50 protein-coding genes, 4 tRNA genes and 1 pseudogene (2 of these 55 only partly in view) are annotated in these 56,021 nt (G+C 73.5%); 29 read left to right on the plus strand and 26 right to left on the minus strand.

The window, feature by feature from the left end; translation table 11 throughout:
• On the plus strand, nt 1–603 hold the 3' portion of the coding sequence (locus ACZ6ZR_RS17095) for a DUF4328 domain-containing protein (RefSeq protein WP_465643040.1). 204 nt of this gene lie to the left of the window's left edge; only the last 603 of its 807 coding nucleotides appear in the window; the start codon falls outside the window, past its left edge; its stop codon occupies nt 601–603.
• Nucleotides 604–661: 58 nt separating this feature from the next.
• On the opposite strand, the gene ACZ6ZR_RS17100 is transcribed toward ACZ6ZR_RS17095, so the two are convergent.
• Nucleotides 662–1,312 carry an HNH endonuclease family protein gene (locus tag ACZ6ZR_RS17100; RefSeq protein WP_465643164.1) on the minus strand — a complete coding sequence of 217 codons (651 nt, stop codon included), beginning with the start codon at nt 1,310–1,312 and terminating at the stop codon, nt 662–664.
• Between the two features lie 193 nt (nt 1,313–1,505).
• Between ACZ6ZR_RS17100 and ACZ6ZR_RS17105 the strand changes: the two genes are divergently transcribed.
• Complete coding sequence (locus tag ACZ6ZR_RS17105) at nt 1,506–1,691, plus strand: antitoxin (RefSeq protein ID WP_465643042.1); 186 nt, start codon at nt 1,506–1,508, stop codon at nt 1,689–1,691.
• 60 nt (nt 1,692–1,751) lie between these two features.
• Here ACZ6ZR_RS17105 and ACZ6ZR_RS17110 read toward each other — a convergent pair whose 3' ends face one another.
• Nucleotides 1,752–2,618 carry a 3-hydroxybutyryl-CoA dehydrogenase gene (locus tag ACZ6ZR_RS17110; protein WP_465643044.1) on the minus strand — a complete coding sequence of 289 codons (867 nt, stop codon included), beginning with the start codon at nt 2,616–2,618 and terminating at the stop codon, nt 1,752–1,754.
• A 295-nt stretch (nt 2,619–2,913) separates the two neighbouring features.
• Between ACZ6ZR_RS17110 and ACZ6ZR_RS17115 the strand changes: the two genes are divergently transcribed.
• A complete protein-coding gene (locus ACZ6ZR_RS17115) occupies nt 2,914–3,732 on the plus strand; it encodes an SDR family NAD(P)-dependent oxidoreductase (RefSeq protein WP_465643046.1) in 819 nt (272 codons plus the stop codon).
• Nucleotides 3,733–3,765: 33 nt separating this feature from the next.
• On the opposite strand, the gene ACZ6ZR_RS17120 is transcribed toward ACZ6ZR_RS17115, so the two are convergent.
• Nucleotides 3,766–5,403: an arylamine N-acetyltransferase gene (locus tag ACZ6ZR_RS17120; RefSeq protein WP_465643048.1), complete on the minus strand. Its 1,638-nt coding sequence runs from the start codon at nt 5,401–5,403 to the stop codon at nt 3,766–3,768.
• A gap of 71 nt (nt 5,404–5,474) precedes the next feature.
• Nucleotides 5,475–5,987 carry a GNAT family N-acetyltransferase gene (locus tag ACZ6ZR_RS17125; RefSeq protein WP_465643050.1) on the minus strand — a complete coding sequence of 171 codons (513 nt, stop codon included), beginning with the start codon at nt 5,985–5,987 and terminating at the stop codon, nt 5,475–5,477.
• Between the two features lie 80 nt (nt 5,988–6,067).
• Between ACZ6ZR_RS17125 and ACZ6ZR_RS17130 the strand changes: the two genes are divergently transcribed.
• The gene (locus ACZ6ZR_RS17130; RefSeq protein ID WP_465643052.1) at nt 6,068–7,225 is read left to right on the plus strand and encodes a methyltransferase; all 1,158 of its coding nucleotides are present in this window, start codon (nt 6,068–6,070) and stop codon (nt 7,223–7,225) included.
• Nucleotides 7,226–7,237: 12 nt separating this feature from the next.
• On the opposite strand, the gene ACZ6ZR_RS17135 is transcribed toward ACZ6ZR_RS17130, so the two are convergent.
• Entirely contained in the window at nt 7,238–7,885 is a 648-nt protein-coding gene (locus ACZ6ZR_RS17135) for a dihydrofolate reductase family protein (RefSeq protein ID WP_465643054.1), read from the minus strand.
• Nucleotides 7,886–8,005: 120 nt separating this feature from the next.
• On the minus strand, nt 8,006–8,848 hold the full coding sequence (locus ACZ6ZR_RS17140) for an alpha/beta fold hydrolase (RefSeq protein ID WP_465643056.1): 843 nt from the start codon (nt 8,846–8,848) through the stop codon (nt 8,006–8,008).
• An 89-nt stretch (nt 8,849–8,937) separates the two neighbouring features.
• On the opposite strand from ACZ6ZR_RS17140, the gene ACZ6ZR_RS17145 reads away from it, so the two are divergent.
• Complete coding sequence (locus ACZ6ZR_RS17145; RefSeq protein ID WP_465643058.1) at nt 8,938–9,408, plus strand: MarR family winged helix-turn-helix transcriptional regulator; 471 nt, start codon at nt 8,938–8,940, stop codon at nt 9,406–9,408.
• 37 nt (nt 9,409–9,445) lie between these two features.
• Here ACZ6ZR_RS17145 and ACZ6ZR_RS17150 read toward each other — a convergent pair whose 3' ends face one another.
• The 6 genes from ACZ6ZR_RS17150 to ACZ6ZR_RS17175 all read right to left on the minus strand — a co-directional run bounded on the left by ACZ6ZR_RS17150 (nt 9,446) and on the right by ACZ6ZR_RS17175 (nt 16,087).
• The gene (locus ACZ6ZR_RS17150) at nt 9,446–9,748 is read right to left on the minus strand and encodes a hypothetical protein (RefSeq protein WP_465643060.1); all 303 of its coding nucleotides are present in this window, start codon (nt 9,746–9,748) and stop codon (nt 9,446–9,448) included.
• Nucleotides 9,749–9,764: 16 nt separating this feature from the next.
• Nucleotides 9,765–10,679, minus strand: coding sequence for an ATP-grasp domain-containing protein (locus tag ACZ6ZR_RS17155; RefSeq protein WP_465643062.1), 915 nt, complete (start codon nt 10,677–10,679; stop codon nt 9,765–9,767).
• Nucleotides 10,676–11,833 (minus strand): hypothetical protein, encoded by a 1,158-nt coding sequence (locus ACZ6ZR_RS17160; protein WP_465643064.1) that lies wholly within the window; start codon nt 11,831–11,833, stop codon nt 10,676–10,678. Before ACZ6ZR_RS17160 ends, ACZ6ZR_RS17155 begins: the two co-directional genes overlap by 4 nt.
• The gene (locus ACZ6ZR_RS17165; RefSeq protein WP_465643066.1) at nt 11,830–13,752 is read right to left on the minus strand and encodes a M6 family metalloprotease domain-containing protein; all 1,923 of its coding nucleotides are present in this window, start codon (nt 13,750–13,752) and stop codon (nt 11,830–11,832) included. The genes ACZ6ZR_RS17160 and ACZ6ZR_RS17165 overlap by 4 nt, the downstream gene beginning before the upstream one ends.
• A gap of 111 nt (nt 13,753–13,863) precedes the next feature.
• Nucleotides 13,864–14,559: a Clp protease N-terminal domain-containing protein gene (locus ACZ6ZR_RS17170; RefSeq protein ID WP_465643068.1), complete on the minus strand. Its 696-nt coding sequence runs from the start codon at nt 14,557–14,559 to the stop codon at nt 13,864–13,866.
• Nucleotides 14,560–14,608: 49 nt separating this feature from the next.
• The gene (locus ACZ6ZR_RS17175) at nt 14,609–16,087 is read right to left on the minus strand and encodes an alpha/beta hydrolase (RefSeq protein ID WP_465643070.1); all 1,479 of its coding nucleotides are present in this window, start codon (nt 16,085–16,087) and stop codon (nt 14,609–14,611) included.
• Nucleotides 16,088–16,312: 225 nt separating this feature from the next.
• Here ACZ6ZR_RS17175 and argG point away from each other — a divergent pair, with 225 nt between their 5' ends.
• The 16 genes from argG (at nt 16,313) to cobA (ending at nt 36,406) form a co-directional block, all read left to right on the plus strand.
• On the plus strand, nt 16,313–17,767 hold the full coding sequence (argG, locus tag ACZ6ZR_RS17180; RefSeq protein ID WP_465643072.1) for an argininosuccinate synthase: 1,455 nt from the start codon (nt 16,313–16,315) through the stop codon (nt 17,765–17,767).
• A gap of 193 nt (nt 17,768–17,960) precedes the next feature.
• The gene (argC, locus tag ACZ6ZR_RS17185) at nt 17,961–18,989 is read left to right on the plus strand and encodes an N-acetyl-gamma-glutamyl-phosphate reductase (protein WP_465643074.1); all 1,029 of its coding nucleotides are present in this window, start codon (nt 17,961–17,963) and stop codon (nt 18,987–18,989) included.
• Nucleotides 18,986–20,155 (plus strand): bifunctional glutamate N-acetyltransferase/amino-acid acetyltransferase ArgJ, encoded by a 1,170-nt coding sequence (gene argJ, locus ACZ6ZR_RS17190; RefSeq protein ID WP_465643076.1) that lies wholly within the window; start codon nt 18,986–18,988, stop codon nt 20,153–20,155. Before argC ends, argJ begins: the two co-directional genes overlap by 4 nt.
• A 13-nt stretch (nt 20,156–20,168) precedes the next feature.
• On the plus strand, nt 20,169–21,101 hold the full coding sequence (argB, locus tag ACZ6ZR_RS17195; RefSeq protein WP_465643078.1) for an acetylglutamate kinase: 933 nt from the start codon (nt 20,169–20,171) through the stop codon (nt 21,099–21,101).
• Nucleotides 21,098–22,288 (plus strand): acetylornithine transaminase, encoded by a 1,191-nt coding sequence (locus tag ACZ6ZR_RS17200; protein ID WP_465643080.1) that lies wholly within the window; start codon nt 21,098–21,100, stop codon nt 22,286–22,288. The genes argB and ACZ6ZR_RS17200 overlap by 4 nt, the downstream gene beginning before the upstream one ends.
• 24 nt (nt 22,289–22,312) lie before the next feature.
• The gene (locus tag ACZ6ZR_RS17205) at nt 22,313–22,861 is read left to right on the plus strand and encodes an arginine repressor (RefSeq protein ID WP_465643082.1); all 549 of its coding nucleotides are present in this window, start codon (nt 22,313–22,315) and stop codon (nt 22,859–22,861) included.
• A gap of 248 nt (nt 22,862–23,109) precedes the next feature.
• The gene (gene argH / locus ACZ6ZR_RS17210; RefSeq protein ID WP_465643084.1) at nt 23,110–24,534 is read left to right on the plus strand and encodes an argininosuccinate lyase; all 1,425 of its coding nucleotides are present in this window, start codon (nt 23,110–23,112) and stop codon (nt 24,532–24,534) included.
• Between the two features lie 43 nt (nt 24,535–24,577).
• A complete protein-coding gene (locus ACZ6ZR_RS17215) occupies nt 24,578–24,901 on the plus strand; it encodes a hypothetical protein (protein ID WP_465643086.1) in 324 nt (107 codons plus the stop codon).
• A gap of 257 nt (nt 24,902–25,158) precedes the next feature.
• Nucleotides 25,159–25,653, plus strand: coding sequence for a GNAT family N-acetyltransferase (locus tag ACZ6ZR_RS17220; RefSeq protein WP_465643088.1), 495 nt, complete (start codon nt 25,159–25,161; stop codon nt 25,651–25,653).
• 402 nt (nt 25,654–26,055) lie between these two features.
• The gene (locus ACZ6ZR_RS17225; RefSeq protein WP_465643090.1) at nt 26,056–27,081 is read left to right on the plus strand and encodes a methionine ABC transporter ATP-binding protein; all 1,026 of its coding nucleotides are present in this window, start codon (nt 26,056–26,058) and stop codon (nt 27,079–27,081) included.
• Nucleotides 27,078–27,815 (plus strand): methionine ABC transporter permease, encoded by a 738-nt coding sequence (locus tag ACZ6ZR_RS17230; RefSeq protein ID WP_465643092.1) that lies wholly within the window; start codon nt 27,078–27,080, stop codon nt 27,813–27,815. The genes ACZ6ZR_RS17225 and ACZ6ZR_RS17230 overlap by 4 nt, the downstream gene beginning before the upstream one ends.
• A gap of 46 nt (nt 27,816–27,861) precedes the next feature.
• A complete protein-coding gene (locus tag ACZ6ZR_RS17235; protein ID WP_465643094.1) occupies nt 27,862–28,689 on the plus strand; it encodes a MetQ/NlpA family ABC transporter substrate-binding protein in 828 nt (275 codons plus the stop codon).
• Between the two features lie 149 nt (nt 28,690–28,838).
• Nucleotides 28,839–29,426, plus strand: coding sequence for a GNAT family N-acetyltransferase (locus ACZ6ZR_RS17240; RefSeq protein WP_465643096.1), 588 nt, complete (start codon nt 28,839–28,841; stop codon nt 29,424–29,426).
• 156 nt (nt 29,427–29,582) lie between these two features.
• Nucleotides 29,583–30,842 (plus strand): precorrin-6y C5,15-methyltransferase (decarboxylating) subunit CbiE, encoded by a 1,260-nt coding sequence (gene cbiE / locus ACZ6ZR_RS17245; RefSeq protein WP_465643098.1) that lies wholly within the window; start codon nt 29,583–29,585, stop codon nt 30,840–30,842.
• A gap of 487 nt (nt 30,843–31,329) precedes the next feature.
• Nucleotides 31,330–35,061, plus strand: a complete 3,732-nt coding sequence (gene cobT / locus ACZ6ZR_RS17250; RefSeq protein WP_465643099.1) for a nicotinate-nucleotide--dimethylbenzimidazole phosphoribosyltransferase — start codon at nt 31,330–31,332, stop codon at nt 35,059–35,061.
• A gap of 103 nt (nt 35,062–35,164) precedes the next feature.
• On the plus strand, nt 35,165–36,406 hold the full coding sequence (gene cobA, locus ACZ6ZR_RS17255) for a uroporphyrinogen-III C-methyltransferase (protein ID WP_465643100.1): 1,242 nt from the start codon (nt 35,165–35,167) through the stop codon (nt 36,404–36,406).
• A gap of 385 nt (nt 36,407–36,791) precedes the next feature.
• Here cobA and ACZ6ZR_RS17260 read toward each other — a convergent pair whose 3' ends face one another.
• Both ACZ6ZR_RS17260 and ACZ6ZR_RS17265 read right to left on the minus strand, forming a co-directional pair.
• Nucleotides 36,792–37,178, minus strand: a complete 387-nt coding sequence (locus ACZ6ZR_RS17260; protein ID WP_465643101.1) for a hypothetical protein — start codon at nt 37,176–37,178, stop codon at nt 36,792–36,794.
• Between the two features lie 198 nt (nt 37,179–37,376).
• Nucleotides 37,377–37,946, minus strand: a complete 570-nt coding sequence (locus ACZ6ZR_RS17265) for a Uma2 family endonuclease (RefSeq protein WP_465643102.1) — start codon at nt 37,944–37,946, stop codon at nt 37,377–37,379.
• Nucleotides 37,947–38,082: 136 nt separating this feature from the next.
• Here ACZ6ZR_RS17265 and ACZ6ZR_RS17270 point away from each other — a divergent pair, with 136 nt between their 5' ends.
• A complete protein-coding gene (locus ACZ6ZR_RS17270) occupies nt 38,083–39,114 on the plus strand; it encodes a Rossmann-fold NAD(P)-binding domain-containing protein (protein WP_465643103.1) in 1,032 nt (343 codons plus the stop codon).
• A gap of 7 nt (nt 39,115–39,121) precedes the next feature.
• Here the strand turns inward: ACZ6ZR_RS17270 and ACZ6ZR_RS17275 are convergent, their stop codons facing one another.
• On the minus strand, nt 39,122–39,988 hold the full coding sequence (locus ACZ6ZR_RS17275; RefSeq protein ID WP_465643104.1) for an LPXTG cell wall anchor domain-containing protein: 867 nt from the start codon (nt 39,986–39,988) through the stop codon (nt 39,122–39,124).
• A 125-nt stretch (nt 39,989–40,113) separates the two neighbouring features.
• A complete protein-coding gene (locus ACZ6ZR_RS17280; RefSeq protein WP_465643106.1) occupies nt 40,114–40,485 on the minus strand; it encodes a hypothetical protein in 372 nt (123 codons plus the stop codon).
• A gap of 59 nt (nt 40,486–40,544) precedes the next feature.
• Between ACZ6ZR_RS17280 and ACZ6ZR_RS17285 the strand changes: the two genes are divergently transcribed.
• Nucleotides 40,545–41,351, plus strand: coding sequence for a TrmH family RNA methyltransferase (locus tag ACZ6ZR_RS17285; protein ID WP_465643108.1), 807 nt, complete (start codon nt 40,545–40,547; stop codon nt 41,349–41,351).
• Between the two features lie 21 nt (nt 41,352–41,372).
• Here ACZ6ZR_RS17285 and ACZ6ZR_RS17290 read toward each other — a convergent pair whose 3' ends face one another.
• The 5 genes from ACZ6ZR_RS17290 to ACZ6ZR_RS17310 all read right to left on the minus strand — a co-directional run bounded on the left by ACZ6ZR_RS17290 (nt 41,373) and on the right by ACZ6ZR_RS17310 (nt 43,725).
• Nucleotides 41,373–42,293, minus strand: a complete 921-nt coding sequence (locus ACZ6ZR_RS17290) for a hypothetical protein (RefSeq protein WP_465643110.1) — start codon at nt 42,291–42,293, stop codon at nt 41,373–41,375.
• Nucleotides 42,290–42,925: a hypothetical protein gene (locus ACZ6ZR_RS17295; RefSeq protein WP_465643112.1), complete on the minus strand. Its 636-nt coding sequence runs from the start codon at nt 42,923–42,925 to the stop codon at nt 42,290–42,292. The genes ACZ6ZR_RS17290 and ACZ6ZR_RS17295 overlap by 4 nt, the downstream gene beginning before the upstream one ends.
• A gap of 105 nt (nt 42,926–43,030) precedes the next feature.
• Nucleotides 43,031–43,104 (minus strand) — tRNA-Trp (locus tag ACZ6ZR_RS17300).
• Nucleotides 43,105–43,178 (minus strand) — tRNA-Ile (locus ACZ6ZR_RS17305).
• A gap of 49 nt (nt 43,179–43,227) precedes the next feature.
• Nucleotides 43,228–43,725, minus strand: a complete 498-nt coding sequence (locus tag ACZ6ZR_RS17310) for an HAD domain-containing protein (RefSeq protein WP_465643114.1) — start codon at nt 43,723–43,725, stop codon at nt 43,228–43,230.
• 285 nt (nt 43,726–44,010) lie between these two features.
• Here ACZ6ZR_RS17310 and ACZ6ZR_RS17315 point away from each other — a divergent pair, with 285 nt between their 5' ends.
• The 4 genes from ACZ6ZR_RS17315 (at nt 44,011) to ACZ6ZR_RS17330 (ending at nt 49,548) form a co-directional block, all read left to right on the plus strand.
• Entirely contained in the window at nt 44,011–44,943 is a 933-nt protein-coding gene (locus ACZ6ZR_RS17315; protein WP_465643116.1) for an ABC transporter permease, read from the plus strand.
• 71 nt (nt 44,944–45,014) lie between these two features.
• Nucleotides 45,015–46,766, plus strand: a complete 1,752-nt coding sequence (locus ACZ6ZR_RS17320) for an ABC transporter substrate-binding protein (RefSeq protein WP_465643118.1) — start codon at nt 45,015–45,017, stop codon at nt 46,764–46,766.
• 65 nt (nt 46,767–46,831) lie between these two features.
• Complete coding sequence (locus ACZ6ZR_RS17325) at nt 46,832–47,824, plus strand: ABC transporter permease (RefSeq protein ID WP_465643120.1); 993 nt, start codon at nt 46,832–46,834, stop codon at nt 47,822–47,824.
• 23 nt (nt 47,825–47,847) lie between these two features.
• Entirely contained in the window at nt 47,848–49,548 is a 1,701-nt protein-coding gene (locus ACZ6ZR_RS17330) for a dipeptide ABC transporter ATP-binding protein (RefSeq protein WP_465643122.1), read from the plus strand.
• A 121-nt stretch (nt 49,549–49,669) separates the two neighbouring features.
• Here the strand turns inward: ACZ6ZR_RS17330 and ACZ6ZR_RS17335 are convergent, their stop codons facing one another.
• Both ACZ6ZR_RS17335 and ACZ6ZR_RS17340 read right to left on the minus strand, forming a co-directional pair.
• On the minus strand, nt 49,670–50,098 hold the full coding sequence (locus ACZ6ZR_RS17335) for a hypothetical protein (protein WP_465643124.1): 429 nt from the start codon (nt 50,096–50,098) through the stop codon (nt 49,670–49,672).
• On the minus strand, nt 50,082–51,047 hold the full coding sequence (locus tag ACZ6ZR_RS17340) for a hypothetical protein (RefSeq protein ID WP_465643126.1): 966 nt from the start codon (nt 51,045–51,047) through the stop codon (nt 50,082–50,084). The genes ACZ6ZR_RS17335 and ACZ6ZR_RS17340 overlap by 17 nt, the downstream gene beginning before the upstream one ends.
• A 222-nt stretch (nt 51,048–51,269) precedes the next feature.
• On the opposite strand from ACZ6ZR_RS17340, the gene ACZ6ZR_RS17345 reads away from it, so the two are divergent.
• Entirely contained in the window at nt 51,270–52,886 is a 1,617-nt protein-coding gene (locus ACZ6ZR_RS17345) for an ABC-F family ATP-binding cassette domain-containing protein (protein ID WP_465643166.1), read from the plus strand.
• A gap of 755 nt (nt 52,887–53,641) precedes the next feature.
• Here the strand turns inward: ACZ6ZR_RS17345 and ACZ6ZR_RS17350 are convergent.
• Nucleotides 53,642–54,976: pseudogene (locus ACZ6ZR_RS17350) on the minus strand (serine/threonine-protein kinase); the annotation flags it as partial.
• A gap of 462 nt (nt 54,977–55,438) precedes the next feature.
• On the opposite strand from ACZ6ZR_RS17350, the gene ACZ6ZR_RS17355 reads away from it, so the two are divergent.
• Nucleotides 55,439–55,642: a hypothetical protein gene (locus tag ACZ6ZR_RS17355; RefSeq protein WP_345278959.1), complete on the plus strand. Its 204-nt coding sequence runs from the start codon at nt 55,439–55,441 to the stop codon at nt 55,640–55,642.
• Nucleotides 55,643–55,873: 231 nt separating this feature from the next.
• Here ACZ6ZR_RS17355 and ACZ6ZR_RS17360 read toward each other — a convergent pair.
• A tRNA-Val gene (locus ACZ6ZR_RS17360) sits at nt 55,874–55,948 on the minus strand.
• 30 nt (nt 55,949–55,978) lie between these two features.
• Nucleotides 55,979–56,021 (minus strand) — tRNA-Val (locus ACZ6ZR_RS17365); it runs 29 nt beyond the window's last position.

The raw sequence follows: 56,021 nt of genomic DNA on the forward strand, positions 1-56,021 counted from the left end.
TCCGCGGCCGGTGAGTACCGGTCGCTGGCGGACGACCCGTCGCTCGCCCGGGACGGTCTGACCCAGCGGGAGGACTTCACGGCGCTGACCGCGATGCTCCAGATCCTGGGGCTGATCGCCTCCGGCGTGGTCTTCATCTGCTGGTTCTGGCGGATCCGCAAGAACGCCGAGGCGCTCGCGCCGCACGCCCCGCAGCGCCGCGGCCGGGCCTGGGCGATCTGGGGCTGGGTCGTCCCGGTGGTCTCGCTCTGGTTCCCGTTCCACATGACCCAGGACGCCCTGCGGGCCAGCACCCCGTACGGCGCTCCGCGCAAGGGCGAGGGGCTGGTCGGCGCCTGGTGGGGCCTCTGGATCGGTGCGCTCCTGATGGGGCGGATCGACGGGAAGGTGTTCGCCTCGGCGCAGACCGACGAGGAGTTCGCCGTCAGCTACTTCGTCACGGCCGGCAGCGACCTGGTGGACCTGGCCGCGGCGGTGCTGGCGATCCTGGTGGTGCGCCGCCTGACGGCGACTCAGGACGCCACCGCGAGGCAGCTCCCGCCGCAGCAGGCTTACTGGCCGGCCCAGCCGTACGGCCAGCCGCCGGTGCAGCCGCAGGGCTGACGGAGGACCGGACCGGAGCCCCGGGGTGGTGGAGACGCCGCCCCGGGGCTCCGTCGTGTCAGCAGCCGTTGAGCACCGCGCTCAGCGCGGACTTCTCGGCGCTGTCCACCGAGAGGCCGTAGTAGTACTTCACCTGCACCCAGGCCCGGGTGTAGGTGCACTGGTAGGCGGCGCGCGGCAGCCAGGTGGACGGGTCCTGGTCGCCCTTGCTGCGGTTGCTGCTCGCGCTGACGGCGATCAGCTGGGGGCGGGTCAGGTCGTTGGCGAAGGCCTGGCGCTGGGCGGTGCTCCAGGCCCAGGCGCCGGAGCGCCAGGCCTCGGCCAGCGGCACCATGTGGTCGATGTCCAGGCTGCCGGAGGCGGTGAAGGTCACCGCGTCGTACTGGCTGTACCAGCTGCCGGAGACGGAGGCGCAGGCGGAGTCGGTCACCACGTTGGAGCCGTCCCGCTTGAGCACCGTCTCGCGGGTGTTGCAGGTGCCCGAGATGGTGATCCAGTGCGGGAAGAGCGCCCGGTCGTAGGTGGACTCGTGGGACGGGGCGGCGACGGTCAGCGCGGCCAGGTAGCCCCGTGCGGTGGCCGCCGGGACGGGGGTGGGCAGGGCGGCCTGGGCCGGTGCGGCGGAGGTCAGCAGGGCGGCGGCGGCCAGCAGTGCGGAGCCGGCGGCGGCGAGGGCCCGGCGGAATCGGGGCATGCGGAATCGGGACATGGCGAACTCCAGCACGGTGAGGGGGAGTTGACGGCCCGAAGGATTCGGGCGGCGGAGCTCCGCCATCATCGGGCAGGCCCTGTTTACGCGGGTAGACCCCGGAGGTGAATTTCTTTCGCCCGGTCTTCACAGCGGATGCGTGACCGGGGGCTGACGGTGACCATGAAGGAATCCGGCAGAAAGGACCCGGGCCATGTCGATGCTCGACAAGCTCAAGCAGATGCTCCACGGCCACGAGGACACCGTCCGCAGCGGTGTGGACAAGGCGGGCGACGCGATGGACGAGAAGACCGGTGGCAAGTACGCCGGCCAGGTCGACACCGCCCAGCAGAAGATCAACGAACAGCTCGGCACCCAGGAGCCGCCCAGCCAGCCGTGACCGCGAACGACGGAGGAGGCCGTAGCCCGTGACGGGCTACGGCCTCCTCGCGGTGGTGCGTCAGGCGGCGGTGTAGTCGTAGAAGCCCCGGCCGGACTTGCGGCCGAGCAGGCCCGCGTCGACCATCCGGGAGAGCAGCGGCGGAGCGGCGTACAGCGGCTCCTTGTACTCGTCGTACATCGACTCGGCGATCGAGACGATGGTGTCCAGGCCGATCAGGTCGCACAGGCGCAGCGGGCCCATCGGGTGGGCGCAGCCGGCCTCCATGCCCTTGTCGATGTCGGCGGCGGTGGCGACGCCGGACTCGAACATCCGGACCGCGGAGAGCAGGTAGGGCACCAGCAGGGCGTTGACCACGAAGCCGGCCCGGTCGCGGGCCCGGACCGGCTCCTTGCCGAGCACCTGGACGGCGAACTCCTCGACCCGGGAGGTGGTCTCGGCGGAGGTGGTCAGGGTCGGGATGACCTCGACCAGCTTCTGCACCGGGGCGGGGTTGAAGAAGTGCAGGCCGATGACCTGCTCCGGGCGGGAGGTGGCGGCGGCCAGCTTCACGATCGGGATCGAGGAGGTGTTGGAGGCCAGGATGGCGTCCCGGCGCACGACCACCTGGTCGAGGGTCTGGAAGATCTTGGTCTTGACCTCCGCCTGCTCGGCCACCGCCTCGACCACCAGGTCGCGGTCGGCGAAGTCGGCCAGGTCGGTGGTGAAGGAGATCCGCGCCAGGGTCTCGTCCCGCTGCTCCTCGGTCAGCTTGCCCCGCCGGACGGCGGTCTCCAGCGAGTTGGTCAGCCGGGTGCGGCCGAACTCCAGGGCCTCGCCGGTGGCCTCGGAGACCAGCACCTCCAGCCCGGCGCGGGCGAAGACCTCCGCGATGCCCGAACCCATCAGTCCGCAGCCGACTACCCCGACGCGCGCGATGTCACTCACTCAGTTGCCCTTCACGGTGGAGCTGGGGGTGGCCCAGCGTGCTCTGGCGGGTGGTGCGCCGGTGTCGTGGCCGTACGCGCCGCCCGGACGACCGTACTACCCGGCTACCAGCGAGTACATCTCGGTCCGTCATGTGATCCCGCCCTCGTCGGCCCGGGGCCGCCGCGCGGGCGGGGTTTGGGCCGATCGGATGACAATCGGCCCGGTGATCCGCTCCGGCCCCCCGGCGGGCCCGAAGAATCGGCCGCAGGACAGGGAGCACGCCAGGGTGCAGTCGAGGAGGGAGCACGTCACCATGCCGACCGGATCGCTCGTAGGGCAGGTCGCGCTGATCACCGGGGCCGGGCGGGGCATCGGGCGGGAGCTGGCCGTCGGGCTGGCCGCCGAGGGGATGGCGGTCGGGCTGCTCGGCCGCAACCACGGCACCCTGACCGAGACCCTGCGGGAGTGCGTCAGACACGGGGCGCGCGGGGTCGCGGTGACGGCGGACGTCACCCGGCACGGCTCGGTGCGGGAGGCCGTGCGCGCCGTGGAGCGCGACCTCGGGCCGGTGGACTTCCTGGTCAACAACGCCGGGCAGGTGGACCGGGAGGAGGTCCCGCTCTGGGAGACCGACCCGAACCAGTGGTGGCAGGTGGTGGAGACCAACCTGCGCGGCCCGTACAACCTGCTGCGCACCGTGCTGCCCGGCATGGTCGAGCGCCGGCGCGGCCGGGTGGTCAACCTCAACTCCGGTTTCGCGCTCCGCCCCGACGGCCACTACACCGCCTACGCCACCTCCAAGGGCGCGCTGCTCAGGCTCTCCGACAACATCGCCGACTCGCTGGCCGAGCGGCACGTGGTGGTGCTGGACATCAGCCCCGGGGCGGTCGCCACCGAGATGACGGCCGGGATGCCGATGTTCCGGGACATGAAGGCCTGGGGCTCGATCCCGTACATGGTGGCCGTCACGGTGGACGCCGCCCGGGGCCGGTTCGACGCCCTGCACGGGCGGTTCATCCACGCCGGACGGGACAACCTGGAGCTGCTCTGCGCCCGGGCCGAGCAGATCGGCGAGGCCGACGCCCGGACCCTGCGGCTGCGCCCGTACGGCGAGGACGACCCGATGGCCTGAGGGCCTGCGGCGCGCGGCTTCGGTGACGCGCCGTCAGGAGGCGGGCGCCGTCCAGCCGGTGGACTCCTTCCAGGCCAGGTGGTCGCCGTGCACCTTGGCCCAGAGGCGGTCCCGGTCCGCCGCGTCCAGACCCGCCGGGCCGTCCAGCACCAGGCCGAACAGGCCGGCCAGCAGGGCGAACCAGGCGTCCCGGTCGGCAACCTCGGTGACCGTCCGGCCGTCCGCTTCGGTGCGGACCAGCACGCAGCCGCGCAGCGCCACCAGCGCCTCGGCCTCCCGGCGCAGCACCGTGGACACCGGGACGAACGGCGAGTCGGGCGAGGTGGAGAGCCACTCGTGCTTGACCAGGAAGTCCGCCGTCACGGCCGCCTCCGGGCGGAAGTCCATGCCGGCGAAGGAACCGAGCGGGTCGTGCGCCAGCCGCCAGCCGCCGGGCTCGGCCGCCGAGGGCTCCAGGACCAGGGCCAGCGGGGTCTGACGGTACGTCCCCTCGCGCAGCGGCAGCGGCTCGTGCAGCGCGTCGCCGAGGCCGACGTCCACCATGAACTCCCGGCCCTCGCAGCGCACGGTCAGCACCAGGTGGTTGGCGTTCGCCCCGGCCGGGTCCTGCGGGCTGTTCTGCACGCCGCCCACGTGCCGGCGGACGTCGTAGCCGAGCGAGGCCAGCAGCGCGCCGAAGGCGCCGTTGAGGTGGAAGCAGTAGCCGCCCCGGCCGGCGGCTATCCGGCGGGCCGAGTCGGTGGGGTCGATGCTGTTCGGGCGGTTGATCTGGATGTCCAGGGTCTCGTACGGGACCCGCTCGACGTGGGCCCGGTGCAGGGCGAACAGCGCGGCCACGGTCGGGTGGCTCGGGCGCTCGACGCCGAGGTGCGCCAGGTAGTCGGCGACCAGCCGCTCGGGCAGGGTGGCGGGCTCGGGCCGGGGCGCCTCCTTCGCGGGCGGGTTCGGCCCGGCCAGCGCGGCGGCGTCGGCCACCCGCCGGTACCCCTCGCGCAGCGGGCCGCCGCTCAGCTCCAGCACCTCGGCCACCGCCGCCGTGAACTCCTTGCCGTCCCCGCCCGCGAGCAGCCCGCGGCAGCCGTCGAGCAGCCGCCCGCCCAGCTCGGGGTGGGCCGCGCGCAGCATCCGGGGCATCCACTTGCCCTTGCCCTGCCAGTGGCCGCCCGAGGAGAGCAGCAGCTCGGCGGCGCGCTCCAGGACCTGGGCGGCGACCACGGCCCGCTCGTCCGCCGGGCGCTCGTCCAGCAGGTCGTCGTACAGGTCGGTCAGCATGTACCGCCTGGTCTCCAGCGCCTCGGCCGAGGCCGGGGCGGGCCCGGCGGCCAGCAGCCGGGCGGCCTCGGCGCGCAGCTCGGAGGCGGTGCCGTCGGCGTCCAGCAGGGTCAGGCCGGTGGCGCACATCGAGATCAGCGAGGGCACCGCGTTGACCCGGTCCCAGTCGAAGAAGGCCCTGGTCGAGGACGGGGTCTGGACGAACAGCTCGACCGGCCAACCCTGGTGACGGGTCGTCTCCCGGTAGACCTCGTACCCCTCGGGGCGGACCACGACCAGGTCGAGGTCGGAGCCGGCCGTCGCCTCTCCCCGGGCGGTCGAGCCACCGAGGTAGGCGGCCACCGCCTCCGGGAACGCCGACCTGACCAACTGCTGCGCCACTGCGATGGGATCGTCCATGGCGCAGATGATCGCCCACGACCCCTGCTCCGCGCAGCCCATTTGTCCGGCCTGACGGAGCTTCGGGCGGCTCAGGTCAGCTCGTCGGCCAGCAGGTCCATCAGCAGGCCGTCGTGCCAGGTCCCGTCCGCCCCGCGCTCGTACCGGCGCATCACGCCGACCGGACGGAAGCCCACCTTGGTGTAGCAGCGGATCGCGGCCTCGTTGTCGGCCGCCGGGTCGATCACCAGCCGGTGGTGGCCGAGGGCGGTGACCAGGTGGCGGGCCAGGGTGCGGACGGCGTCCGTGCCGAGGCCGCGGCCGTGCACGGCCGGGTCCAGGAAGACGTCGATGCCCGCGTGCCGGTACTCCGGGTCGTTCTCGGCGTACCACTGCACCGCGCCGACCACCCGGCCCCCGGCCTCGACCGCGAACACCTCGGTCTCCGGATCGGCCAGGTCCTCCGCCACCTCGGCGACCAGGTCGGCCTCCCCGCGCCAGCGGGCCCGCACCTCGGGGGTGTCCCGGATCGCGGCCAGCCGGGGCACGTCGTCGGGGGTGGCGGGGCGCAGCGTCACGGCGTCGCCGTGCAGGATGGTGGCCATGGCTCCGACCATAGGGGCTGTCCTGCTGGTCGGCCGGGTGGTCGGGCGAGGCCGGTCGGCTCGGATAGCCTGAGGGCACGATGCAAAGCTTCACGACGCCTTTTGGTGAGTTCGAGCTCAACCGCTTCCCGGAGGACAACCGGGACCTCCTGCGGGCCTGGGACGCGGCCGACGACTACCTGCTGCGCCACCTGGCCGGGATCGACGGCGCACCGCCGGTCGACCTGACGGGCCGTCCGGTGGTGGTCGGCGACCGCTGGGGCGCGCTGGTCACCGCGCTGGCGGAGCACCGGCCGGTGCAGATCTCGGACTCCTACCTGAGCGGCCGGGCCACCCGGGACAACCTCGCCCGGGCCGGGGTGGCGGACGGGGCGGTGGAGCTGCTCACCACCCAGGACGCGCCGCCGGAGCGGATCGACGTGCTGCTGGTGCGGGTGCCCAAGAGCCTGGCGCTGCTGGAGGACCAGCTGCACCGGCTGGCCCCGGCCGTGCACGCCGGGACGGTGGTGGTGGGCACCGGCATGGTGCCCGACATCCACACCTCCACCCTCCGGCTGTTCGAGCGGATCCTCGGCCCGACCAGGACCTCGCTGGCCGTCCGCAAGGCCCGGCTGATCTTCTGCACCCCCGATCCCGCGCTGCCCCGCACCGCCAGCCCCTGGCCGCTGCGGTACGAGCTCCCCGACGACATCGGGGTGGTCTCCGGACGGACCGTCACCAACCACGCCGGCGTCTTCTGCGCGGACCGCCTCGACATCGGCACCCGCTTCCTGCTGTCCCACCTGCGGCCGACCACCGGCCCGCTGCGGATCGCCGACCTCGGCTGCGGCAACGGCGTGGTCGGCACCGCCGCCGCGCTGGCCAACCCCGAGGCCGAGATCCTCTTCGTGGACGAGTCGCACCAGGCGATGGCCTCCGCCGAGGCCACCTTCCGGGACGCCCTGGGCCCGGCCGCGAAGGCCGTGTTCACGGTGGGCGACGCCCTGGCCGACGTCGAGCCCGGGTCGGTGGACGTGGTCCTGAACAACCCGCCCTTCCACAGCCACCAGGCCACCACCGACGCCACCGCCTGGGCGATGTTCACCAGCGCCCGCCGCTCGCTGCGCCGCGGCGGCGAGCTCTGGGTGGTCGGCAACCGGCACCTGGGCTACCACGTCAAGCTGAAGAAGCTCTTCGGCAACTGCCAACTGGTCGCCAGCGACCGCAAGTTCGTCCTGCTGCGGGCCGTCAACCGGTAGCGGCCGGCCGGGTCACCTCCGCCAGAACAGGTGGTGGGTGACGCCGCTCGGGCTCGGGACCACGTCCAGGTGGAAGCGGTCGAGCAGCTCGTCGGGCGAGCTCCACAGGCGCAGGCCGGTGCCGAGCTCGACCGGCGAGACCACCACGTGCAGGGTGTCGACCAGGTCGGCGTCGAGGAACTGCCGGATGGTGGAGACGCCTCCGCCGAGCCGGACGTCCTGGCCGTCGGCCGCCTCCCGGGCCATTGCCAGGACGTCGGCCGGCTCGCCGGAGACGAAGTGGAACGTGGTGTCCGAGAGGGTGAAGGACGGGCGCTCGTGGTGGGTCAGGACGAACACCGGGGTGCGGAACGGCGGCTCCTCGCCCCACCAGCCGCGCCACTCCTCGTCCTGCCAGGGGCCGCGCAGGGGGCCGAACTTGTTCCGCCCCATGATCTCGGCGCCGATGTTGCGCGCGTAGTCCCGGGTGAAGACGTCGTCCAGGCCCCGGCTGCCGCCGGGGTCGGTGCGCATCGGCCAGCTGGCGGTGGCTCCGGCCCAGGCGAACAGCCGACCGGGATCGACGTGGCCGAACGGGCGCTCCAGGGTCTGGTCCTCACCGGCCCCGATCCCGTCGGCGGAGACGTTGAAGTTCTGGACCCTCAGCAGTTGCTCGGCCATGTGCCCTCCGGGGAAGTCGTGGTCCGCACCGGGTGGTGCGGACGGTACGAGTCTGCCCCCGGAGGCTACGGGCCGGGTCCGACGCCACACCCCCGTGGCGGCGCCGGACCTGACGGCCGCTCAGACGCCGTACACCTCGGCCAGGAAGTCCTCGACCACCCGGGTGAAGACCTCGGGGCGCTCCATCGCGGGGATGTGGGCGGTGTCCGGGATGTCGGCGACCCGGCCGTGCGGCGCGGCCTGGGCGAACGGGGTGGCCAGCGAGACCAGGGCGGGGGAGTCCAGCGCGCCGCTGGCGGCCAGCACCGGGACGGTCACCTCGCCGGCCCGGCCGAGGGTGGCGGGCACCTGGAGGTGGTGGTTGGGCTCGTCCGGGGTGTGCTTCATGATCGTGCGCAGGGCCATGTCCCGGCGGCGGCGCACCAGTTCGGGGTCGAGGTCGGCGACCTGGCGGTGCGGGCCGGCGATCGAGAGGGCGAGCGAGTCGAGCCAGCCCTCGATGTTCCCGGACATCAGTGCGGTGTTGTGGACGGTCTGGGCCTCGTCGTTCCACGGGTCGGTGACGGTGGGCTCGTGGGTGCCGCCGCCGCTGATCAGGATCCCGGCGACCAGCTCGGGGTGCTCGAGGGCGGTCTCCACCGCGATCGTGCCGCCCATCGAGAGGCCGACCAGCACGGCCGGGCCCAGGTCGAGGTGGCGCAGCAGGGCGGCCAGGTCGTCGCACTGGCGGAAGGGCCGGCCGGCGTTGGCCGAGGCGCCGTGGCCCCGTGCGTCCGGGGCGATCACCCGGTAGTCGGCGGAGAGCGCCTCGACCTGGGCGTCCCACATGGTGAAGTCCATGAAACCGCCGTGCAGCAGCACGACGGGGCGGCCGGAGCCCGCGTCGCGGTAGGCGAGGAGGCCGTCCTCGGACTCGAAGGTGTGGATGGTGCCGGCGTAGGACTGCTCGGTGGTGTTCGTCATGACACCTAAGGTGCCATGTTTGAGGTGAGATGACAACCCAGTTGTCATCAATCTCGGAAAATTGGCACCCCGGGTGTCATGATGGACGGGTGACCGACAACGACACCCCCAGTGACCCCGACCTCGCCCCCCGGCTGATGGAGGTCTTCGCCTTGGTCGGCCCGCTCTACCGGCGGGTCCAGCGAAAGGTAGAGACGGACGCCCCGCAGCAGGGCCTGTCCGTCGGCGTCCGCGGCGTGCTGGAGCTGCTCCGCGAGCACGGGCCGATGACCGTCCCGCAGATGGGCCGGGCCCAGGCGCTCAGCCGCCAGTTCGTCCAGCGGATGGTCAACGACGCACTCGCCGAGGGGCTGGTCGAGGCCATGCCCAACCCCGCCCACCAGCGCTCCTCGCTGATCCGGCTGACCGACGGCGGCCGGGCCGCCATCGCCGCCGTGCTCGACCGTGAGCACGGGCTGCTGCGCCAGATCGGCGCGGACGTCACGGCGGCGGACGTCGACACCACCGTCCGGGTGCTCGGCCGGATGCTGGAGCTCTTCGACGACGTGGACGTGAACTGACCGCGGGTCAGAGGACGGCGGGTCAGAGGACGGCGGGTCAGAGGGTGGGCGCGTCCTTCTCCACGGCGAAGTCGCCGGGGGCCGGCTGCTGCTCGGCGAACACCTCCCCGGCGGTCAGCCGGGCCCGCAGCCGCAGCACCGAGCCGGGCGCCACCCCCGTCAGCTGGGCCGGACGGATCGCCAGGCCGAGCGTCTGGCCCACCCGGGGCGAGAGCAGGTCGCCGAAGCCCGGCACGGGCGTGGCGGAGAGCAGCTCCACCTGGGCGAGCTGCCACCCCGGCAGCCTGGGGTGCGGGGCGGCGCTCACCAGCCGGACCCGCAGCACGGTCAGGTTCTCCATCGACGCGACCATCGGCTCATGCCTCCACGGGGGTGCGGGCCCCGGCCAGCAGCGCGGCCAGGGCGGCGGCGATCGGCAGGCCGGTGTGCGATTCGTAGTAGCTGTAGGCGGGCATCGGATTCACCTCGAAGCACACCCAAGCACCGTCCGGCCGCTGCCGCAGGTCGATCCCGGCCAGCGGCAGGCCCAGCGCGGCGGCCAGTGCCACCGACCGCTCCGCCACCGCCTCCGGCAGCTCGCACACCGTCAGCTCGGCCCGCAGGCCGTCCCGGTGGGCGTAGCGGTAGTCCACGGCGGCGCTCTCCACCCCGGCCGCGAACACCTCCCGGCCGACCACGTGGACCCGTACGTCCCGGCCCGGCACGTACGCCTGGAACTGGGTCGGCAGGCCGCTCACCAGGTGCAGGCGTGACTCGTCGTCAGGAGTCAGCTCCCGCACGATCGAGCGGATGCCGCTGACCGACTTGTAGACCACCCGGCCGTGCTCGGCGCGGAACTCGCGGACCTCGTCCGGGTCGTCCGTCACCAGGGTCTCCGGCACAGGGAAGCCGGACCTGGCGATCAGCTGGGCCTGGTACGGCTTGGACGCGTTGGACTCCATGGCGAGCGGGCGGTTCACCACCAAGGCGTCGGCCCAGTCCAGCCAGTCGGTGAACCAGCGGTGGAAGGCGGCCGCCCGGGCCCGCGCCGCCAGGTCGTCGCCCGGGGCGGCGGGCAGCTCCAGCGGGCGGGCGTAGACGGCCGAGACCTCGGTGAGCGGCACCTGCCGCCCGTCGACGGACACCAGCCCGGGCAGGCCGGCCCCGCAGACGAAGTCGTGCCGGGCCAGCCGGGCCTGATCGACCACCAGGTGCTCGTACTCGGCGGCCCGGGCGGCCTCCACGGCGCGCGTCAGCGGCGGATCGTCGAGCAGCCCGTAGAACAGGATCACCGCGCCACCTCCCGGGCCTGGCCGTGCGGGGCGGCTGCGCCGGGCCGGGCGGGGGACTGCGCGGCGGGGGACGGCGCAGCGGGGGCGTGGGGTGGGGCCGACGCGCCGGGGTGGGGCGGGGATCGCCGGTCGCCGGCCGCGGCCGCGCGCTCGGCCGCCGGGCAGGGCGGCGGCCCGTCCGGGGCGGCGGCGCGGGCCGGGGGCTCCGGCTGCCCGGCCTGCGGGCGTGCGAGGGCCCCGCCCTCCTGACGCGGCGTCAGCCGGCCGGGGGCGGCGCCGTGCACGGCCGTCGCCTCCCGGGCTCCGGTGGACGGGGCTTCCGCGTCTCGGCCGTTCGGCTCGCCGCCGGCGGCCGTCCGGTGGAGCCAGTCGGTGACGGCGGTGCGGTGGGCGGTGGGGGTCAGGGGCGGGTGGAGGTCGATCTCGGTGAGCCGTCCGGTGAGGGTGAAGCAGAGCTCCAGGAGGGAGGTGCCGAGGCGGTCGGCGAGGAGTCTGGCCTGCGGGCCGTAGCGGGCGGCGGCCGGGCCGAGGAGGTGGTGGCCGCAGAGCAGGAGGCGGGGGCCGGTGGCCGGGGCCGGGTGGAGCTCGGCCGGGACGGGCGCGCCGGGGCCGCCGGGCCACTCCAGCTCGGGGACGAGCCGCTCGCCCGGCCCGGGGGTGAGCAGGCCGCTCCGGGTGGCCCGGCCGGTGCGGGTCACCGGGAGGCCGAGGCGCCCGGCCAGCGCGAGGGCGGTGGTGGCGGAGAGCACGCCCGGGGAGGTGCCGCAGGAGTGGCGTGGGCCGAGCACCCGGGGCCCGAGGCCGAGCAGCCAGCTGGCGAGCAGCGCGTACCGCTCGGCCCGGGCGTAGTCGTGGTCCTTGGCCGAGGCGCCGGCCGCCCGGACCAGCGGAAGGTGCGTCAGACGGTGCAGCACCGCGCCCACCCCGTCGTCGGCGAGCCGCTCGCCGCCGGGCAGGGTTAGCACGGTGCGTGCGGCCCCGGCGGCGTCCACCCGGTGCGTCCACCGGGCCCGGAGCAGTTCTCCGGGGCCGAGCAGCAGCACCCGGCCGCTGCCCGCCCGGCCGGCCAGCGCGCGGGCCACCGAGGCCGCGCCCAGGTCGGTGCGGTCGGCCAGGACGAGCACCGTGCGGGGCGCCGCAGGGGCCGCCGTCACTGCGGGGGCAGGTTGTCGAAGGACCGCTTGGCCGCCGGGTCGCCCGCGGCCATGGCCTGCCGGAGCCCTTCGGCCTCCGGGTCGTAGACCGGCCCGCCCTGGAGGTCGGGGCGCAGTGCGGAGCCGATGAACGGCTCGCCGGCCCCGACCCCGGCCCCGCCCCCGTCCTCGTAACCCGTCCCGTCCTGTCCGCCGCCCTGGCCACCGCCGTCCTGACCGCCCGTCAGGGCCTGCTCCACGGCGGCCAGCCGGGCCTGGAGGTCGAGCACGGCCTCGGTCAGCGGGTCGGTGTCGGCGGCGCTGTGCTCGAAGGGGAGCTTGGGCCGCTCGGGCCGCTTGTTCTCGACCCGGTCCTTGATGTCCTTGCGCTCCTTGAAGGGCTCCTTGACCTCCTTCCGGGCGTCCTTGCGCTCCTTGAACGGCTCCTTGAGGTCCTTGAGCCCGTCCTTCAGCTCCTTGCGGGCGTCCTTGAGCTCCTTGCCGCCGTCCTTCAGCTCCTTGGTCAGCGGCTTGCCGCAGGAGACCGAGACGGTGGCGGTCATGCTCACCGCCGGGGCGGGGATGCCGGTGACGGAGACACAGGTGTCGGCGCCCGCGTAGGACTTGGAGTTCGGCGTGCTGCTGGAGCTGAACTCCGTCCGCCCCGCGCTGCCCGGGAACGGGTCGCCGCCGTCGCCGCGGTTGCGGGCCAGCTCCAGGTCGCGGCGGTCGTCGGCCTGGACCAGGCCGACCTTGTAGTGGTTCTCGTCGGTGTTCCCCGGCTTGGTCTCGTCCACGTGCCAGACCAGCAGGCCGGGGCCGGGCAGCGAGACGTCGTAGCCACTCTGCTGGCGGTTCTCCACCAGGAAGTACTCGCTGCCGCCGGCGCCGTTCTTCCAGAGCCGGTGGACGGTGTGGCTGGACTTGACGTCCTCGAAGGTGACCGGGCCGCCGGAGGTGACCACGGTGGCGCTCGCCCAGCCCTGGTTCACCTTGCACCAGGCGGACGGGTGGGTCGGCACGTCGCCCCCGCCGCCCCAGGAACCGCCGCCCATCAGGCACCAGTTGCCGACGCCCTCGGAGGTGCCGTCGGTGTCGTAGAGGTCGGGGAAGCCGAACAGCAGGTGGCCCAGCTCGTGCGCGCAGACGCCGATCTTCGCGTCCTCGGGGATGGTGAGGTAGGCGAACACCTTGGTGCCGTCCACGTTCTGCACCTCGGGCAGGGTCCACTTGTGCGACCAGATGTCGCCCGGGTGGCCGGTGGCCTCGCCGCCGGAGCCGGCGTGGACCACGATGAAGGCGTCCACGAAGCCGTTGCCGTCGTTGTCGTACGGGGTGAAGTCCACCGTCGGGTCGGCGGCCGCCAGCGCGTCACGGGCCATCAGGTGGGCGCGGGGCTCCCCGGTGGGGCGGCCGATGCCGAAGTTCCCGTTGGCGTACCAGGCCAGCGTCTGCGGCAGCCGGAGCGGGCCGACCACCTCGCCGACGATGTCCACCAGACCGTGCGTCACCTCGCGGTAGTACTCCCGGACGGAACCGTGCTCCAGCTCGCCGAGCGAGAAGAACAGCTTCTCGAAGTGCGCCTGATCGGCCGTCAGGGTCTTGTCGGAGAAGTCCGCCAGCACCACCACGACCCGCACCGCGCCGCGCAGCGGGGCCCGCTCGGCGGCCGCCTGCTTGATCGTGGTGTACGGGGTGCCGAGCGGGAACTCCTCGGGCGGGAAGATGGCGCCGTCGTCGAAGCCGAGCCGGTGCGGCGTGCGCCCCACCGAGAGCTGGCCGGCCAGCGCGTCCGGGCCGGAGCGCAGGCGGGCCAGCTCCTGCTCGAGCCGCTCGCGCAGCTCGGGGCTGGGTGCCACGGCGCAGAAGTCGGACCAGACGGCCCGGCCCCCGGGCCCGTCGCCGGCTCTGGAGGTGGAGGGGGAGGAGGACTGGGGCATGGCGGCTCCCTCGGCAGCGGACTGCGGTCTTCTGACTACGCATGGTAGTGAGCCGAGCGCGCGTGCGATACCGCCGTACGGGGGAGCCGCCCCGGTGCAGGCCTTGGGGTGTCAGCCTTGTTCGGTGACGAATCGTTCCGTCTCCGCCTTGCCGACGCCGAGGTCGGTCAGCAGTCCGGCCCCGTCCTCCAGCTCCAGGGCGGCCAGCACGATGTGCTCGGTGCCCACGTGCTGGTGGCCGAGCCGGATCGCCTCGCGGAAGGTCAGCTCCAGCAGCTTCTTGCAGGCCGTGTCGTACGGGATCAGGGCCGGCTGGTGCTCGGCCGGCGCGGGCAGGGTGGCGGTGGCGGCCGCGCGCAGCTGCTGCGGCGTCACCCCCTGCGCGGCCAGCGCCCGGAAGCCGAGCGAGTCCTGAGTGGTGGTCAGGCCGAGCAGCAGGTGAGCGGTGCGGATCTCGTCACCGCCCGCCGACCGGGCCTCCTCCTGGGAGGCGACCACGGCCGTGCGGGCCGCGTCGTCGAACTTCTTGAAGCCCTGGCTCGGGTCCAGGCTGCCGGGCTCGCCCGGGTCCTTGGGCACGAAGCGCTTCTGGGCCGCCTGGCGGGTGACGCCCATGTGGCGCCCGATGTCGGTCCAGGAGGCGCCGGAGCGCCGGGCCTGGTCGACGAAGTGCCCGATCAGGTGGTCGGCCAGCTCGCCGAGGTGGTCGGCCGCGATGACCGCCCCTTCGAGCTGCACCAGGGCGTCGGTGGGGTGGACCTTCTTGATGGACTCGATCAGGTCGTCGAGCCGTACCGGAGTCGTCATGTGTCAACCTTAAGTTGACACTCCTGGGGTGTCAACCCCGGGTTGACATCTACTCGGCGGGGCAGAACGCGTCGCCCGCCGGACGGCTGCCGGTGGTCAGGAAGGCGGTCACCAGCCGGTCGCCGCAGGCGTTCCCGTTGGCCGCGTAGACGTCGTGGCCGCCGGAGTCGACCGTGACCATCCGGGCTCGCTGGCCCAAGGCCTGACGGAGCTTCAGGGCGCCGGCGTACGGGGTGGCGGGGTCGCGCAGGTTCTGCGCCAGCAGCACGTTCGGCGGGCCGGCCGGGGTGATCCGGACGGGGGGCTCGGCGGGGGCGGGCCAGAAGGCGCAGGGCATCACGTTGACGGGCATGCCCGCCGTGAGCGGGTGCCGCGCGCGGGATTCCGCGACGGCCTCGGTGTACGCAGCCGGGTCGCGCGGCCAGGCCACGTCGTTGCAGAGCACCGCGGCCGAGACCGCCACCGTGTTCTGCAGCGCCGCGTCCGGGGGCAGCTGCGGCGCCGGCGGGGTGCGGCGGTCCAGTCCGGCGCGGACCAGGCGGGCCAGGGCGGGGAAGCGCTCGTCGTCGTAGAGCGAGGTGAGCAGTGCCTCGCGGAGCGCGTTCCCGTCCAGCGCCTCCGGGTTGGCACCCGGCCAGGCCAGCGGCTCGCGGTCCAGCGCGGCGGCCAGCTCCAGGAAGAGCGGCCGGACCAGCTCCGGGCGCTCGGCCAGCCGCAGCGGGTTGTCCGGCGCGGCGGCCCAGCGGGCGAAGTCCGGGAACCGGTCCTCGGCGCCCGGCCCGAACGCGGCCAGCCAGCCCCGGCCCACCTTCGCCGGGTCCGGGTCGTCGTTGCTGTCGAGCACGACCCGGTCGGTGCGGTCCGGGAACATCGTGCTGTACACCGCCCCGGCGTAGGTGCCGTAGGAGACGCCCCAGAGCGAGAGCTTCCGCTCCCCGAGCGCCTGCCGGACCGCGTCGATGTCGCGGGCCTCGTTGGCGGTGGAGAGGGTACGCAGCACCGGGCCGCCGTTGCGCAGGCAGGCCTCGGCGACCCGGCGGGCGGTCTCGGTGTTGGCGGTGGTCGAGCCGTCGGCGGCCGGCCAGGGGCGCAGCTTCGTCATCGACAGGTCCTCGTGCGCCAGCCCGCAGCTCACCGGAGTGCTCCGGCCCACCCCGCGCGGGTCGAAGCCGACCAGGTCGTACATCTCCCGGACCTCGCGCGGCAGTTGCTTCGCCGCCTTGGTCGGCCAGTCCACCGCCCCGCCGCCCGGGCCGCCGGGCACCATCAGCAGGACGCCCCGCCGCCGCTCCGGCCGCTCGGCCGGGATCCGGGAGACGGCCAGGGTGATCCGCGGGCCGCCGGGCGCGGCGTGGTCCAGCGGCACCTCCACGGTGGCGCACCGCTGGCGCGGGTCGAGGTCCTTGCCGGGGCAGCTGGTCCAACCCGGGCGGTGCGGGCTCGCGTCGGCGGTCGGGACGGCGAGCCCCAGGAGCGAGGCGGCCACGGCGGTGGCGGCGGCGAGGGCGGCGATTCGGTGCGTCGTCATGCCCCGAAGTCTTCTCCTCCGGCCCCCGCCGCCCCATCCGGCCAGCGGGCCGGTCCGGGGTGGGGCATTCCCCACCCCGGCGGGGGAGTTGACCCCTCGTCAGGAACGGCGCGCCGGGATCGGCGGCCGGAGCCTGTCGGGGCGGCGGCCCGGCTGGCAGGATGGCCGCGCGAGCGCGCTCGGAACCGCTTTGCATGGCCATGCGTTCTGATGCATACTCTTCCCATGTCCAAGGTCCTCACCTCCCTCCCCACCGGCGAGCGCGTCGGTATCGCCTTCTCCGGCGGCCTCGACACCTCGGTGGCCGTCGCCTGGATGCGTGACAAGGGCGCCGTGCCCTGCACGTACACGGCCGACATCGGCCAGTACGACGAGCCCGACATCGCCTCGGTGCCCGGCCGCGCCGCCGCCTACGGGGCGGAGATCGCGCGCCTGGTGGACTGCAAGGCCGCCCTGGTCGAGGAGGGGCTGGCGGCGCTGGCCTGCGGCGCGTTCCACATCCGCTCCGGCGGCCGGGCGTACTTCAACACCACGCCGCTGGGCCGGGCCGTCACCGGCACCCTGCTGGTCCGGGCGATGCTCGAGGACGGCGTGCAGATCTGGGGCGACGGCTCCACCTACAAGGGCAACGACATCGAGCGGTTCTACCGCTACGGCCTGCTGGCCAACCCGCACCTGCGGATCTACAAGCCCTGGCTGGACGCGGACTTCGTGACCGAGCTGGGCGGCCGCAAGGAGATGTCCGAGTGGCTGGTCGCGCACGACCTGCCGTACCGGGACTCCACCGAGAAGGCGTACTCCACCGACGCCAACATCTGGGGCGCCACCCACGAGGCCAAGACCCTGGAGCACCTCGACACCGGCATCGAGACCGTCGACCCGATCATGGGCGTCCGGTTCTGGGACCCGTCGGTGGAGATCGCCACCGAGGACGTCACCATCGCCTTCGAGCAGGGCCGGCCGGTCTCGATCAACGGCAAGACCTTCGCCACCCCGGTCGACCTGGTCATGGAGGCCAACGCGATCGGCGGCCGGCACGGCCTCGGCATGTCCGACCAGATCGAGAACCGGATCATCGAGGCGAAGAGCCGCGGCATCTACGAGGCCCCCGGCCTCGCGCTGCTGCACATCGTCTACGAGCGCCTCGTCAACGCGATCCACAACGAGGACACCATCGCCGCCTACCACAACGAGGGCCGCCGCCTCGGCCGGCTGCTCTACGAGGGCCGCTGGCTGGACCCGCAGGCCCTGATGGTCCGTGAGTCGCTCCAGCGCTGGGTCGGCGCCGCGGTCACCGGCGAGGTCACCCTGCGGCTGCGCCGCGGCGAGGACTACTCGATCCTCGACACCAAGGGCCCGGCCCTCAGCTACCACCCGGACAAGCTCTCCATGGAGCGCACCGAGGACGCCGCCTTCGGCCCGGTCGACCGGATCGGCCAGCTGACCATGCGCAACCTCGACATCGCCGACTCCCGCTCCCGCCTGGAGCAGTACGCCGCCCTCGGCCTGGTCGGCGAGGCCCCCGGCGGCCAGAGCTCGATCGGCGCAGCCCAGGCGGCCTCGACCGGCCTGATCGGCGCGATGGACCAGGGTGGCGCCAAGGCCATCGCCTCCACCGTCGAGCCCACCGCCGAGGAGGCCGCCCTCGACCGCGCGGCCATGGAGTCCGGCACCGACTGACCGTCACCGTCCGTGCGCGGCACGGTCGTTGGGCCCCGGTGGGAGCAGTCCCGCCGGGGCCCTTCCCTGTGTGCGCCCAGGGCGCCGCGCCGTGGGAAACTTAGGTAAGCCTAAGTTCGATGCTGTCGCCAAGCTCCTTGCATGAATGTTCCGTACTGCGTATATTCATGCCTAGCCCTAGAGAGGAATCGTCATGGCATTGCGAGTGGCCGTCGCCGGAGCGAGCGGGTATGCGGGCGGCGAGGCGCTGCGCCTGCTGCTCGGCCACCCGGAGGTCGAGATCGGCGCGCTGACCGGTGGGTCCAACGCCGGGGCGCGGTTCGGGGAGTTGCAGCCGCACCTGCTGCCGCTGGCCGACCGGGTGCTGGAGCCGACCACCCCCGAGACGCTGGCCGGGCACGACGTGGTCTTCCTCGGGCTGCCGCACGGCCAGTCCGCCGCCGTCGCCGAGGCGCTCGGCGAGGACGTGCTGGTGGTGGACTGCGGGGCGGACTTCCGGCTCAAGGACGCCGCGGTCTGGGAGAAGTTCTACGGCTCCCCGCACGCCGGCACCTGGCCCTACGGCCTGCCCGAACTCCCCGGCCACCGGGCCGCGTTGAAGGACACCAAGCGGATCGCCGTGCCGGGCTGCTACCCGACCGCCGTCACCCTGGCGCTGTTCCCGGCCTACGCCGCCCGCCTCGCCGAGCCGGAGGCGGTGATCACCGCCGCCTCGGGCACCTCCGGCGCCGGCAAGGCGGCCAAGCCGCACCTGCTGGGCAGCGAGGTGATGGGCTCGATGAGCCCGTACGGCGTGGGCGGCGGCCACCGGCACACCCCGGAGATGGCGCAGAACCTCGGCCCGGTCGCCGGGGAGGACGTGATCGTCTCCTTCACCCCGACCCTGGCCCCGATGCCCCGCGGCATCCTGGCCACCTGCAGCGCCAAGGCGAAGCCGGGCACCACCGCGGAGGGCCTGCGCCGCGCGTACGCCGAGGCCTTCGCGGGCGAGCCCTTCGTCCGCCTGCTGCCCGAGGGGCAGTGGCCGCAGACCAGTTCGGTCTACGGCTCCAACGCCGCGCTGGTCCAGGTCGCCCTGGACGAGCACGCCGGGCGGGTCATCGCGATCAGCGCGATCGACAACCTGGTGAAGGGCACCGCCGGCGGCGCGGTGCAGAGCATGAACATCGCCCTCGGCCTCCCCGAGGAGCTCGGCCTCCCCTTGATCGGAGTCGCACCGTGACCACCAGTCAGAACCTCGGCGTCACGGCGGCCAAGGGCTTCCGCGCCGCCGGGATCACCGCCGGCATCAAGGCCAGCGGCACCCCCGACCTCGCCCTGGTGGTCAACGACGGCCCGCAGCTGGCCGCAGCCGGCGTCTTCACCTCGAACCGGGTCAAGGCCGCCCCCGTGCTCTGGAGCGAGCAGGTGGTGAAGGGCGGTCAGATCTCCGCGGTCGTCCTCAACTCCGGTGGCGCCAACGCCTGCACCGGCCCGGCCGGCTTCCAGGACACCCACGCCACCGCCGAGAAGGTCGCCGCCGAGCTGGGGCTGAACGCGGGCGAGGTGGCCGTCGCCTCCACCGGTCTGATCGGCGTCCGGCTGCCGATGGACATCCTGCTGCCCGGCGTGGAGCAGGCCGCCAAGGCGCTCAGCGACGGCGGCGGCGAGGCCGCCGCGATCGCCATCAAGACCACCGACACCGTGCACAAGACCTCCCAGGTCACCCAGGGCGGCTGGACGGTCGGCGGGATGGCCAAGGGCGCCGGCATGCTCGCCCCGAGCCTGGCCACCATGCTGGTCGTCATCACCACCGACGCCGTGGTGGATGCCCCCGGCCTGGACGCCGCGCTGCGCTCGGCCACCAACGTCACCTTCGACCGGATCGACTCCGACGGCTGCATGTCGACCAACGACACCGTGCTGCTGCTGGCCTCCGGCGCCTCCGGCGTCACCCCGGACGCGGCCGAGTTCGCCGCCGCGGTGGCCACCGTCAGCGCCGACCTGGCCCGCCAGCTGATCGGCGACGCCGAGGGCGCGTCCAAGGACATCCGGATCGACGTGGTGAACGCGGCCACCGAGGCCGAGGCCGTCGAGGTGGCCCGCACCATCTCCCGGAACAACCTGCTCAAGTGCGCCCTGCACGGCGAGGACCCGAACTGGGGCCGGGTGCTGGCCGCGATCGGCACCACCACCGCCGCCTTCGACCCGAACGAGCTGAACGTCGCGATCAACGGCGTCTGGGTCTGCCAGGACGGCGGCGTGGGGGAGGACCGCGACCTGGTCGACATGACGGGCCGTGAGATCGTCATCACCGCCGACCTGCGGGCCGGGGAGGCGAAGGCCAGCGTGTGGACCAACGACCTCACCGCCGACTACGTCCACGAGAACAGCGCCTACTCCACCTGAGCCGGGGGACACCGTGAAGATCGCACCCAAGGGCGAACAGGCCCGGAACAACACCGCGCTGCCCAAGGCGGTGACCCTGATCGAGGCGCTGCCCTGGCTGGAGCGCTTCCACGGCAAGACCGTGGTCATCAAGTTCGGCGGCAACGCCATGGTCGACGAGTCGTTGAAGGCGGCCTTCGCCCAGGACGTGGTCTTCCTGCGCTACGCCGGGCTGCACCCGGTCGTGGTGCACGGCGGCGGCCCGCAGATCAGCTCCCAGCTGGAGAAGCTGGGCCTGAAGTCCAGCTTCACCGCCGGCCTGCGGGTCACCACCCCCGAGACCATGGACGTGGTCCGGATGGTGCTGGCCGGCCAGGTCCAGCGCGAGCTGGTCGGGCTGCTCAACGAGCACGGCCCGTTCGCGGTCGGCATGACCGGCGAGGACGCCCACACCATGACCGCCGTGAAGCGGTACGCCGTGGTGGACGGCGAGCAGGTCGACATCGGCCTGGTCGGAGACATCGTCAACGTCGAGGCGGGCGCGGTGAAGGCGCTCATCGCCGACGGCCGGATCCCGGTGATCTCCTCGATCGCCCGCGGCACCGACGGCCACGTCTACAACATCAACGCCGACACCGCCGCCTCCGCGATGGCCGTCGCGCTCGGTGCCGAGATGCTGGTGGTGCTCACCGACGTCGAGGGCCTGTACGCCAACTGGCCCGACTCGGACGACGTGATCAGCCAGCTCGGCGTCGGCGAGCTGGAGAAGCTGCTGCCGACCCTGGCCAGCGGCATGCTGCCGAAGATGGAGGGCTGCCTGCGCGCCGTCCGCTCCGGCGTGGGCACCGCGCGCGTGCTGGACGGCCGCGTGCAGCACAGCCTGCTGCTGGAGATCTTCACCGACGAGGGCATCGGCACCATGGTGGTGCCGGACGAAGACGAGACGGTCCTGGGGGGCCTGGCATGACGAACGATCAGCTCACCCAGCGGTGGCAGCACTCGCTGATGGACAACTACGGCACCCCCCGGCTCCCGCTGGTCCGGGGCGAGGGCTCGACCTTCTGGGACGCCGACGGCAAGGCCTACCTGGACTTGGTCGGCGGCATCGCGGTGAACGCGCTGGGCACCGCCCACCCCGCCATCGTCGAGGCCGTCACCGGGCAGGTCTCCAAGCTCGGCCACGTCTCCAACCTCTTCATGGCCGAGCCCACCATCGCCCTGGCCGAGCGGCTGCTGGAGCTGGACGGCCGCCCCGGCCGGGTCTTCTTCTGCAACTCCGGCGCCGAGGCCAACGAGGCCGCTTTCAAGATCGGCCGCCTCACCGGGCGGACCCACGTGGTCTCGCTCCAGGGCGCCTTCCACGGCCGGACCATGGGCGCCCTGGCGCTCACCGCCCAGCCCGCCAAGCAGACCCCCTTCCTGCCGCTGCCCGGTGACGTCACCTACGTCCCGTTCGGCGACATCGAGGCGCTGCGGGCCGCCGTCACGGAGGAGACCGCCGCCGTCTTCCTGGAGCCGATCCAGGGCGAGAACGGCGCGATCCCGCTCCCCGAGGGCTATCTGACGGAGGCTCGGGCGATCACCCGGGCCACCGGCACCCTGCTGGTGCTCGACGAGGTGCAGACCGGCATCGGCCGGACCGGCCGCTGGTTCGCCCACCAGGAGTACGAGGGCGTCGAGCCGGACGTGGTCACCCTGGCCAAGGGCCTTGGCGGCGGGCTGCCGATCGGCGCCGTGCTGGCCTTCGGTGAGGCCGCCGAGCTGCTCCACCCGGGCCACCACGGCACCACCTTCGGTGGGAACCCGGTGGTCGCCGCCGCCGGGCTCGCGGTGCTCGACACCATCGCCTCGCAGGGCCTGCTGGAGCACGTCCAGAAGGTCGGCGAGCAGCTGCGCACCGGCGTCGAGGCGCTCGGCCACCCGCTGGTGAGCCACGTCCGGGGCGCCGGGCTGCTGCTCGGCATCGTGCTCAACGAGCCGGTGTCGGCGAAGATCCAGGCCGCCGCCCAGGAGGCCGGGTTCCTGGTGAACGCGGCCGTTCCGGACGCGGTGCGGCTGGTGCCGCCGCTCGTGATCACCGAGGCGGAGGCCGCCTCCTTCCTGGCCGCACTGCCGGAGATCCTGAACAGCGCCACCCCTGACGCGAACGTCTGAGCGGACTCCGGGAGAATCTTCGCCATGACCGCATCCAGCTCCGACCAGTCCGCCACCGGGCCGACGTCGCAGGTCCCGCAGACCCGCACGGCCCGGCACCGGCGGATCGTCGACCTGTTGACCCGTCAGCCCGTCCGCTCGCAGAGCCAGTTGGCCAAGCTGCTCGCCGACGACGGTCTGGTGGTCACCCAGGCGACGCTCTCCCGGGACCTGGACGAGCTGGGTGCGGTGAAGATCCGCAACCGCGACGGTGCCCTGATCTACGCGGTCCCCGCCGAGGGCGGGGACCGCACCCCCCGCGCCCCCATGGGCGAATCCGCCACCGAGGGCCGGATGGCCCGCCTGGCCGGCGAACTCATGGTCTCCGCCACCGCCTCCGGCAACCTGGTCGTCCTGCGCACCCCGCCGGGCGCCGCCCAGTTCCTCGCCTCCGCCATCGACCAGGCCGAGGTCTTCGAGATCATCGGCACCATCGCCGGCGACGACACCGTCCTCCTCATCAGCCGCGACCCCGCCGGCGGCCAGGCCCTCGCCGACCACCTGATGCAACTAGCCCAGGCCAAGGCCCAGTAGCACCCGCCCCACCCCGACCGCCCGCCCCGCCCCCGCCCCCGGCCCGGCGGGCGTCGTCACACCCACAAGCCCGCCGCAGGCGACCTCGCGTCTGCTCCGCCGCCCCCCGCAAGCCCGCTGCAGGCGACCTCGCGTCTGCTCCGCCACCCCCCCATAAGCCCGCCGCAGGCGACCCGCATTTTGTGTTTCATGCGATGCAGTGCATACTTATGCCAATCCTCGTACAGTTACCCGAAGGAGCCCAAGCGATGACCGCCGACCAGAACGCCGACGTCCGCCTCTGGGGCGCCCGCTTCGCCGACGGCCCCTCGGAGGCGCTGGCCAAGCTGTCCGCCTCGGTGCACTTCGACTGGCGGCTCGCCCCCTGTGACATCGCCGGCTCGAAGGCCCACGCCCGGGTGCTGCACAAGGCGGGCCTGCTGACCGAGGAGGAGCTGAGCGGCATGCTCGCCGGCCTCGACCAGCTGCTCGCCGACGTCCAGTCGGGTGCCTTCACCGGCACCGTCGCCGACGAGGACGTGCACACCGCCCTGGAGCGCGGCCTGCTGGAGCGCCTCGGCCCGGACCTCGGTGGCAAGCTCCGTGCGGGCCGGTCCCGGAACGACCAGATCGCCACCCTGTTCCGGATGTACCTGCGGGACCACGCGAAGATCATCGGTGGTCTGCTGCTGGACCTGCAGCACGCCCTGGTCGGCCTGGCCGAGGCGCACCCCACCACCGCGATGCCGGGCCGCACCCACCTGCAGCACGCGCAGCCGGTGCTCTTCGCCCACCACGTCCTCGCGCACGTGCAGGCCCTCGGCCGGGACGCCGAGCGGCTGCGCCAGTGGGACGTCCGCACCGCCGTCTCGCCGTACGGCTCCGGCGCCCTGGCCGGGTCCTCGCTCGGGCTGGACCCGGAGCAGGTGGCGGCCGAGCTCGGCTTCGAGCGCGGTTCGGTGGGCAACTCGATCGACGGGACGGCCTCGCGGGACTTCGTCGCCGAGTTCGCCTTCGTGACGGCGATGATCGGGATCAACCTCTCCCGGATCGCCGAGGAGGTGATCATCTGGAACACCAAGGAGTTCGGCTTCATCACGCTGCACGACGCCTTCTCCACCGGCTCCTCGATCATGCCGCAGAAGAAGAACCCGGACATCGCCGAGCTGGCCCGGGGCAAGTCCGGCCGCCTGATCGGCAACCTGACCGGCCTGCTGGCCACCCTCAAGGCGCTGCCGCTGGCCTACAACCGGGACCTCCAGGAGGACAAGGAGCCGGTCTTCGACTCCTGCGACACGCTCGAGGTCCTGCTGCCCGCCTTCACCGGCATGATGGCCACCCTGACGGTGCACCGGGAGCGGCTGGAGGAGCTGGCCCCGGCCGGCTTCTCGCTGGCCACCGACATCGCCGAGTGGCTGGTCAAGCAGGGCGTGCCGTTCCGGGTGGCGCACGAGGTCGCGGGCGCCTGCGTCAAGGTCTGCGAGGGCCTGGGCATCGAGCTCTCGGACCTGACGGACCAGCAGTTCGCCGAGATCAGCGCGCACCTGACGCCGGAGGTCCGCTCGGTGCTCAGCGTGCACGGCGCGATCGCCTCTCGCAGCGGCCGGGGCGGCACCGCCCCGTCGGCGGTGGCGGTGCAGCTGGGCGAGCTCAAGGCGGACCTGGCCACCCAGCAGGAGTGGGTCCAGGGCTGACCGCCCAGGGCTGACGTTCACTCACACAGGGGCACCCCTCGGGGTGCCCCTGTGTCGTTTCCCCGGTGTGATCCGCTACGCCGAACTCGACCCGCAGGCCCACCCCGCCGTCACCCGGACGGAGTGGACCGTGCCCTCCGCCGAGGACCAGGCGCTGACCGCCGCCAGGGCGCGCGCGGTGCGCCGCGCGCTGGCCGTCCTGCCCGGGCGCTGCCCCGAACTGATGACCGCACTCTTCGAATCCCCCGAACTGACGTATCACCAACTCGCCGAGCGCCTGGGCCTTCCGCGCGGCAGTATCGGACCCACCCGCTCACGCTGCCTGGCCTGTCTGCGCGCCCTCCTGCACAACGAACGGCCGGAGTGACCCTCACCACGTCCCGGCCACAGGAGGGTTGCCGCAGGCGGGCCGGTGGGTAGAGCGGTGGCGAACGCGTCCTTGACGCCTCCTCACCCGGCCCGATACTGGGCGTGCGCGCAGAGCCGGGTTCCGGAGGACAGCCGGGACGCGTCTGCGCGACCCCCGGCCTGGGCGGATCCCCGGCCGGGAGACCTTCGGCAGGGCGACCGGTGCGGGACCCTCACCGCGCGCACCGGAACCAACTGATGGGGAGGCCCCCGCACATGGGCATGAGCGTGAACATCTCGGTGGCGAGCGTCGAGGACGCGGAGCAGATCCTCAAGCTCCAGTACCTCGGCTACCAGTCCGAGGCCGAACTGTACGGAGACTGGGCGATCGAACCGCTGACCCAGACCCTGGAGAGTCTGCGCGCCGAACTGACGGAGCGCCACGTGCTCGTCGCCCGGCTCGGCGACGAGATCGTCGGCACCGTCCGCGGCTCGGTGGACGAGGACGGCACCGCACACATCGGCCGTCTGGTCGTGCACCCCCGCATGCAGCGGCACGGCCTGGGCGGCCGGCTGCTGGAGGCGGTCGAGCGCCGCCTCGGCGAGGAGCACGAGGTCGGGGCGTACCAGCTCTTCACCGGCCACCGCAGCCTCGGCAACCTCCGCCTCTACGCCCGCCACGGCTACCGGCAGACCACCGTCCGCGAGGTCTCCGGCCGGCTGAGCGTGGTCACCCTGGAGAAGCACCCGCCGGTCGCCGTCGCGGCCTGAACCACCTCGCGCTACACCCACGGCGCTCCGACCGAACCATCGGTCGGGGCGCCGTCACCCTTGAGGTGACAGTGTCGTGTCCGAAGTTCGGACATCAGGTCCTGATAATTGGGACCGTGTCCATATGTCTGATTTACTTTCACCCATGACCACGACGACGACGCGCACCGCCATCGGCACCATGCCGACGGGTGAGAGCTGCATGTGTCGCTGTCGAATGTGTCGCATCTGAGGGTCTCTCAACTCCCTCTTCTCCCGCGCCGCGAGCCCTGACACGTAAGGGTCACGCCCACGCGCGCCTCCGCCGCACAGCGGCCACGATCGAAGCATGGCCGGACCTGACCCACCCTCAGAGGTGTGCTCCCGCACGCCCTCGTCCGCCCCCGAACAACGGAAGCAGCCGTGATCACCACCAAGGGCCTGACCAAGGTCTACCGAAGCCGGGGCCGCGAGACCACCGCGCTCGCCGGAGTCGACCTGCACGTCCGCGAGGGCGAGGTGTACGGGGTCGTCGGCACCAGCGGCGCCGGGAAGTCCACCCTGATCCGCTGCGTCAACATGCTGGAGCGCCCCAGCTCGGGCACGGTCACCGTGGACGGCGTGGACCTGACCGCGCTGCCCGGCACCGAGCACCGGGCCGGCCGCGAGCTGCGCGCCGCCCGGCAGAAGATCGGCATGGTCTTCCAGCACTTCAACCTGCTCTCCTCCCGCACCGTGCAGGAGAACGTCGAACTCCCGCTGGAGATCATCGGCCTGGACCGCACCCAGCGCCGCCGCAAGGCGGCCGAGCTGCTGGAGCTGGTCGGCCTCGCCGACAAGGCCCGCAACTACCCGGGCCAGCTCTCCGGCGGACAGAAGCAGCGGGTGGGCATCGCCCGCGCGCTGGCCGGAGACCCCAAGGTGCTGCTCTCCGACGAGGCCACCTCGGCGCTCGACCCGGAGACCACCCGCTCGATCCTGGCCCTGCTGCGCGACCTCAACCGGCAGCTCGGCCTCACCGTGCTGCTGATCACCCACGAGATGGACGTCATCAAGTCCGTCTGCGACTCCGCCGCCCTGATGCGCGGCGGCCGGGTGGTGGAGTCCGGGAAGCTCACCGAGCTGCTCGCCACCGAGGGGTCCGAGGTGGCCCGCGAGCTGTTCCCGCTCGGCGAGTTCGGCCAGGGGCACCCCGGCAACACCGTGCTGGAGATCACCTTCCAGGGCGACAGCTCGGCCCGGCCGTTCGTCTCCCAGCTGGCCCGGACCTACCAGATCGACATCAACATCCTGGGCGCCGCGGTCGAGACCGTCTCCGGCCGGATGGTCGGCCGGATGCGGGTCGAACTGCCCGGCGGCCACCAGGACAACGTGGTGCCGATCGGCTTCCTGCGCGAGCAGGGCCTGCAGGTGGACGTGCTGGAGCAGACGGACGGAGCCGCGGCATGACCTGGGACCAGATGCAGGAGCTGATGTGGCCCGCCACCTGGGAGACCTTCCAGATGGTCGGCGTCTCCACCGTCATCACCGTGCTGCTCGGGCTGCCGCTCGGTCTGCTGCTGGTGCTCACCGACAAGGGCGGCTCGCTGCAGAACGCCCCGGTGAACCGGGTGACCGGAGCCGTCGTCAACCTCGGCCGCTCGATGCCGTTCATCATCATCATGGTCGCGCTGCAGACCTTCACCCGGGCCATCGCCGGGACCACCATCGGCTGGGAGGCGGCCACCGTGCCGCTGACGGTCGGTGCCATCCCCTTCTTCGCCCGGCTGGTGGAGACCTCCGTCCGCGAGGTCGACGGCGGACTGCTGGAGGCGTCCCACGCGATGGGCGGCGGCACCTGGACCACCGTCCGCAAGGTGCTGCTCCCCGAGTCGCTGCCCTCACTGGTCTCCTCCGTGGTCACCACGGTCATCGCGCTGATCGGCTTCTCCGCGATGGCCGGCACGGTCGGCGGCGGCGGCCTCGGCTTCCTCGCCATCAACTACGGCTACCTGCGCTTCGAGACCGGCTTCATGTGGGTCATCGTCGCCGAGCTGGCCGTCATCGTGACCGTCATCCAGCTCGCCGGTGACCTGATCGTCCGTCGGCTGACCAACCGCGGCTCCTCCGGCGGCACCACCCGGCTGCTGCGCTCCCGCACCACCACCTCGGAGAAGGACGAAGAACTCGTCCTCCCGCACTGACCACACCCCGTCCCACCCGCACCACCCATGGAGAAAGGCACTTTTCGTGCGTAACGTCCTGAAGTCCGTCAGCATCCTCGCCACCGCCGGGCTCGCCCTGTCCCTGACCGCCTGCGGCAGCGACTCCTCGTCCTCGGGCTCCGGCCCGGACGCGCCGCTGGTCGTCGTCGCCAGCCCGACCCCGCACGCCCAGATCCTGGACTTCGTCAAGAAGAACCTGGCCGACGCGGCCGGGCTCAAGCTCGACGTCAAGGTGGTCACCGACTACGTGACCCCGAACACCTCCGTCCAGGACGGCTCGGCGGACGCCAACTACTTCCAGCACGTGCCGTACCTGGAGGACTTCAACAAGAAGAAGGGCACCGACATCGTCTCCGTCGAGACGGTGCACCTGGAGCCCCTCGGCCTGTACTCCAAGAAGGTGAAGTCGGCCGCCGACCTGGCCGACGGCGCCACCGTGGGCCTGCCCAACGACACCACCAACGAGGGCCGGGCGCTCAAGCTGCTCGCCGACAACAACGTCATCACCCTCAAGGCGGGCGCCGGCACCGCCGCCACCCCGGCCGACGTCACGGGCAACCCGAAGCACCTGAAGTGGAAGGAGCTGGAGGCCGCCCAGCTGCCCCGCTCGCTGCCCGACCTGGACGCCGCCGTGATCAACGGCAACTACGCGATCGAGGCCGGCCTCAAGCCCTCCTCCGACGCGATCCTGCTGGAGAAGGCCGCGGGCAACCCGTACGCCAACATCCTGGCCGTCAAGAAGGGCAAGGAGAACGACCCGCGGGTGAAGAAGCTCGCCGAGCTGCTCCACTCCGACAAGGTCAAGCAGTACATCGACGAGACCTTCAAGGGCTCGGTCGTCCCGGCCTTCTGAACCGCCGGGCCCGGCCGCTGACGGCCGCTCAGAACGGCACCCCCGCCCGCGTGGTGGGGGTGCCGTCGGCGTTCCACCAGGTACCGTGTCACGGCCCGGGCAGGGCGGGGCGTACCGTGTGTCCACGACCCGGCGAGGAGAGAGACGGCATGCCTGCGAGCTTCCCCGAGACCGCGATCAGCACCGAGCGGCTGCTGCTGCGACCCCTCGCGGGCGAGGACGTCCCCGGTCTGGTCGCGATGATGGACGACGAGCTGGTGCACGCCTGGACCGACGTCCTGCAGCCCTTCACCGAGGAGCACGCGCGGGAGTGGATCCGGATGTTCGCGCCCGCCCGGCGCATCGAGGGGCGCGGAATCGTTTTCGCGGTCACCGAGCACCTCACCCGGCGGATGGTCGGCGTGGTCGAACTCCGCTCCACCGACTGGCGGCTGCTCTCCACCGAGGTCGTCTTCGTCACCGCCTCCTGGGCCCGGGGCGAGGGCTACGCGCCCGAGGCGGTCAACGGGGTGGCCCAGTGGCTCTTCGAGGACCGCGGCTTCCTCCGCCTGGAGCTGCGCACCGCGGCCGGGAACACCGCCGGCCAGCAGGTCGCCCAGAAGATCGGCTGCATCAGCGAGGGAGTGCTGCGCAGCGCCTGGATAGTCCGCGGCGGTGAGGGGGACGGCACCGCCGAGGAGAGCCGCAGCGACCTGATCCTGTGGAGCCTGCTCCCCGAGGATATGGGGCCTGTCTGACAACTCGCGCCGGGCACCGCTGACGGATCATCGGAATCCGGCGCACTGCTGTGCGAGTTTCCCGCCCGGCTTTCCCGCGCCGTGCCGGTCGCACCGGGTAGCCTCGGACCGCGCGGGCGGACGGACCGTCACGGAGCCGAAGGAGAGCAGCGGTAGATGGCGGACCGGATCACGGTCATCGGGTGGGACGGTACTCCGCTGACCGAGGCGGCCGCCTCGGCGCTCGCGGGCGCGACCCTGGTGGCGGGAGCCCCGTACCAGTTGTCCGCGCTGCCGGTGCCGGCCGGTGCCGAGCGGCTGGCCCTCGGCAGCGTCCAGCAGGCGGCCCGCCGGATCGCCGCCCACCGGGGCGCGGCCGTGGTGGTGGCCGAAGGCGACCCCGGCTTCTTCGGGGTGGTGCGCGAACTGCGCCGCCCCGAGTACGGACTCGAACTCGAGGTGCTGCCCGCCGTCTCCTCGGTGGCCGCCGCCTTCGCCCGGGCCGGGATGCCCTGGGAGGACGCCCAGGTGGTCAGCGCCCACGGCGGGCGGCTGCGCCGGGCGGCCAACGTCTGCCGCGCCCACCCCAAGGTCGCCGTCCTCACCACTGCGGGCGCCGGGCCCAGCGAACTCGCCCTGATGCTCCGCGGGGTGCACCGGACCTTCGTGGTCTGCGAGGCGCTCGGCACCCCGGAGGAGGACGTCACCGTCCTCACCTCCGAGCGGGTGCCGGACCATGACTGGCGCGATCCGGCCGTGGTCCTGGTGATCGGCGGCGCCGGGCCCAACCACGCCCCCGGCGAGACCTCCGGCTGGCTGGCCGGACGGCCCCTCGGCTTCCCCGGCCCGGACCGGGGCTGGGCCCTGGACGGCCGGGCGTACGCGGGCGCGGAGCAACTCGCCGGAACGGCGGGCGGCGCCGGGGCAGCGCTGCCGCCACACGTCCGCGCGCTGGCGCTGGCCCGGCTCGGTCCGGTGCCGGGCGAGCTGGTCTGGGCGGTCGGCGCGGGTAGCGGGGCGCTGGCGGTGGAGATCGGACGCTTCGGCGCGGCGGTGGTCGCGGTGGAGGCCTCCCGCTCGGCCTGCGCCCAGATCACCGTGAACGCCCGCCGCTACGGCGTGGAGGTCGAAGTGGTGCACGGCGTCGGCCCCGAGGTGCTCGGCGGCCTGCCCGAACCGGACGCCGTGGTGGTGGAGGCGGGCGGCGCCGAGGTGGTCGGCGCGGTGCTCGCGCGGCGGCCGGAGCGGCTGGTCGCGATCGCCCACACGCTGGCCGAGGCGGAGGCGGTCCGGGCCGCGATCACCGCCGCCGGCTACCGCGCGGACGGCGCGCTGCTCCAGGCCGCGCCGCTGGCCCCGGCGGCGGGCGGCGGCCCCGGGCTGACCCTCGGCGCGGGGCAGCAGAGCCTGGTGCTCTGGGGAGAGCTGGCCGCCTGACGGACCGTCCGGGCCCCGGACCTGCGGCTGTCGGGGCTCCGTCAACGGCCGTCGGCCAAACTGCGGTGGTGTGATCAGGATTCGGACAGGGATTCGGTATCCGTTCGGGACAGGCCGGTAGGGTGAAGCCTCCCGCCTGCGCGGCGGTCGTCGGTTCGTGTCCAGTTCGGCCTGTTTGCCACCTTTCTGACGTGGCGGAACTTACAGCCCGGAGGGGCCGTGGACATTCGACGCGGCGCGGGTCGGGCCGGAAGAATGCCGTTGGGCCCGGTGCGGTCGTGCCGGTTGTCCCGAGCTGTCGTTGTTTCTGATGGTGCGCCACCCCTCCCACGGGAGGCGCCCGGTCCGGAAGCACGGCACGGCGGACGCCGGGCAGCTGGACGAACGGATGGACGGGCGGGAGCACGGCCCGCCCCGAGCGGAGTTGGGCGCGGTGGTCGGCGACCGTCGCGCCAAGGGTGCGGCAGCGCCCGGAAGGAGCTTTGACATGACCGATGGCGGCCACGTTCCCAGCGAGGGCCTGCCCGAGCACCTGCTCGGCGGCGCCGACCCGCTCGGCCGCCCGGAGGGCGTCCCGCTGCCGGGGCAGGCCCCGGCCCGGCACGCCGCGTACACCTTCCTCGACGACGAGGAGGAGGACCTGCTGCTGATGCCCGGCCCGCAGGCCTCCTGGGGCGACGTCCCGGTGCACGGCGCGGTCGAGACCGTGATGGTCGGCGAGACCCCGGTCCAGGCTCCGGTCCCGGCCCCTGTCGTCGCTCCGGTCACCGCCGCCGCGCCCGGCCTCGGGTCGCCGCTGGTCGACACCGTGACGCTCCGTCCGGTCGACGAGCTCGGCGGCACCCCGGCCCACGGCACCCCCGTCCAGGGGACCCCGGCCCACGGCACCCCGCTCCAGGCCGACCCGGTTCACGGCGCCCCGGTGGTCCAGGGCACTCCCGCCCACGGCACCCCGGTCGAGCCGTCCTGGCCGCCGCTGGCCCCGCCGGCGTCGGCCGACCCCGCCGCCGCCGTCCCGTTCGTCGATCCGCTCACCGACCCGCTCGCCGCCGCGTCCTACCCGGGTGCCCCGGTGGCCGGCCCCGGCGCGGTCCAGTTCACCCCGCCCGGCGTGGTGCCGGAAGCGCTGGCGAACACCGTCCCGGCCGCCGCGCCGCCGGTGCCCGCAGAACCGGTTGTGCAGACTGCCCCGGTGACGGCCCCTCAGCCGCAGCGCCGCCCGCTGCACGCCGGGCCGCCCATCCCGGACCCGTCCCTGATGACCGGTCACGTCCCGGTCCGCTCGCTGGCCGACCGCGGCCCGTCCGGGGGCACCCCCGCGTACGGCGTACCGATCGTGCCGGCGGCCGCCCCCGTGGCGCCGCCCCTGCAGGCCGCCGCGGTGCAGGTGCAGGCCGTCCCGGTGCCCGCGCAGCTCCAGCCGGAGCCCGTCGCCCCGGTCCGGCCCGAGCCCGGGCCCGCGCCGGTGGTCGAGCCCGTCCCGACGGAGCCGGTGGCCGTCGAGCCGGCCGAGCCCGTCGCGGTGGAGGTCGTTGCGGAGGTCTTCGCGGTCGAGCCGGTGGCCGTGCAGTCGGTGGCGGTGGAGTCCGTCATGGTGCTCGAGGCCGAGCCGGCCGTCGTGGAGACCGTGGCCAACGAGGCTCCGGTCACCGTGCCCGTCGAGACCGCGGCACCCGCCGCCGAGACCCAGCAGCTGCCGCAGGCTCCGGCCGAGGCGGCCGTGGCGGCCGTGGAGCCGCTGGAGGCCCCGGTCGAGGCCGGGCAGCAGTCCGAGCAGCCGGCTGTGGAGCCGGTGGCCGAGGCCGTCCCGATCTCGCTGGAGCCGGTCTTCGTGGAGCCGGTGGCCGTCCCCGCCGCCCAGCCCGAGGCGGCCCCGGAGGCCGTCACGGAGCCGGTCGAGCAGTCCGCCGCAGAGCCGGCCGAGGCCGTGGCCGTGGCCGTCCCCGCCACCGTCGAGCCGGCCGAACAGACCGTCAGCGAGCCGACCGCGCCGCCGGAGCAGGCCCCTGCCGACGTCGAGGTCGTGGCCGAGGTCACGTCCGCTGACGCCCCGTCCGTCGAGGCCGCAGAGCCCGCCGCGGCCGAGCTCGCCGTCGAGCAGCCGGAGACCGTCGCCATCCCGGCGCAGGCCGCCGCCCCGGCCCGTCAGCCCGGCCGGATCTCCGCCTTCCTGGCCGCCCCGGCCCCGAACGGTCTGCCGACCGTTGAGGCCGAGCCGCAGCCGGGCCAGGCCGCCGTCCCGGGCGACGCCACCCCCGAGCCGGTCCCCGCCCCCGCCGAGCCGGCGCCGGTCGCGCTGCCCGAGGTGCCCGAGCAGGCCCTGGACGGCGCGGAGCTGACGGCCGCTCAGCCCGAGCCGGCCGCCGCCCCCGCCGAGGAGCCGTCCGCCGAGGCCGCCGCCACCGAGCCCGAGCACCAGGACCCGGAGCAGGCCGAGGCCGAGGCCGTCGCCGAGGAGGAGCGTCCGCCCGCCGCCCCCGGTTTCGACGAGGCCGCCCGCGAGGCCGTCCACCAGGTGATCCGGGAGCGCCGCGACATCCGCAACGGCTTCCGTCCCGACCCGATCCCGCACGAGGTGCTGATCCGGGTCCTGGAGGCCGCCCACACCGCGCCCAGCGTCGGCTACTCGCAGCCCTGGGACTTCGTGGTGATCCGCTCCGCCAAGACCCGCCGCAAGATGCACGAACTGGCGGAGCGTCAGCGCGAGGCGTACGCCGACTCGCTGCCCAAGGCCCGGGCCAAGCAGTTCAAGGAAATCAAGATCGAGGCCATCCTCGACACCCCGGTGAACATCGTGGTCACCGCCGACCGCACCCGTGGCGGCCGCCACACCCTGGGCCGCCACACCCAGCCGCAGATGGCCCCGTACTCGGCCGCCCTGGCCGTCGAGAACCTCTGGCTGGCCGCCCGCGCCGAGGGCCTGGGCGTCGGCTGGGTGAGCTTCTTCGACGAGGAGGAGATGGTCCGCGAGCTCGGCCTGCCGGACCACCTCGACGTCGTCGCGTACCTCTGCGTCGGCTACGTGGACTCCTTCCCGGACGAGCCCGAGCTCCAGCAGCAGGGCTGGGCCAAGAAGCGCCCGCTCTCCTGGGTGGTGCACGAGGAGCAGTACGGCAACCGGGCCCTGCCGGGCGAGGAGCCGTCCGACCTGCTGGCCGAGACCCTGCGCGGCATCCGCCCGCTGGACGCCAAGGCGCTCGGCGAGGCCTGGGACCGGCAGAAGCGGATGACCAAGCCGGCCGGTTCGCTGGGTGTGCTGGAGATCATCGGCGCGCAGCTCAGCGGCCTCTCCCGCAAGTGCCCGCCGCCGATCCCGGAGCCCGGCTGCGTCGCGGTCTTCGCCGGTGACCACGGCGTGCACGCCCAGGGCGTCACCCCCTGGCCGCAGGAGGTCACCGCGCAGATGGTGGCCAACTTCCTGGCCGGGGGAGCGGTGGTCAACGCCTTCGCCGCCCAGGTCGGCGCCGAGGTCTGCGTGGTCGACGTCGGCGTGGCCTCCGAGCTGCCGGGCCCGGTCCAGAACGGCCGCACCACCGGCCTGCTCCCGCGCAAGGTCAAGGCCGGCACGGACGACATGACCCAGGGCCCGGCGATGAGCCGGGAGGAGGCGCTCAAGGCGATCGAGGTCGGCATCGAGACCGCCCGCGACCTGGTCTCGGCCGGCAACAAGGTGCTGATCACCGGCGACATGGGCATCGCCAACACCACCGCCTCGGCCGCCCTGATCGCCGTCTTCGCCGGCCTCGACCCGGCCGAGGTGACCGGGCGCGGCACCGGCATCGACGACCAGACCCACGCCCGCAAGATCGAGGTCATCCGGACAGCGCTGGCCCTCCACCAGCCCGACCCGGCTGACCCGATCGGCGTACTGGCCGCCGTCGGCGGTCTGGAGCACGCGGCCATCGCCGGCTTCCTGCTCGGCGCCGCCTCGCTGCGCACCCCGGTGATCCTGGACGGCGTCATCGCCGGTTCGGCCGCACTGGTCGCCAAGGCCATCGCCCCCGAGGTGCTGGCCGCCTGCATCGCCGGCCACCGCTCCGCCGAGCCCGGCCACAAGGCCGCGCTGGACAAGCTCGGACTGCGCCCGCTGATCGAGCTCGACCTGCGCCTCGGCGAGGGGACCGGCGCCCTGCTGGCCCTCCCGCTGGTGCAGAGTGCGGCCCGCGCGATGCACGATGTAGCCACCTTCGACTCCGCCGGCGTCACCGAGAAGAACTGACGTTCCACCAGCACTCCTCCGCACCGGCCCGAGGGCGCGCCGGTGCGGAGGAGTGCTGCCGTACTACGTAAGACCCTCTCCCACAGCCCCAGGAGCACCGCCGATGACCACCCCCGCGCCCAACCCCCACCCCAGCACCGAGGGCCGCACCCCCTACCCCGTCGGGCTGCTGCTCACCGGCCGCCGCGTCGTCGTGGTCGGAGGCGGCCAGGTCGCCCAGCGCCGCCTCCCGGCGCTGCTCGCCGCCGGGGCGGACGTGCACCTGATATCGCCCTCCACCACCCCCGCCGTCCAGGCGATGGCCGACGCGGGCGAGCTCACCTGGCACCGGCGCGGCTACGCCGAGGGAGACCTCGCCGACTCCTGGTACGCCCTGGTCGCCACCGACGACCCGGCCGTGAACAGCGCAGTCTCCGCCGAGGCCGAGCGCCTGCGGGTGTTCTGCGCCCGCAGCGACGACGCCGCCGCCGCCACCGCCTGGACCCCGGCCTCCGGTCGCGACTCCGGAGCCACCGTCTCGGTCCTCACCGGTGACCCGCGCCACTCCGCCGCGCTGCGCAACGCCATCGTGGACGGCCTGCGGGACGGCTCCCTGGCGGCCCGTCAGTTCCGCACCCGCGGCGCGGGCGTGGCCCTGGTCGGCGGCGGCCCCGGCGATCCGGACCTGATCACCGTGCGCGGCCGCCGCCTGCTGGCCGACGCCGACGTGGTGGTGGCCGACCGGCTCGCCCCGCGCGAGCTGCTCGCCGAACTGCCGCCGCACGTCGAGGTGATCGACGCCTCCAAGATCCCCTACGGCCGCTACATGGCCCAGGAGGCGATCAACCAGACCCTGATCGACCACGCCAAGGCCGGCAAGTTCGTGGTCCGCCTCAAGGGCGGCGACCCGTACGTCTTCGGGCGCGGCGGCGAGGAGCTGCTGGCCTGCGTGGAAGCCGGCATCCCGGTCACCGTGGTCCCCGGCATCTCCAGCTCCATCTCCGTCCCGGCGGCGGTCGGCATCCCGGTCACCCACCGCGGCATGACCCACGAGTTCACCGTCATCTCCGGCCACGTCGGCCCCGACGAGCGCTCCCTCACCAACTGGGACGCAGCCGCCCGGATGACCGGCACCCTGGTCCTCCTGATGGCCGTCGACAAGATCGGCGCCATCGCCGCCAAACTCATCTCCGCCGGCCGCCCCGCCACCACCCCCGTCGCCGTCGTCCAGGAGGGCACCACCGCCGCCCAGCGCCGCGTCGACGCCACCCTGGCCACCGTCGCCGACACCGTCACGGCCGAGGGCATCAAGCCCCCGGCCGTCATCGTCATCGGCGACGTCGTCAACGTCCTCGGCCACTCCTGACCTGACCCCCCGTCACGCCCCCGCCCCTCGCCGGGCGGGGGCGTGACCGTCGGGATCCCGGACCCTGCACCGGCTCCGCTGCCAGCGCGGGTCCAACTCGACGCGTGGACGGGCGGCTTCGCCGTCAGGTTGCCACGACCGAACGCCGAGGCCGCCTCCGCGCACGCCTCGCCACCCAACGCCTCCGCGCCCTCCACCGCGCCGGCCACCCCCTCGACGGCGCCGACATCCCCCCGGTGCGCCACCGCCATGACGCCCTCTGGCACGCCTGACCGCGCCGGGCCCACCAGGTTGCCCGGCTCGACGACGGAGACCCGGACGCAGGTCAGGTCCGGGTTGCGCAGCTCGGTCATGGCGACATCCGCCCAGCCCGGACCGAAAGGCGCTATCGAACCGGGCCGCGTTCGTCGACGGACACGGTGGGCTCGGTCAGGACGGCCCCGGCCTCCGCGACCAGGCCCCCGAGCCGCTCCCAGAACGCACCGTCCGCGGGTGGCTCGGCCGACGGTTCGTCGAGCTCGGGCCGGTAGGGCGAGCCGGCGACCGCTTCCGCGTACACGCCCGGCGGCAGGACGGTGGGCAGTGGCCCGCCGCCGCCCACGTAGGGGTCGTCTTGTTCGCCGCAGTGCACGAAGAACCCGCCGCTGCCCGACAGCCGGCAGCAGAGACCCTCCGGCGCCAGCATGTTCCGCAGCAGCGCGAGCCCGGTGGTGAGCGGAACCGACGCACCGTCATGGAACCCGGTGGGGCCCTCGGGGAAGAGCTCGGCCATCAACTGCCCCGCCGGGCGGGGGAGGACATGATGGGAGAAGAAGCCGCCCAGCGGGCCGGTCGCGGGTGGACAGGAGAGAAGATCATCCGGCCAGCGCTTGCGGACCCAACGGCCGGTCGCCGCAGGATCGTTGCCTCCGGGGTGCCCTGGCCGCGTCCTCGTGACCTGTGCCCCCGGCGCCCGCCTCCTGTACCGCTCTCAGGCCGGGTAGCGGATCAGGCCGTCGGTGGCCAGGTCGAAGGCGAACGGCTCCGGGATCGGCACCGTGTCGCCGAACTTCCCGCTCCATCGCCGGTGATACGCCCCGGCTCCCGGCTCGGAGTGCAGCGTCACCACCCCTTCCAGCGGGTCGATCAGCAGGTAGACCGGAATGTCCATCAAGGGATAGTCACGGACCTTGCCCACCAGGTCGTTCTCGGGGTTGGACGGTGAGACGATCTCCACCGCGATCGCCGCCAGTTCGGCCGGGACGTCGTTCCCGCCCAGCTCGACCACGGAGACGGGGATGTAGGTCAGGTCGGGATTGAGGAGCTTGCCGACGTTCGGCGATGCCAGATCGGTGTTCTCACTCGGCATCAGGCCGACGGGCCGGTGGGCGTCGAACTGCTCCCGGACGATCAGCAGGTTCCGCTGGTGGATCACCGACGGCCCGGCCGTCACGATGATCTCATCACCCGAGACCTCGATCTTCCAGCCCGCCGGCGGGGTCAGGCTCTGCGCGTACGCGAGGAGTTGGGTGCGACGCTCGGGGACGCGGTGGTCGGCCATGCCGACCTCCTCGCACCCGCCACGGTTCGCATCGCTGTTCTTCCGTGCCTCACTGGGGCACTGATCCCTCTGCCTCCTGATCCGCCGTCAGCGAAGGGCCTGGCGAGGGGAGCGGGGGAGTGCTTGGGTGGGTGGCATGGATCTTCTCGTACTCGGTGGGACCGCCTGGCTCGGGCGGGAAGTCTCACGGCAGGCGCTCGCCCTAGGACACCGCGTGACCTGTCTGGCCCGGGGCGAGAGCGGGCAGGTGGCGGAGGGTGCCGCGCTGGTCGCCGCCGACCGCTCGCAGCCCGGTGCGTACCGGGAACTGACGGGGCGTGACTGGGACGCCGTGGTGGAGGTGAGCTGGCAGCCCGGGTTCGTCCGGGACGCGCTGGACGCCCTCGCACCGCGGGCCCGGCACTGGAGCTACGTCTCCTCGGTGAGCGCGTACGCCGAGGCGCCCTTCGGCGCCGACGAGTCCACCCCGCTGCTCCCGCCGATTGAGGGCCGCGAGGCCACCCGCGAGACGTACGGCGAAGCCAAGGTGGCCTGCGAGCTGGCCTCCGCGAAGGCCCTCGGCGACCGCCTGCTGATCGCCCGCGCCGGGCTGATCGGCGGCCCCGGCGACCGCAGCGGCCGTACCCCGTACTGGGTGGCCCGCGCCGCCCGCGACCCCGAGGCACCGCTCCTCGTCCCCGACACCCCGGCCCTCCCCACCCAGGCGATCGACGTCCGCGACCTCGCCGCCTGGCTGCTCCACTGCGCGCAGAAGGGCACGACCGGCACCTTCGACGCGGTCGGCCCGGTGCTCCCGTTCGCCGAGTGGGTGGAGCTCTCCCGCACCGTCGGCGGCCACACCGGCCCCGTCGTCCCGGCCCCCTCCGCCTGGCTGCAGGAGCAGGGCGTCAACCAGTGGATGGGCCCGGACTCCCTCCCCATGTGGCTGGCCGATCCCGAGCTGCAGAGCCACTCCACCCGCCCGGGCGCGGCCGCCCTCGCGACCGGGATGACCCACCGTCCCCGCACCGAGGTCCTCGCCGACCTGCTCCACTGGGTCCGCACCGACGCCCCGGACCTCGCCGCCGGCCTGACCCCGGCCCGGGAGCACGAGCTGCTCACCGCCCTGGCCGACACCGGCACCGGCAACACCACCGGCAACACCACCGGCACCGGCACCACCGCCTGACCGTCCGTCAGCGCCGTCGCCGCCCGGCCCCGGCGAGCAGCAGCCCTCCCAGGACGGACAGACCCCCGGCGACGGTGAGCAGTACGGGCGCGTCCCCGGCCCCGGTCTCCGGCAGGCTGCCCTCGGCGACGGGGGCCCCGACCTCCGGGGACCAGGCGTCGGCGGGCGGGACGGGCGGCGTGACTTCCGGAGCCGTGGACGGTCGCTCGGACGGCACCGGCACCGGCACCGACACGGGCGCCTCCGGCGCGGCCCCCACCGGGCTCGCCGGAGCCGGCGCCTGCGGCGAGGCGGCCACCGTGACGGGCCGCCAGTTCGCGGTGTCCGAGGCAGCCAGGGTGCGGCTCGTGGTCCGGCTGTCCAGGAAGCCCTGGCAGTCCTCCCGGGCCGAGGCGGTGACCAGGAACTGAGGGTCCGTCACCGGTTCCGCCGCCTCCGCCCGCACCTCCCCCGAACCGGCCGCCGCCCGCCGTACGCACAGCCGGGTCCCGCCGGCTCCGTCCGGCAGCTCAAGCAGCCCGTCCGTCAGCGTGCCCACCACGCACAGCGGTGTCCCGCCGAACGCCGCCCCGGCGGGCGGATCGGCCGCCAGCCCGGGGTTGACCCCGCCCGGGTTGTTCATCACCGCGACCATCCGGCCGCCCTCGAACCAGGCCGGGTCCACGTCCACCTTCCTCGGGTCCCCGGGCAGCGTGGTGTTCGGATCACAGGCCGCCACCGTGTACGGCGTACCGGCCCGGGGCTGCGCCGCCCCGGCCGACGGAGCCACCCCGACGGGCAGCGCCATCCCGACCGGCAGCGCAGCCCCGACCGGCGGAGCCGTCCCGAGCACCAGCAACCCGGCCGCCACGGCCACCCCGGACGATCGCCGCACGGGCGGACTCCACTCTCTGGACGGGTACGTACCGACCCGCCCAGTCTCGGCACGCCCACCCCTCCCGCCGGGAAGCAGGGCTGACGCACCGTCCGCCGCCACCCGATGGGCGCAGTCCCCGGCCGTCAGACGCTGAGGCGGAGCCGCTCCACGGCCGGCAGCACGGTCGGCATCTCATCCGTCACCCAGGCGTACTCCAGCGCGGACAGGAGCTCCCCGCCCTCGGCCCACAGCAGCAGTTCACCGATGTACTCGCCGGCCTCGTCGTACACCTCGGCGCCCACCGGGAGCAGCACCGACCTCCGGCCGGAGTCCGCCGCCCCGCGCACCCGCAGGTCGACACTGACCGACCCGGCGGACCAGGCGGCCACCACCTCGACCCGGTCGAGTCGGGCGCGCAGCTGCGGGGCGCCGGGGAAGTCGGCCGCGAGCAGGTGCTCCAGTACGGCCCGCTCCGCGGCGTTCAACGGGCGGGGTTCGATCGGTTCGACGGCCATCCGCCCATCATCACCGATCGCCGAACGCCGCCCCTCCCCACCTGTGCCAAGATCGACGGGTGGCAGAACCGAGCACCATCACCGACCCGACCGACCCGCGCCTGGCCGACTACACCGGCCTGACCGACGTCGAACTGCGCCGCCGGCGCGAGCCCGAGGAGGGCCTCTTCATCGCCGAGGGCGAGAAGGTGATCCGCCGGGCGGTTGCGGCCGGGTTCCGGATGCGGTCGATGCTGCTCACCCCGAAGTGGCTGGACGTGATGGCCGACGTGATCGCCGAGACCCCGGCGCCCGTCCACGTGGTCGAGCCCGCGCTCGCCGAGGAGGTCACCGGCTACCACGTGCACCGCGGCGCGCTCGCCTCGATGGAACGCAAGCCGCTCCCCGAGGCCGCCGAACTCCTCACCGGCGCCCGCCGGGTGGCCGTCCTGGAAGGCCTGGTCGACCACACCAACATCGGCGCCATCTTCCGCAGCGCCGCCGCCCTCGGCATGGACGCCGTCCTGCTCTCCCCGGACTGCGCCGACCCGCTCTACCGACGGGCCGTCAAGGTCTCGATGGGCGCGGTCTTCTCCGTCCCCTACGCCCGTCTCGACCCCTGGCCCGCCGCCCTGGTCACCGTCCGCGAGGCCGGCTTCGAACTGCTCGCCCTCACCCCGTCCGGCGCCGACGACCTCAACGCCACCGCCCCGCACACCCTCCCCAAGGCCGCCGTCATGCTCGGCGCCGAGGGCGACGGCCTCACCCCGAAGGCCCTCGCCGCCGCCACCCGCCGGGTGCGCATCCCGATGTCCCACGGCGTCGACTCCCTCAACGTCGGAGCCGCCGCGGCCGTCACCTTCTACGCCGTCAACACCGGGATCTGACGGGGCACTTTCCGTCGGGGGTCAGCAGGTGGCGCGCCCGAGGGTTCCCCGGGCGGAGTAGGGGACGAACTCCAGGCGGACGGCATCGGTGCGCGGAAGGACGAGGGCGACACCGGCCCTCTCGGTCCAGGTCCGCGGCAGCAGCACGTAGCTGTTCGCGGACTGGAGCACGAGGACGAGGCCCTCGTAGCGGTACCCGAAGGCCGACCCGGGGCTGCTGCACCGGATCTCGCGCACCCCGGGCTCGCCGATGCTCAGGCTGCGCTCGCTGAGAACCACGGCGGTGGCGTAGCCCGGCATCTGCGTCACGAACTCCCGGGCCCGGCCACGGCCGACAGCGGCGGCGTAGTCGTTGGCGGCCCAGAAGAGGCTGAGTCCCACGAGCAGGAAGACCACGGCCCACTCGGCGACGACGGCCCATTCGGCACGAGGGGCGGGGGGCGGGTCCGTGCGGGCCGGCCCTTCCCGCACCGCGGTCGTGCGGTGCAGATGCAGCACGTACGCCAACAGGACCACCCCGGAGGCCAGGCTGAGCGGCGCCGCCACCAGATGGCCGGACAGGAACGTCGGAGCCAGGACGCTCCACAGCCCACCCACCGTCAGCAGGAGCCCCACCCCCGCCAGGACGGGCAGCAGCACCCGCAGAACCCGGGGCCGGTCCCCGGCGGCCAGCCGGACGCGCACCAGGTCATGCCCCCAGAACGCGACGAGACCGACCGCCGCCGTCACCGCCATCGGCACGAACAGGGCGTCGAGACTGCGCATCAGGTAGTCGGTGGTGCCCAGGCCGAGAACGGTGGCGTTGAGCCCGAAGTAGTCGAAGAACCAGTACGCGTGGTGCCAGCCGAAGTAGTAGAGCAGTGCGGTGACGAGAGTGGTCGGCGCGACGACGGCGCCCAGCAACGCCCCCAACCGCCGGACCGGAGGCGGACTCGCCGTCATGACACCGAGGGCGCAGGAGCCGATGTCGTCGAACCACCCTCGTCAGGGCCGGTCGTCCCGCGGCCGGGGACGCTCGTCGTCCCACCGCCGGGAACACCGGGCGTCGCGTAGTCATCGGGCACCGCACTGGGCGAGCCGGACGAAGGACAGGGCACGGCGCCGATGACGAGGACGACATCGCCGCGACGGAACGCGCCGCCACTGGGCGGGTTCATCCGCACATAGCCACAGGGAACCCCCACCGGGCTGGTGTAGCTGCGCTCGAGCGTCACGCACAGCGTTCCGCCGCACTCCTCCTCGAACTTCTTCTTCAGGTCGTGCCAGGCATCGCTGCCCTCGTAGAAGTACTGCCCGCTCTGCTCAAAGGCCGGAATCCTCAGCGGCGCCCCCGGCGCGACACCCCCACCACTCCCACCACCGGTCACCCCGCCACCTCCGCCGGGGGCCGCAGCTCCGCTGCTCTCGCCGACCCCGGCCGGCGAGCTCACCTGCCCGCCACCACCGGCGTCCTTGGAACCACTCCCGCCGCAGGCCACGGCGGCGGCACCCAGCAGAAGGACCACACCCACGCGCGCGAACCGATACATCGCCACCATGAAGCAGACCGCCCTAAATGTGTCGAAGTGTCCCAAGAATGACACCTGACCCACTGTCAGCCCATTACGCAGGGCCATCGCGACACGAACGATCCCTCCGGCAGCCGCCGGTACCGGGATCCCACGACGCCGTTCACTCTGCACGGGTGGAGGGACTCGAACCCCCAGCCTGCCGTTTTGGAGACGGCTGCTCTGGCCAATTGAGCTACACCCGCTCAGCCCGGCTGGAGTTGAACCAGCGACCCCCGCCTTATCAGGGCGATGCTCTGACCGACTGGGCTACGGGCTGTCGGCCTCGCGGCCGGTGCCCTGATTCTGCGGCCCCGGCCGCCCCGGGGTCACCTGGATTTCCCGCGCAACCATGCGTCGAGGACCGCGAAGTCACCATCCGTCAGACCCCTGCGGGCGTCGACACGGTGGGTCAGGGCAGGGCCCGGGTGGTGAGCGGCGGCCCACGCCCGGTCGGCGGCGGTGACCTCGTCGTCGACCCAGACGAACGGGCGGCCGGCGGCCCAGGCCGCCAGGGTGCGGGTCTTCCAGTGCAGCCCGCGCCGCTGGTCCTCCTCCTCGTCCGCCCCGGCCGGGTCCGGCCAGGCCACCACCGGGAGCGGGGGAAGGCCGAGCCGTGGGGCGACGCACTCGTTCGCGTCCTCCAACCAGGTCGTCGCCCACACGAGTTCGCACGGCAGCGCCGCCAGCCGGGGCCCGTGCGCGGGGTCGATCCTGCCCAGGAGCGGGTTCGCGTCGCCGGCCGCCCCGTGGTCCGGGTACTCCTCGGGCGCCCCGCCGAAGGGGATGAGCGGGCCGTCGACATCGAGGAAGAGCAGCGAAGACATGACTCCACCCTAGATGTGGTGGAGGTCTCACCGGCCTCGGGTCGAGCACTACCTCAGCATTTGTCCGATTTCGCATGACGGCAACATTGCGGCGAAATGAAGCCGTTGCAATTCACGAAACAATGCACGAAAAGTGCCCCGCGAATGATTTGCGAAAGGCGCATCGCATCCGATCTGATGGCATTCGAAGGGCCGCCGGGAAACCCCCGGGCAGGCCGTCCGACCATGCACATCAGCGCACCCTCACCCACGGGGCGGCGGAGAATTTCGGGGAGTACGCCTCTCATGGCAGCACCACGCAGCACACCACTCTCCCGACTGCTCCGCGACCGCACCGGCGCCACCGCCCTCGCGGTGGTCACGGTCTTCCTCCTGCTCGCCCTCGCCGCCCCGCTGATCGCCGCCGCCTACGGCAAGAACCCCGCCGAGCACTACGGCCAGAACACGCCCGGCCTGCTCAGCGACTCGGGACTCCCCATGCTCCCCAACGGCGGGATCTCGGCCGACTTCTGGTTCGGCCTGGAGCCCGGCCTCGGCCGGGACGTGTTCACGCAGTTGCTCCACGGCATCCGCACGTCCCTCCTGATCGCCTTCGCGGCCGCCGGCGTCACCACCCTCCTCGGGGTCCTGGCGGGCGTCGCGGTCGGCTACCTCGGCGGGCTGACGGACCGTCTCTTCGGGTTCCTCGCCAACACTCTCCTCGCCTTCCCGACCCTGCTCCTGCTGCTCGCGCTCAGCCCCGTGGTCCAGTCCCGCCTGGTCGACCCGTCCCGGGCCGAGCCGGAGTGGATGCAATTCCTGGTGCTGATCCTGGTGTTCTCCGCATTCGGTTGGATTCCGCTCGCGCTCTCCCTCCGCTCCTCGGTGCGTTCGCTCCGGGAAAGGGATTTCGTGCAGTCCGCGAAGGCGCAAGGAGCGGGCGGATTCCACATCGTCTTCCGTGAACTGCTGCCGAACGTCCGGGCCCAGCTGCTGGTGCACGCGACGATGGCGGTGCCGGGCTTCGTGGCCTCCGAGGCGGTGCTGTCCTTCCTCGGGGTCGGCATCACCGAGCCCGTCCCGGACTGGGGCCGGATGATCTCGCGCGGTTCCGAGGTCTTCCAGGCCGATCCGACGTACATGGTCTTCCCCGGTGTGGCACTGCTGGTCTTCGTGCTCGCCTTCAACCTGCTCGGTGACGCCGTCCGCGACGCGCTGGACCCGCGCTCCGCCCGCTGAACCTCCTGAATCTCCGTCAGTCCAGAAACCCCTCTACCGCCCCACCGCACGGGGCAAGGAGTCACTCCGCCATGCGCCTGACCAAACCGACCCTCGCCGTCCTGGCCACCGCGCTGCTCGCCACCGCCTGCTCGGCGGGAGCCGGCGCCGGTACGGGCGGCACCGCCCCCGCCGCGAAGGACACCTCGCCGCTCACCGCCGCCCTCGGCAGCGAGAAGGAGAGCGCGGGCCCGGCCCCCGCCGTCCCCGGTGCCCGCCCCGGCGGGACGGTGAACGTCTACAACACCACCGACTTCCGCCACCTCGACCCGCAGAAGGTCTACGCGGGCGCCGCCTACAACACCTCGCTGCTGTGGGGCCGTCAGCTGACCCAGTACCAGGTGGTGGACGGCAAGGCGAAGCTGGTCGGCGACCTCGCCACCGACACCGGGACCGCCACCGACGGCGGCCGCACCTGGACGTACCGGCTCAAGGCCGGGGTGGCCTGGGAGGACGGCCGGCCGATCACCGCGCAGCAGGTGAAGTACGGCATCGAGCGTTCCTTCGGCAAGGGCTTCGAGGTCGGCCCGCCGTACTGGGCGCAGTGGCTGACCGGTGAGGCGAGCTACGAGGGGGCCCGGAAGAAGTACGCCGGCCCGCAGAGCGGCGACCTGGCCGCGATCGAGACGCCGGACGAGCGCACGGTCGTCTTCCGCTTCCCGCAGCCGCAGGCCGACGTGCCGTACATGGCCGCGCAGTCCTCCTCCTCGCCGGTGCGCGAGGACAAGGACACCGGCACCGACTACGACCGCCTGCCGTTCGCCAGCGGCCCGTACCGGATCGCCGAGCACGTGCAGAACACCCGCCTGGTGCTGGAGCGCAACCCGCACTGGAAGCCGGAGACCGACCCGATCCGCAGCCAGTACCCGGAGAAGTTCGTCTTCAGCTTCGGCAAGGAGGCGCTCAACATCAACCAGGAGATCCTCTCCGGCCGCGACGGCGGTGCCGACGCCACCACCGTGGCCACCCAGCTCTCGCCCGAGCTGTACCAGTCCACCGACACCGACCCCAAGGCCAAGGAGCTGGTGGTGACCGGCCGTCAGGGCGCCTTCGTCACCCAGCTGGTGGTCAACAACGAGCGGGTCCCCGACCCCGAGGTCCGCAAGGCCCTGCACCTGGCCTACCCGCGCCAGCAGGCCCGCCAGGTGCTCGGCGGCTCCCGGGTCGGCGAACTGGCCACCACGCTCAGCTCCCCGGCGCTGCTCGACTGGCAGAAGTACGACCTCTACCCGGCCAGGCCCGAGGGCGACCCGGAGGCCGCCAAGCAGGCGCTGGCCAAGGCCAAGCAGGCACCCACCAGCCTCACCTACGCCTACGCCAACACCCCGAACGGCCAGCGCGTCGCCCAGGTGCTGGTGGACGGCTTCGCCAAGGCGGGGATCACCCTCGTGCCCAAGCCGGTGGACGCCAAGGCGCTGCTGGACGAGGCGCACCGGGCTGACTCCCCGTACGACCTGTTCGAGGAGACCAGCTCGGTGGACTGGCCGACGCCGTCCACGCTGGTCCCGTTCTCCTTCGACGGCCGGGCCAACAGCGACCTCAACTCCGCCCGCTACCGCAACCCGGCTGTGGACCGGGAGATCGACCGGATCAACCAGATCGGCGAGCCCCGGCAGAAGGCCAAGGAGCTGTACGCGCTGGAGCAGACCGTGATGAAGGACCTCCCGGTGCTGCCCTTCGCCTACCCCAACGCCACCCAGCTGCGCGGCGCCAACGTCGGCGGCGCCTTCATCCACCCGATCTACGGGTCCGTCAGCCTCGCCTGGGTCTACCTCAAGGCCTGACCAGCCGTCAGGGCCCCGCCCTCACCCGGGCGGGGCCCTCCCACCCACGACCCACCGGACCGGCCATGCTCTCCTTCGCCCTGCGGCGTGCTCTCCAGGCCCTCGCCGTGCTGGCCGCGGTCTCCGCCGCCGCCTTCGTGCTCTTCCACGCCGCCCCCGCCGACCCGGCCCGGGCCGCCTGCGGTCCGCGCTGCGATTCGGGCCAGGTGGCGGCGGTCCGTCAGAGCATGGGCCTGGACCAGCCGTTGCTCGCCCAGTACACCGACTACCTCGCCGGGGTGGTGGCCGGCCGCGCGATCAGCGACGTGGACGGTTCGGTCATCGCCTGCGCCGCCCCCTGCCTCGGCTACTCCTACCGGCTGCACCAGCCCGTCACCCAGGCCCTGGCCGAGCACCTCCCGGTCACCCTCTCGCTCACCGCGGGGGCGCTGGCCGTCCTCCTCGTCCTGGGCCTCGGCACCGGCTTCGTCTCCGCGCTGCGCCACGGCACCCGCACCGACCGGCTGCTCTCCGGCTTCACCCTGCTCGGCGCCAGCGTGCAGATCTACTTCCTCGGCTACCTCGCCCAGTGGGCCCTGGTCTACACGACCGGCCTGCTGCCGCTGCCCGCCTACACCCCGCCCGCCACCGACCCCGCCGCCTGGGCGGGCGGGATGCTGCTGCCCTGGTTGGTGCTCGGCTTCGTCAACTCGGCGGTCTTCGCCCGGCTCTCCCGCGCCCAGCTGCTGGAGACCATGGACGAGGAGTACGTCCGGACCGCGCGCGGCAAGGGCCTGAGCCGGCTGCGGGCCCACCTGAAGTACACCTCGCGCGGTGCGGCCGGGCCGCTGGTCCAGCTGCTCGGGCTGGAGGCGGGCGCACTGCTCGGCGGCGCGGTGGTCACCGAGACCGTCTTCGGCCTCAACGGCGTCGGCACCTTCGCCGCCGAGGCGGTGGCCGGCCAGGACCTGCCCGCCGTGGTCGGCACCGTCCTGCTCGCCGCCTGCTTCGTCGTCCTCTTCGTGGCCCTGGCCGACCTGGTGGTGGCCTGGCTCGACCCACGCATCCGCCTCAGCTGACCGTGCCTCAGGGAGCTCCCACCATGACCCCGAACACCTCCACCGATCCGGTGCTGAGCGTCCGCGACCTCTCCGTCAGCTTCGCCGCCCGCGACGGCGCCGAGCCCGTGCGGGCCGTGCGCGGCCTCTCCTTCGACCTCGCCCCGGGCGAAGTCCTGGGCCTGGTCGGCGAGTCCGGCTCCGGCAAGTCCGCCACCGGGCTGGCCCTGCTCGGCCTGCACGACCCCCGGACCACCACCGTCACCGGCTCGGCCCGCCTCGGCGGGCAGGAGCTGGTCGGCGCGGGGGAGCGGGAGCTGCGCCGGGTGCGCGGCGGCCGGATCGCCCTGGTCTTCCAGGACGCGCTGACCTCGCTCAGCCCCTTCCACCCCGTCGGCGCCCAACTCGCCGAGGCCTACCGGCTGCACCACCCCGGCGCGGGCCGCACCGAGGCCCGCCGCCGGGCGGCAGCGATGCTCGACCGGGTCGGCATCCCGGCCGCCCGGGTGGGTGACCACCCGCACCGGTTCTCCGGCGGGATGCGCCAGCGGGTGATGATCGCGATGGCCCTGATGAACGAGCCGGACGTGCTGGTCGCCGACGAGCCCACCACCGCGCTGGACGCCCGGGTGCAGCGCCAAGTGCTGGACCTGCTGGGGGAGTTGCAGCGCGAGCACGGCACCGCCGTCCTGCTGGTCAGCCACGATCTGGGCGTGGTGGCCGGGCACACCGACCGCACCCTGGTGCTCCGCCACGGCGAGCCGGTGGAGACCGCCCCGACCGCCGAGCTGCTGTCCGCCCCGCGGCAGCCGTACACCCGCGCCCTGGTCGGCGCCGCGCTCACCCTGGACACCGTCCCGGGCTCGGTGCTGCCGACGGTCGACGACCCGTCACCCGCCCCGGCGGGTACCGCACCCAGGACGGTCGAACGCCCGGACACCTCCTGGCTGGTGGAGGCCGAGGAACTCTCCGTGCACTTCCCGGGCCGTCGCCGTCACCCCTTCCGGGCGGCCGAACCCTTCCGCGCCGTCGAGGGGTTGAGCCTGCGCATCGCCCCCGGCGAGACCCTCGGTCTGGTCGGCGAGTCCGGCTCCGGCAAGTCCACCACCTCCCGGGTGCTGGCCGGCCTGCAACGGCCCACCGGCGGCGTGATCCGCTACGACGGCCAGGACGCCACCCACCCCGACCGGGCCCTGCGCCGCCGCCTGGCCCGCGAGGTCCAACTGGTCTTCCAGGACCCGTACGCCTCCCTCAACCCCCGCCGTACGGTGGCCCAGACCCTGGACACCCCGCTCCGCCTGCACACCACCCTCAGCGCCCCCGAACGGCGCGAACGCTCCGCCGAACTCCTCGAACAGGTCGGCCTCCCCGCCGCCCACCTGGACCGCCACCCGCACGAGTTCTCCGGCGGCCAGCGCCAACGCATCGGCATCGCCCGGGCGTTGGCCCCCGGCCCGCGCCTGATCATCGCCGACGAACCGGTCTCCGCCCTCGACGTCTCGGTCCAGGCCCAGGTCCTCAACCTCCTCGCCGAACTCCGCGACCGCCTCGGCGTCGCCTTCCTCTTCGTCTCCCACGACCTCGCCGTGGTCCGCCACTTCTGCGACCGCGTCGCCGTCATGCACCACGGCCGCCTGGTCGAACAGTCCCCCCGCGACCACCTCTTCGCGGCGCCGCACACCGACTACACCCGCTCCCTGCTGGCGGCCGCCCACCTCACCTCGGCACAGCGGTTCCGCCAGTAGCCCGCACGTGGCCTCTGAGCGAGCACACTGAACTTCACAGGACGTCAGACCGTGCCGAACACGGGACGACTCGGTGCTCCAACCGTCAGGCGATGGACCGGAGCGCCGGGCGGCGGCAAGGCTAGCGGCGCCTGAACGTCCGGTTGAACTGTGCCACCAGATCGTCCACCTCGGCGGTGAACTCCGGCGGTTCGCCACTGCTGCCACAGCACGGCGGCTTCGTCCGCTTTCCTTCGGGTGGTGCTTCGAGCCCTGCTGCTTCCCACAGCGGGGGATAGACGTTGTGAGGGGTGTTCTCCTCGTGCAGGCCGACTGTGACGATCCAGGCCGTCATCTCCGAGTCGAACGCGACGACGGCGCGCAGCTGACCGTACAGATGCTTCACGCACACCCGGTCAATCGGGCTTTCTCCGGTCATCCGGTAGTCCAGAGCCTTGCAACCGTGCTTCTTCAGCTCGAGCAGCCACCCGTCGAAGGTCTTCTTCTCCACGCCGCGCAGTGCCTTGGCCGCTGCTAAGCCCAGGGTGGTGAACTTAACGTTCGTCGTCACCGAATTCCTCATCGTCCGTGCTCTGGGCCAGGTACTCCTCCAGGGCCACGCCCTCGCCGCGTCGCACCTGCTCCAGACTCTCCTGGAGCGCCGGGTCGTCGAGGACCTGCTGATCCTGCAACCGCTGCCACACGGCCTCCGCGAGACCCCGCTTCTTCCCGGCCGTCCTCAGCTCGTCCACGAGTACCTTGACCTCGTAGAGGCGCCGTGGGTCGACGAGCTTGACGGAGGTGGAGGGGTCTTCGGTCAGGGTGAGGATCCCAGAGGCAACCCAGGCATCCACGGTGCGGCGGGAGAGTCCGAGCAGGGTCGCGGCGACGGACACCCGGATCGGTGCGACATCCTCGAGGATGCTCTCCTTTGCCGCTTTGAGGTGACCCAGGGCTGCGGAACTGTCTCCCCGGTCGGTGGCGGAGCGGGCAGCGTCGAGCTCGGCAACAACCGCGAGGAGGTTCGCGGAGAACGTGCCGCTACGCCCACTGGCAGCCTTCGACGGCTCGGCCGGAGATTCCGGAACGGCGCCGAAGAGCCGCACCTCGGAGAGGGACTGCGCGAAGCTCTCGTAATGCTGGCGTGCCCGAACGGCCCTGGCGGTCGTGCCCGGCAGCGGTGAAGGCTCCGCCAGCGCGTGCAACGTGTCGGTGTACCTGGCTTGGAGGGCTGCACTCGACTGCGGATCGGACCAGTCGAGCCCAGAACCACTGCTCGGCGAGCAGCACGTCCAGATCGTCGACCACACGCGGGAGAAGGCCTCCGGGTTGTGGAGGATCACCTTGGCGAGTATCTCCGGCCGATCTCCGGCCACCGCCAGAAGGGCCGACGCGTCGGCGAACATCGCCACAGGCTGCCTGCCGCCCGTCGTCGGCCTGTTCTTCAGGGGGTCGACCGCATCGCTGCGGCGGCCGGCACGCGGGGGAGCTCCCGGGCTGGTCTGGGTCATATCGTCCACCCTTCTCACGTTACTGCTCATTATTACCCTGAAATCGGCAGTAGCAACGGGAAATCGCAGAGCTGCGGCCGAGTCCGCGCGAGTATCAGTACTGGGGCGAGACGAAGCGTCTTGCCATGCCTGCCCGTAGGGCTTACAGTTCTGCAAGACGAGACGGACCGTCTCGCTCGGAAGTCGAACGAAGGACCCAGCTTGCGCTCTGCCGCTCCCGCCGATACCCGCATCACCCTGTCCGAGGTCACCAAGCACTACGGTGACCGCCTCGTCCTCGACCGCGTCACCTGCACCGTCCGGCCCGGCGAACGGACCGGACTGGTGGGGGAGAACGGCGCCGGCAAGTCCACCCTGCTCCGACTGCTGGCTGGGCTGGAACGGCCCGACAACGGCACCGTCCGGGTCGACGTCCCCGGCGGCGTCGGCCACCTCGCCCAGACCCTCGACCTGCCGCCGGCCGCCACGGTGGGCCGGGCCGTCGACCTCGCCCTGGCCGGGCTGCGCGCCATCGAGGCCGACCTCCGGCTGGCCGAACTGACCCTCCCTCAGGACGGCCCCGAGGGCCTGGCCCGCTACGGCGAACTGCTCGCCACCTGGGAGGCCAGGGGCGGACCGGACGCCGACCGGGCCGTGGCCACGCTGCTGCGACGCCTCGGCGAACGGGCCCCGCTCGACCCGGACCGCCCGCTCGGCACCCTCTCCGGCGGCCAGCGCTCCCGGCTGGCCCTGGCCGGAGTGCTGGCCGGCGCACCCGAACTGCTGCTGCTCGACGAGCCGACCAACGACCTCGACGACGAGGCCGTGGCCTGGCTGGAGGAGCACCTGCGCGCCCACCCCGGCACGGTGGTCGCCGCCACCCACGACCGCGCCTTCCTGGAGCGGATCACCGACACCGTGCTGGAGGTGGACGAGGCCCGCCACACCCTCCACCGGCACGGCCACGGCTACCGGGGCTACCTCGCCGCCAAGGCGGCGGCCCGGGCCCGCTGGGCGCACGACCACCGGGAGTGGAAGGCCGAACTGGTCCGCCACACCGCCCTCGCCGAGACCGGCGCGCTCCGGCTGGCGGCCGTCCCGCGCAAGGCCCCCGCCGCGTTCAGCGGGGCGGGCGCCTTCCGGGCCCGGTCCCGGGCGCACGGGGCGATGAGCCGCGTCCGCAACGCCCGCGAGCAGCTCCACCGGCTCACCGAACGGCCGGTGCCGCCGCCCCCGGTGCCGCTGCGGTTCGCGGCCCGCGCGGCCGACGGCGGCGCACCGGGGCCGGTGGAGCTGACCGGCGTACGGGTCGAAGGGCGGCTCGCGCTGGACCTGCTCCGGCTGGAGCCCGGCGCCCGGCTGCTCGTCACGGGGCCGAACGGGGCGGGCAAGTCCACCCTGCTCCGGCTCCTGGCCGGGGAACTGACCCCCGATCAGGGCACCGTCCGCCGTCCGGCCCGGGCCGGCCTGCTCCGCCAGTACGCGGGGCCGGTCGCCGACGACCGCACCGTACTGGCCGCCTACGCGGCCGGCCGGCCCGGCGAACTCCCGGACCACGCCGAACAGTTGCTCACCCTCGGCCTGTTCCGCCCGGCGGATCTGGCCACCCCGGTCCGCCACCTCTCGGTCGGCAACCGCCGCCGCCTGGAACTGGCCCGGCTGCTCACCACCCCCACCGACCTGCTCCTGCTGGACGAGCCCACCAACCACCTGGCCCCCGCCCTGGTGGAGGAACTGGAGGAGGCCCTGACCCACTACCCCGGCACCCTGATCGTCGTCACCCACGACCGCCGCCTGCGCCGCACCCTGCGGGGCGGGCACCTGCGCCTGCGGGCGGAGACCGACGGCACCGCCCGCTGCGCGGACTGACGACCCGTCGGTGGGCAGCCCGCGTGCGGCGTGCGAGCCGATGTCTCACGTCGGTGGTCCGCCCCGCGCTGCGGCCGCCGCCGGCCCCGGGGTCAGCTGCCGGAGGGCGTCGCGGTGGGGGAGATCGCCGAGGGCGGGGCGCCGGCCGCCGCCGGGGCGGGGCCGGTGGGGAGGCCGGTGACGCCGGAGCCGGGCCAGGACTCCTCCAACTGCCCGTCGCCGCGCACCGTGTAACGGGTCGTCGACCCGGCCCCCGTCGCGGAGACCCGTTCCTCCCGGATCAGGGCGCCCGGCTCGACCCGCCAGGTCGCGGCGGCCTGCGGGTCGGCCACCGAGGTGCGGGCGGCGAGCAGGACGGGGGTGTCGGCGCTGAAGCCGTACAGCTGCACCAAGTCGGCCGGGGCGGAACCCTCCGCGCGGCGCAGCACCACCAGGGCCGCCGGGGCCCCGTGGTAGCGGGCCGGGACGACGGCGCTGAGCGAGACCTGCGGGCCGCCCTCGGCGGCCGAACGGCCGTCCCGCAGACGGATGGCGGCCCCGCCGGACGGGTCGGCGTAGCTGCGGTTGGCCCAGTCGGCAGCGGGCAGCGGACCGCCCGCGGGTGTCAGCCCGGAGTCGCCGGTCGGGCTCTTGGCCACGGCCGCGAACGGCGCGGAGGGCTGCACCCCGTCGATGGAGACGGAGACCGGCGCGCCGGAGCCGGCGGGGGAGGCAGCGGAGGAGTGCGGCGCGCGCAGCCCCTGGTCGGAGCGGTTCTCGCAGCCCTGCGCGGCGGCGATGGCCAGCGCCACCCCGACGGTCACGGTCACGAAGACCACCAGCCGCTGCCGGAGCAGCCGTCGCCGGGCCTCCCCGGGGCTGCCGGGACGGCCGGGCGCGGGGGTGTGCTGGCGGTCACGCCGGGGCGGGCCGGAGCGCGGCCCGGGCGGGACCGGCCGGCCACCGGGCACCGTGCTCCGCTCCCGGGTGGGGGCGGGCCTGGCGCCGGCAGGCCGGGGACCGGCGGGACGCCCACCCGGCTGCTCGCCCTGCCGCACGGCGGTCCGCTCCCCGGGGCGCGCCGAGCCCGTCGGACGGCCACCGGGGTGGGCGGCGTGCTCGCCCTGACGGTCCCTCAGTGCCTCGGCCGTGACGCCGGGCGGCATCGGCAGGGTGGCGGGCTGGTGCACCCCGGGCTGGTACGCGGCGGGCCGCGGCGGGGCCGCGGGACGCTGGGGTGCGGGGGCCCGCCCGGGCGGGGGAGCGGCGGTGGCCCGGCGGCCGGCGGCGGCGCCCCGGGCGGCCAGCTCGGTGAGCCGCTCGTGCAGCGCGGCCGCGCCGGGCCGCTCGGCCGGCTCCTTGGCCAGGCAGGCCCGTACCAGCGGTGCCAACTGCGGTGGCACGCCGGAGAGATCGGGCTCCTCGTGCACCACCCGGTAGAGCATCACCTCGGAGGAGGCCCCGGAGCCGAACGGCGAGTCCCCGGTGAGCGCGTAGGCCAGCGTGGCACCGAAGGCGAACACGTCGGTGGCCGGCGTCACGGCCGCGCCGCGGACCTGCTCGGGTGCCAGGAAGCCGGGGGAGCCGACGGCGGTGCCGACGTGGGTGAGCGTGGAGGCGCCGCGCGACCAGGCGATGCCGAAGTCGATGATCCGCGGGCCCTTGGGCGAGAGCAGGATGTTGGAGGGCTTGAGGTCGCGGTGGACCACCCCGGCCTCGTGCACCTTCACCAGCCCGTCGGCCAGCGCCGCCCCGATCCGGGCCGCTTCCGGCCAGGGCAGCGGCCCCTCCTCGCCGACCCGCTTGTAGAGCGAGGGCCCGGGCACGTACGCGGTCGCCAGCCAGGGCCGGTCCGCCTCGATGTCGGAGCCGACCACCCGGGCCGTGCAGGTGCCGCGGATCTTCGAGGCCGCCGCGATCTCCCGGGCGAACCGGGTGCGGAACTCGGCGTCCTCGGCCAGCTCGGCGCGGATCAGCTTGAGCGCGACCCGCTGCCCCTTGCGGTCCGAACCGAGGTAGACCACGCCCATCCCGCCGGCCCCGAGCCGACGGTGCAGACGGTAGGGGCCGACGATGCGGGGGTCCTCACGCCTCAGCCGCATCATCGCCATCGTCAGTTCTTCCCGTCAGTCCGGTGGTTGAGACCCCGTCGGGTGGGGCACCGTCAGAATCCTGTTCCGGCACAGCTTACGGACTCCGCGCTGCGGTGTGCTGATACGCAACACCACCGGGCCGGTCGGATTGTCCGATCTCCCCCGTACGTCGCCCGGACGCAGGTCGGACGCAGGTCGGACGCTCCCTCGGGGAGCTCCTCAGGGGCGCCCCTCAGGGTTCCCCCGGGGTTCGGCCACCCCCCGTCTCCCCCTCCAGTAGTACCTGAGGGGGAGGGGCGTCATCCTCCGGGAGGCCCACCGAACGGTACGCGGGCATGACGTCCGCGTCGGTGCCGCGCCATACCTTTGAGTCAGCGGTGGGCGGCCCGGCTCGTCCCCCGAGGTGAACCGCCCACCGCGACCGACACACCGGCATACCGGCAGACCAACGACCTTACGCAGAAGGCAGGAGCACCCACCATGGCCGTCCAGCTCAACGAGGCGGGACGTCGTCGCCTCGGGCTCCGCCCGGCTTCCGCCCGCTCCTCCGAGCAGGCCACCCGGCACCCGCTGGTGGCCGTGGCCATGGTGCTCCCCGTCGCGGTCGCCCTGCTGGTGCTCTTCGGCGGCTGGGACCAACTGGCGACCCAGACCAGGGCCGTCGCCGAACTGATCGGGCGCTGACCTTCTGGGGAGAGGGCAGGCGCCACGGCCGGAGCCGGCACCGCCACGGGCACGCGGACGGGCGGGCGGGGCGGTGCGGACAACACCTCCGGCGCACTGAGCAGGGGCCGGGTACGAGTCGTCGGTGAGGGCGGCACGTACCCGGCCCCTGCCGCATGTGCCCTGACGGGTCGTCAACTCCGGGCAACGCGAAGGGCCGTGATCCTGTTCGGATCACGGCCCTCGGCTGTCTGGTGCGCGATACTGGGATTGAACCAGTGACCCCTTCCGTGTCAGGGAAGTGCTCTCCCGCTGAGCTAATCGCGCCTGGTGGGGCTGGACTGCGGGTACTGCAAGTGCGCGATACTGGGATTGAACCAGTGACCCCTTCCGTGTCAGG

The organism is Kitasatospora sp. NPDC088742 (assembly GCF_055584905.1).

Bases quoted from the DNA above. Each gene is read 5' to 3' on its own strand.
- ACZ6ZR_RS17100 (WP_465643164.1), bottom strand. From the start codon at position 1,312: ATGTCCCGATTCCGCATGCCCCGATTCCGCCGGGCCCTCGCCGCCGCC.
- ACZ6ZR_RS17260 (WP_465643101.1), bottom strand. From the start codon at position 37,178: ATGGCCGAGCTCTTCCCCGAGGGCCCCACCGGGTTCCATGACGGTGCG.
- ACZ6ZR_RS17125 (WP_465643050.1), bottom strand. From the start codon at position 5,987: ATGGCCACCATCCTGCACGGCGACGCCGTGACGCTGCGCCCCGCCACC.
- ACZ6ZR_RS17165 (WP_465643066.1), bottom strand. From the start codon at position 13,752: ATGCCCCAGTCCTCCTCCCCCTCCACCTCCAGAGCCGGCGACGGGCCC.
- ACZ6ZR_RS17265 (WP_465643102.1), bottom strand. From the start codon at position 37,946: ATGGCCGACCACCGCGTCCCCGAGCGTCGCACCCAACTCCTCGCGTAC.
- ACZ6ZR_RS17280 (WP_465643106.1), bottom strand. From the start codon at position 40,485: ATGGCCGTCGAACCGATCGAACCCCGCCCGTTGAACGCCGCGGAGCGG.
- ACZ6ZR_RS17115 (WP_465643046.1), top strand. From the start codon at position 2,914: ATGCCGACCGGATCGCTCGTAGGGCAGGTCGCGCTGATCACCGGGGCC.
- cobA (WP_465643100.1), top strand. From the start codon at position 35,165: ATGACCACCCCCGCGCCCAACCCCCACCCCAGCACCGAGGGCCGCACC.
- ACZ6ZR_RS17240 (WP_465643096.1), top strand. From the start codon at position 28,839: ATGCCTGCGAGCTTCCCCGAGACCGCGATCAGCACCGAGCGGCTGCTG.
- ACZ6ZR_RS17320 (WP_465643118.1), top strand. From the start codon at position 45,015: ATGCGCCTGACCAAACCGACCCTCGCCGTCCTGGCCACCGCGCTGCTC.
- argC (WP_465643074.1), top strand. From the start codon at position 17,961: ATGGCATTGCGAGTGGCCGTCGCCGGAGCGAGCGGGTATGCGGGCGGC.
- ACZ6ZR_RS17120 (WP_465643048.1), bottom strand. From the start codon at position 5,403: ATGGACGATCCCATCGCAGTGGCGCAGCAGTTGGTCAGGTCGGCGTTC.
- ACZ6ZR_RS17205 (WP_465643082.1), top strand. From the start codon at position 22,313: ATGACCGCATCCAGCTCCGACCAGTCCGCCACCGGGCCGACGTCGCAG.
- ACZ6ZR_RS17315 (WP_465643116.1), top strand. From the start codon at position 44,011: ATGGCAGCACCACGCAGCACACCACTCTCCCGACTGCTCCGCGACCGC.
- ACZ6ZR_RS17290 (WP_465643110.1), bottom strand. From the start codon at position 42,293: ATGACGGCGAGTCCGCCTCCGGTCCGGCGGTTGGGGGCGTTGCTGGGC.
- ACZ6ZR_RS17270 (WP_465643103.1), top strand. From the start codon at position 38,083: ATGGATCTTCTCGTACTCGGTGGGACCGCCTGGCTCGGGCGGGAAGTC.
- argH (WP_465643084.1), top strand. From the start codon at position 23,110: ATGACCGCCGACCAGAACGCCGACGTCCGCCTCTGGGGCGCCCGCTTC.
- cobT (WP_465643099.1), top strand. From the start codon at position 31,330: ATGACCGATGGCGGCCACGTTCCCAGCGAGGGCCTGCCCGAGCACCTG.
- ACZ6ZR_RS17330 (WP_465643122.1), top strand. From the start codon at position 47,848: ATGACCCCGAACACCTCCACCGATCCGGTGCTGAGCGTCCGCGACCTC.
- argG (WP_465643072.1), top strand. From the start codon at position 16,313: ATGTCCAAGGTCCTCACCTCCCTCCCCACCGGCGAGCGCGTCGGTATC.
- ACZ6ZR_RS17220 (WP_465643088.1), top strand. From the start codon at position 25,159: ATGGGCATGAGCGTGAACATCTCGGTGGCGAGCGTCGAGGACGCGGAG.
- ACZ6ZR_RS17105 (WP_465643042.1), top strand. From the start codon at position 1,506: ATGTCGATGCTCGACAAGCTCAAGCAGATGCTCCACGGCCACGAGGAC.
- ACZ6ZR_RS17135 (WP_465643054.1), bottom strand. From the start codon at position 7,885: ATGGCCGAGCAACTGCTGAGGGTCCAGAACTTCAACGTCTCCGCCGAC.
- ACZ6ZR_RS17230 (WP_465643092.1), top strand. From the start codon at position 27,078: ATGACCTGGGACCAGATGCAGGAGCTGATGTGGCCCGCCACCTGGGAG.
- ACZ6ZR_RS17150 (WP_465643060.1), bottom strand. From the start codon at position 9,748: ATGGAGAACCTGACCGTGCTGCGGGTCCGGCTGGTGAGCGCCGCCCCG.
- ACZ6ZR_RS17200 (WP_465643080.1), top strand. From the start codon at position 21,098: ATGACGAACGATCAGCTCACCCAGCGGTGGCAGCACTCGCTGATGGAC.
- ACZ6ZR_RS17325 (WP_465643120.1), top strand. From the start codon at position 46,832: ATGCTCTCCTTCGCCCTGCGGCGTGCTCTCCAGGCCCTCGCCGTGCTG.
- ACZ6ZR_RS17355 (WP_345278959.1), top strand. From the start codon at position 55,439: ATGGCCGTCCAGCTCAACGAGGCGGGACGTCGTCGCCTCGGGCTCCGC.
- ACZ6ZR_RS17175 (WP_465643070.1), bottom strand. From the start codon at position 16,087: ATGACGACGCACCGAATCGCCGCCCTCGCCGCCGCCACCGCCGTGGCC.
- cbiE (WP_465643098.1), top strand. From the start codon at position 29,583: ATGGCGGACCGGATCACGGTCATCGGGTGGGACGGTACTCCGCTGACC.
- ACZ6ZR_RS17140 (WP_465643056.1), bottom strand. From the start codon at position 8,848: ATGACGAACACCACCGAGCAGTCCTACGCCGGCACCATCCACACCTTC.
- ACZ6ZR_RS17310 (WP_465643114.1), bottom strand. From the start codon at position 43,725: ATGTCTTCGCTGCTCTTCCTCGATGTCGACGGCCCGCTCATCCCCTTC.
- ACZ6ZR_RS17130 (WP_465643052.1), top strand. From the start codon at position 6,068: ATGCAAAGCTTCACGACGCCTTTTGGTGAGTTCGAGCTCAACCGCTTC.
- ACZ6ZR_RS17170 (WP_465643068.1), bottom strand. From the start codon at position 14,559: ATGACGACTCCGGTACGGCTCGACGACCTGATCGAGTCCATCAAGAAG.